49 protein-coding genes (2 of these 49 running past the window's edge) are annotated in these 56552 nt (G+C 66.9%); 31 read left to right on the top strand and 18 right to left on the bottom strand.

Translation table 11 applies throughout. The features are described from left to right. Together RAM80_RS02030 and RAM80_RS02025 are read left to right on the top strand one after the other, a co-directional pair. On the top strand, nt 1-181 hold the 3' portion of the coding sequence (locus RAM80_RS02030; RefSeq protein ID WP_416424567.1) for a cupin domain-containing protein. 161 nt of this gene lie to the left of the window's left edge; 181 of the gene's 342 nt are visible here — the last part of the coding sequence; the start codon falls outside the window, past its left edge; its stop codon occupies nt 179-181. 38 nt (nt 182-219) lie between these two features. Next, the gene (locus RAM80_RS02025) at nt 220-1296 is read left to right on the top strand and encodes a polyamine ABC transporter substrate-binding protein (protein WP_416424566.1); all 1077 of its coding nucleotides are present in this window, start codon (nt 220-222) and stop codon (nt 1294-1296) included. Between the two features lie 124 nt (nt 1297-1420). On the opposite strand, the gene RAM80_RS02020 is transcribed toward RAM80_RS02025, so the two are convergent. The 3 genes from RAM80_RS02020 to RAM80_RS02010 are packed head-to-tail and all read right to left on the bottom strand — an operon-like array spanning nt 1421 to nt 6986. Next, the gene (locus RAM80_RS02020) at nt 1421-4492 is read right to left on the bottom strand and encodes an efflux RND transporter permease subunit (protein WP_416424565.1); all 3072 of its coding nucleotides are present in this window, start codon (nt 4490-4492) and stop codon (nt 1421-1423) included. Beyond that, nucleotides 4489-5556, bottom strand: coding sequence for an efflux RND transporter periplasmic adaptor subunit (locus RAM80_RS02015; RefSeq protein ID WP_416424564.1), 1068 nt, complete (start codon nt 5554-5556; stop codon nt 4489-4491). Before RAM80_RS02015 ends, RAM80_RS02020 begins: the two co-directional genes overlap by 4 nt. Beyond that, a complete protein-coding gene (locus RAM80_RS02010; protein ID WP_416424563.1) occupies nt 5553-6986 on the bottom strand; it encodes a TolC family protein in 1434 nt (477 codons plus the stop codon). Before RAM80_RS02010 ends, RAM80_RS02015 begins: the two co-directional genes overlap by 4 nt. 273 nt (nt 6987-7259) lie before the next feature. On the opposite strand from RAM80_RS02010, the gene RAM80_RS02005 reads away from it, so the two are divergent. Further along, entirely contained in the window at nt 7260-7937 is a 678-nt protein-coding gene (locus RAM80_RS02005) for a response regulator transcription factor (RefSeq protein WP_416424562.1), read from the top strand. A gap of 117 nt (nt 7938-8054) precedes the next feature. Here the strand turns inward: RAM80_RS02005 and RAM80_RS02000 are convergent, their stop codons facing one another. Together RAM80_RS02000 and RAM80_RS01995 are read right to left on the bottom strand one after the other, a co-directional pair. Next, entirely contained in the window at nt 8055-8219 is a 165-nt protein-coding gene (locus RAM80_RS02000) for a hypothetical protein (RefSeq protein ID WP_416424561.1), read from the bottom strand. Between the two features lie 27 nt (nt 8220-8246). Beyond that, the gene (locus tag RAM80_RS01995; RefSeq protein WP_416424560.1) at nt 8247-9104 is read right to left on the bottom strand and encodes an SDR family oxidoreductase; all 858 of its coding nucleotides are present in this window, start codon (nt 9102-9104) and stop codon (nt 8247-8249) included. Between the two features lie 230 nt (nt 9105-9334). On the opposite strand from RAM80_RS01995, the gene RAM80_RS01990 reads away from it, so the two are divergent. Further along, nucleotides 9335-10474: a glutathione-independent formaldehyde dehydrogenase gene (locus RAM80_RS01990; protein ID WP_416424559.1), complete on the top strand. Its 1140-nt coding sequence runs from the start codon at nt 9335-9337 to the stop codon at nt 10472-10474. Between the two features lie 65 nt (nt 10475-10539). Here the strand turns inward: RAM80_RS01990 and RAM80_RS01985 are convergent, their stop codons facing one another. Then, the gene (locus RAM80_RS01985; protein WP_416424558.1) at nt 10540-10761 is read right to left on the bottom strand and encodes a co-regulatory protein PtrA N-terminal domain-containing protein; all 222 of its coding nucleotides are present in this window, start codon (nt 10759-10761) and stop codon (nt 10540-10542) included. 159 nt (nt 10762-10920) lie between these two features. After that, entirely contained in the window at nt 10921-11298 is a 378-nt protein-coding gene (gene crcB / locus RAM80_RS01980) for a fluoride efflux transporter CrcB (RefSeq protein WP_416424557.1), read from the bottom strand. Nucleotides 11299-11641: 343 nt separating this feature from the next. Here crcB and RAM80_RS01975 point away from each other — a divergent pair, with 343 nt between their 5' ends. From RAM80_RS01975 to RAM80_RS01945, 7 genes are all read left to right on the top strand, one after another. After that, the gene (locus RAM80_RS01975) at nt 11642-13312 is read left to right on the top strand and encodes an NAD-dependent malic enzyme (protein ID WP_416424556.1); all 1671 of its coding nucleotides are present in this window, start codon (nt 11642-11644) and stop codon (nt 13310-13312) included. Between the two features lie 171 nt (nt 13313-13483). Next, nucleotides 13484-14701, top strand: a complete 1218-nt coding sequence (locus RAM80_RS01970; protein ID WP_416424555.1) for a multidrug effflux MFS transporter — start codon at nt 13484-13486, stop codon at nt 14699-14701. A gap of 24 nt (nt 14702-14725) precedes the next feature. Next, entirely contained in the window at nt 14726-15490 is a 765-nt protein-coding gene (locus tag RAM80_RS01965) for an SDR family NAD(P)-dependent oxidoreductase (RefSeq protein WP_416424554.1), read from the top strand. 15 nt (nt 15491-15505) lie between these two features. Next, a complete protein-coding gene (locus RAM80_RS01960; protein ID WP_416424553.1) occupies nt 15506-16219 on the top strand; it encodes a carboxymuconolactone decarboxylase family protein in 714 nt (237 codons plus the stop codon). 17 nt (nt 16220-16236) lie between these two features. Then, a complete protein-coding gene (locus RAM80_RS01955) occupies nt 16237-16716 on the top strand; it encodes a cupin domain-containing protein (protein WP_416424552.1) in 480 nt (159 codons plus the stop codon). Beyond that, on the top strand, nt 16713-17492 hold the full coding sequence (locus RAM80_RS01950; RefSeq protein WP_416424551.1) for a carboxymuconolactone decarboxylase family protein: 780 nt from the start codon (nt 16713-16715) through the stop codon (nt 17490-17492). Before RAM80_RS01955 ends, RAM80_RS01950 begins: the two co-directional genes overlap by 4 nt. A gap of 122 nt (nt 17493-17614) precedes the next feature. Further along, nucleotides 17615-18625, top strand: coding sequence for an aldo/keto reductase (locus tag RAM80_RS01945; RefSeq protein WP_416424550.1), 1011 nt, complete (start codon nt 17615-17617; stop codon nt 18623-18625). 90 nt (nt 18626-18715) lie between these two features. On the opposite strand, the gene RAM80_RS01940 is transcribed toward RAM80_RS01945, so the two are convergent. Then, the gene (locus RAM80_RS01940) at nt 18716-20599 is read right to left on the bottom strand and encodes a methyl-accepting chemotaxis protein (protein WP_416424549.1); all 1884 of its coding nucleotides are present in this window, start codon (nt 20597-20599) and stop codon (nt 18716-18718) included. 189 nt (nt 20600-20788) lie between these two features. On the opposite strand from RAM80_RS01940, the gene RAM80_RS01935 reads away from it, so the two are divergent. Further along, nucleotides 20789-20989, top strand: a complete 201-nt coding sequence (locus RAM80_RS01935) for a hypothetical protein (protein ID WP_416424548.1) — start codon at nt 20789-20791, stop codon at nt 20987-20989. 447 nt (nt 20990-21436) lie between these two features. Here the strand turns inward: RAM80_RS01935 and RAM80_RS01930 are convergent, their stop codons facing one another. Further along, nucleotides 21437-22330, bottom strand: coding sequence for a LysR family transcriptional regulator (locus RAM80_RS01930; RefSeq protein ID WP_416424547.1), 894 nt, complete (start codon nt 22328-22330; stop codon nt 21437-21439). A gap of 103 nt (nt 22331-22433) precedes the next feature. On the opposite strand from RAM80_RS01930, the gene RAM80_RS01925 reads away from it, so the two are divergent. From RAM80_RS01925 to katB, 3 genes are all read left to right on the top strand, one after another. Continuing rightward, nucleotides 22434-23960, top strand: a complete 1527-nt coding sequence (locus RAM80_RS01925) for an MFS transporter (RefSeq protein WP_416424546.1) — start codon at nt 22434-22436, stop codon at nt 23958-23960. A 61-nt stretch (nt 23961-24021) separates the two neighbouring features. Next, the gene (gene treA / locus RAM80_RS01920) at nt 24022-25644 is read left to right on the top strand and encodes an alpha,alpha-trehalase TreA (RefSeq protein WP_416424545.1); all 1623 of its coding nucleotides are present in this window, start codon (nt 24022-24024) and stop codon (nt 25642-25644) included. A gap of 232 nt (nt 25645-25876) precedes the next feature. Next, on the top strand, nt 25877-27370 hold the full coding sequence (gene katB / locus RAM80_RS01915; protein ID WP_416427398.1) for a catalase KatB: 1494 nt from the start codon (nt 25877-25879) through the stop codon (nt 27368-27370). 72 nt (nt 27371-27442) lie between these two features. Here the strand turns inward: katB and RAM80_RS01910 are convergent, their stop codons facing one another. Then, nucleotides 27443-28747, bottom strand: a complete 1305-nt coding sequence (locus RAM80_RS01910) for an ATP-binding protein (protein WP_416424544.1) — start codon at nt 28745-28747, stop codon at nt 27443-27445. Continuing rightward, nucleotides 28744-29484, bottom strand: coding sequence for a response regulator (locus RAM80_RS01905; protein WP_416424543.1), 741 nt, complete (start codon nt 29482-29484; stop codon nt 28744-28746). Before RAM80_RS01905 ends, RAM80_RS01910 begins: the two co-directional genes overlap by 4 nt. Nucleotides 29485-29717: 233 nt before the next feature. Here RAM80_RS01905 and RAM80_RS01900 point away from each other — a divergent pair, with 233 nt between their 5' ends. The 3 genes from RAM80_RS01900 to RAM80_RS01890 all read left to right on the top strand — a co-directional run bounded on the left by RAM80_RS01900 (nt 29718) and on the right by RAM80_RS01890 (nt 31482). Beyond that, nucleotides 29718-29987: a DUF2790 domain-containing protein gene (locus tag RAM80_RS01900; protein WP_416424542.1), complete on the top strand. Its 270-nt coding sequence runs from the start codon at nt 29718-29720 to the stop codon at nt 29985-29987. A 111-nt stretch (nt 29988-30098) separates the two neighbouring features. Further along, the gene (locus RAM80_RS01895; protein WP_416424541.1) at nt 30099-30233 is read left to right on the top strand and encodes a hypothetical protein; all 135 of its coding nucleotides are present in this window, start codon (nt 30099-30101) and stop codon (nt 30231-30233) included. A 31-nt stretch (nt 30234-30264) separates the two neighbouring features. Next, entirely contained in the window at nt 30265-31482 is a 1218-nt protein-coding gene (locus tag RAM80_RS01890) for a multidrug effflux MFS transporter (protein WP_416424540.1), read from the top strand. 756 nt (nt 31483-32238) lie between these two features. Here RAM80_RS01890 and RAM80_RS01885 read toward each other — a convergent pair. Together RAM80_RS01885 and lpxO are read right to left on the bottom strand one after the other, a co-directional pair. Continuing rightward, entirely contained in the window at nt 32239-33903 is a 1665-nt protein-coding gene (locus RAM80_RS01885; RefSeq protein WP_416424539.1) for an FMN-binding glutamate synthase family protein, read from the bottom strand. Nucleotides 33904-34140: 237 nt separating this feature from the next. After that, nucleotides 34141-35040, bottom strand: coding sequence for a lipid A hydroxylase LpxO (gene lpxO / locus RAM80_RS01880; protein WP_416424538.1), 900 nt, complete (start codon nt 35038-35040; stop codon nt 34141-34143). Between the two features lie 357 nt (nt 35041-35397). On the opposite strand from lpxO, the gene RAM80_RS01875 reads away from it, so the two are divergent. Beyond that, the gene (locus RAM80_RS01875) at nt 35398-37932 is read left to right on the top strand and encodes an autotransporter domain-containing protein (RefSeq protein ID WP_416424537.1); all 2535 of its coding nucleotides are present in this window, start codon (nt 35398-35400) and stop codon (nt 37930-37932) included. 22 nt (nt 37933-37954) lie between these two features. Beyond that, entirely contained in the window at nt 37955-38749 is a 795-nt protein-coding gene (locus RAM80_RS01870; RefSeq protein ID WP_416424536.1) for an alpha/beta hydrolase, read from the top strand. Between the two features lie 162 nt (nt 38750-38911). Here RAM80_RS01870 and RAM80_RS01865 read toward each other — a convergent pair whose 3' ends face one another. Further along, entirely contained in the window at nt 38912-39619 is a 708-nt protein-coding gene (locus tag RAM80_RS01865) for a GntR family transcriptional regulator (RefSeq protein WP_416424535.1), read from the bottom strand. Between the two features lie 234 nt (nt 39620-39853). Between RAM80_RS01865 and RAM80_RS01860 the strand changes: the two genes are divergently transcribed. The 3 genes from RAM80_RS01860 to RAM80_RS01850 all read left to right on the top strand — a co-directional run bounded on the left by RAM80_RS01860 (nt 39854) and on the right by RAM80_RS01850 (nt 43269). Then, the gene (locus RAM80_RS01860) at nt 39854-40687 is read left to right on the top strand and encodes a fumarylacetoacetate hydrolase family protein (protein WP_416424534.1); all 834 of its coding nucleotides are present in this window, start codon (nt 39854-39856) and stop codon (nt 40685-40687) included. An 81-nt stretch (nt 40688-40768) separates the two neighbouring features. Further along, nucleotides 40769-41686, top strand: a complete 918-nt coding sequence (locus RAM80_RS01855) for a VOC family protein (protein WP_416424533.1) — start codon at nt 40769-40771, stop codon at nt 41684-41686. Further along, nucleotides 41683-43269: a bifunctional 3-(3-hydroxy-phenyl)propionate/3-hydroxycinnamic acid hydroxylase gene (locus tag RAM80_RS01850; RefSeq protein ID WP_416424532.1), complete on the top strand. Its 1587-nt coding sequence runs from the start codon at nt 41683-41685 to the stop codon at nt 43267-43269. Before RAM80_RS01855 ends, RAM80_RS01850 begins: the two co-directional genes overlap by 4 nt. Before the next feature lie 89 nt (nt 43270-43358). Here the strand turns inward: RAM80_RS01850 and RAM80_RS01845 are convergent, their stop codons facing one another. Both RAM80_RS01845 and RAM80_RS01840 read right to left on the bottom strand, forming a co-directional pair. After that, the gene (locus RAM80_RS01845) at nt 43359-44555 is read right to left on the bottom strand and encodes a hypothetical protein (protein WP_416424531.1); all 1197 of its coding nucleotides are present in this window, start codon (nt 44553-44555) and stop codon (nt 43359-43361) included. Nucleotides 44556-44561: 6 nt separating this feature from the next. Next, complete coding sequence (locus tag RAM80_RS01840; protein ID WP_416424530.1) at nt 44562-45032, bottom strand: VOC family protein; 471 nt, start codon at nt 45030-45032, stop codon at nt 44562-44564. Nucleotides 45033-45247: 215 nt separating this feature from the next. Between RAM80_RS01840 and RAM80_RS01835 the strand changes: the two genes are divergently transcribed. From RAM80_RS01835 to RAM80_RS01815, 5 genes are all read left to right on the top strand, one after another. After that, nucleotides 45248-46207, top strand: coding sequence for an ABC transporter substrate-binding protein (locus RAM80_RS01835; protein ID WP_416424529.1), 960 nt, complete (start codon nt 45248-45250; stop codon nt 46205-46207). Nucleotides 46208-46226: 19 nt separating this feature from the next. Beyond that, entirely contained in the window at nt 46227-47546 is a 1320-nt protein-coding gene (locus RAM80_RS01830) for an LLM class flavin-dependent oxidoreductase (protein ID WP_416424528.1), read from the top strand. A 205-nt stretch (nt 47547-47751) separates the two neighbouring features. Next, nucleotides 47752-48507, top strand: a complete 756-nt coding sequence (locus RAM80_RS01825) for a class II aldolase/adducin family protein (RefSeq protein ID WP_416424527.1) — start codon at nt 47752-47754, stop codon at nt 48505-48507. Between the two features lie 158 nt (nt 48508-48665). Continuing rightward, on the top strand, nt 48666-49793 hold the full coding sequence (locus RAM80_RS01820) for a glycoside hydrolase family 5 protein (protein ID WP_416427397.1): 1128 nt from the start codon (nt 48666-48668) through the stop codon (nt 49791-49793). A 102-nt stretch (nt 49794-49895) separates the two neighbouring features. After that, nucleotides 49896-50915 carry a branched-chain amino acid aminotransferase gene (locus tag RAM80_RS01815; protein WP_416424526.1) on the top strand — a complete coding sequence of 340 codons (1020 nt, stop codon included), beginning with the start codon at nt 49896-49898 and terminating at the stop codon, nt 50913-50915. An 88-nt stretch (nt 50916-51003) separates the two neighbouring features. Here RAM80_RS01815 and RAM80_RS01810 read toward each other — a convergent pair whose 3' ends face one another. Together RAM80_RS01810 and RAM80_RS01805 are read right to left on the bottom strand one after the other, a co-directional pair. Next, nucleotides 51004-52011 (bottom strand): aldo/keto reductase, encoded by a 1008-nt coding sequence (locus tag RAM80_RS01810; RefSeq protein ID WP_416424525.1) that lies wholly within the window; start codon nt 52009-52011, stop codon nt 51004-51006. Between the two features lie 386 nt (nt 52012-52397). Further along, complete coding sequence (locus RAM80_RS01805; RefSeq protein WP_416424524.1) at nt 52398-53702, bottom strand: MFS transporter; 1305 nt, start codon at nt 53700-53702, stop codon at nt 52398-52400. A gap of 149 nt (nt 53703-53851) precedes the next feature. Here RAM80_RS01805 and RAM80_RS01800 point away from each other — a divergent pair, with 149 nt between their 5' ends. From RAM80_RS01800 to RAM80_RS01790, 3 genes are all read left to right on the top strand, one after another. Beyond that, a complete protein-coding gene (locus tag RAM80_RS01800) occupies nt 53852-54958 on the top strand; it encodes a sugar diacid recognition domain-containing protein (RefSeq protein WP_416424523.1) in 1107 nt (368 codons plus the stop codon). A 94-nt stretch (nt 54959-55052) separates the two neighbouring features. Beyond that, complete coding sequence (locus tag RAM80_RS01795; protein WP_416424522.1) at nt 55053-56189, top strand: glycerate kinase; 1137 nt, start codon at nt 55053-55055, stop codon at nt 56187-56189. A gap of 296 nt (nt 56190-56485) precedes the next feature. After that, nucleotides 56486-56552 carry the 5' end (the start) of a glucose/quinate/shikimate family membrane-bound PQQ-dependent dehydrogenase gene (locus tag RAM80_RS01790; protein ID WP_416424521.1) on the top strand. The gene runs 2327 nt beyond the window's last position, so the window shows 67 of its 2394 coding nt (coding positions 1-67); it begins with the start codon at nt 56486-56488; its stop codon lies off the right edge, out of view.

The raw sequence follows: 56552 nt of genomic DNA, 5'->3' as shown, positions 1-56552 counted from the left end.
GCGCCGGCAGATCGCCCAACAGGAGTTCTGCCACTTCACCACGGGCCGCTGCACCTTCACCCCGGACGGCGGCGAGGCGCTGGAAATCGTCGCCGGCGACGCCCTGATGTTGCCCGCCAACACCCACGGCATCTGGGATGTACAAGAGACAACAAGAAAAACCTACGTGCTGGTCTTCTGAACTGCCGCCCCCCCTTAGGTCTGGTAATCGAGGTGCTCATGCTCAAGAAACTGTTGCCGCTGATGTTCGTGGCCTGTACCACCCAAGCCGCTGAAGTCGTGCACATCTACAACTGGGGCGAGTACATTGCCCCCGATACCTTGCAGAACTTCCAGAACGCCACCGGGTTCGGCACCCAGTACGACGTGTACGACAGCAACGAGACCCTGGACGCCAAGCTGGCGGCCGGCCATTCGGGCTACGACGTGGTGTTCCCCTCGGCGCACTTCATGGCCCACCAGATCCAGAGCGGCGCCCTGAAAACCCTGGACCGCAGCAAGCTGCCGAACTGGAAAAACCTCAACCCCATGCTGATGAAGGCCCTGGAGGCCGACGACCCGGGCAACCTGCATGGCGTGCCGTACCTGTGGGGCACCACCGGCATCGGCTACAACGTCGACAAGGTGCGCGCCGCGCTGGGCAAGGACATCCCTATGAACACCTGGGACGTGCTGTTCAAGCCCGAGATCCTCGCCAAGCTGCACGGCTGCGGCGTGGCGGTGCTCGACAACGGCCCCGAGCTGCTGCCCATTGCCTTGCGCTACCTGGGCCTGCCGCCGCACAGCAAGGACCCGGCGGACTACAAGAAGGCCGAGGCGCTGCTGTTGCAGATGCGCAAGAACGTCACCTACTTCCACAGCGCCAAGTACATCGGTGACCTGGCCAACGGTGATATCTGCCTGGCCGTGGGCTGGTCGGGCGACGTGATGCAGGCCGCCAACCGCGCCACCGAGGCGGGCAACGGCGTGAAGGTCAAGTACGAGATTCCCAAGGAGGGCGCGCCGTTCTGGATCGACCTGATGACCATGCCCGTGGACGCCCCCAACGAGGCGGCCGGCTATGCCTTCATCAACTACATGATGGAGCCCAAGGTGGCGGCGAGCATCAGCAACGCGGTGCGTTACGCCAACGGCAACGCGGCGGCGGACAGCCTGGTGGACCCGAAACTGGCGGCTGATCCTGCGGCCTATCCGCCGCAGGAAGTGATGGACAAGATGTTCATCCTCGAAGCCATGCCGTTGAACATCGACCGCCTGCGCACGCGCATCTGGAGCAAGGTCAAGAACGGCGTGTAACCCCTGACGCGGCCTGCGGCCGCTGCTACAGGTGTGGGAGCTGGCTTGCCAGCGAGCTTTTATGGCCCCAACAGCTCGCTGGCAAGCCAGCTCCCACAGGATGTAGCAGTTGCCGCAGGTTGCGTTACAGGCGTTGCTCGGGCGGCAGCAACAACCGCAGCAACGCCGGCAACGCCACCAGCACCAGCGGCATCTGCACCACCAGCCCGGAGATGATGGCGATGGCCAGCGGCTGCTGCATGGCCGAGCCAGCCCCCAGGGCAATCGCCAGCGGCAGCAGGGCCAGGGTCGCGGCAATGGTGGTCATGGCGATCGGCCGCAGGCGGTTGGCGCCGGCTTCCAGCAGGGCCTGGTGCAGCGGCAGGCCCTCGTCCTTCATCAGCGTCTGCAGCTCCGAGATATAGAAAATGGCCACCTCGGTGACGATGCCGATGATCATGGTCATGCCCATCATCGCCGAGATGTTCAGCTCGATGCCGGTCAGCCACAGGCCGATGAACACCGCGCCGGCCGCCAGCAGCGGCATCAGCATCACCGCCAGGGCAATCAGGAAGCTCTCATACAGCCACAGCAGCAAGGCGAACACCAGCGCGGTGGCGGCGCCGAACACCAGCATCAGGCCGTGGAAGGCGATCTGCTGCTGTTGGAACAGGCCGCCCATCTCATAGGTCACGCCACGGGGCAGGGTGTGCTGCTGGCCCAGCAGCTTCTGCACGTCGGCCACGGTGGAGCCCAGGTCGCGGTTCTCCAGGCGCGCAGTCACGCTGACCACCCGGCGCAGGTTGTCCCGCGAGATCTCCTTTTCACCCACCACCGGCACCAACTGCGCCACGCGCTTGAGCGGAAACAGGTGGCCGTCCGGGGCGCGCAGTTGCAGGTTGGCCAGTTGCTGCTCGTCCAGGGCCATGGCGCCAGCGGTGCGCACGCGGATGCCCACGGTCTTGCTGCCCTGGGTGAAGCTGGTAGCGACCACGCCCTGCACCAGTTCGGTCACGGCCTGGGAGACGAACTGCGGGTCGACGCCCTCGGCCGCCGCGGCCTGGGGCGACACCTGCAACTCCAGCGAGTCGCCGGCCGGGTTGAGGCCGTCGTTGACGTCCACCACACCCTGCACCTTGGCCATGGCCTGGGCCACCGCCTGGGCGGTGTGCGCCAGCTGGTCGGGGTCGTCGCCGTACAGCTTGACCTGGATGGGCTGCGGCACGGCAGTCAGGTCGCCGATCAGGTCTTCCATCAACTGCGCCAGCTCAATGGTCAGCCCCGGCACGCTGTGTTCGACCTCGGCGCGCACCTGGGTCATCACCACGTCGATCGGCTGGCGATCGCCGGCCTTCAGCCGCACGAAGAAATCGCCCTTGTTCGGCTCGCTGAGGCCGCCGCCCAGGCCGGCACCGGTGCGCCGCGACCAGGTCAGCACGTTGGGGTTGTGGCGCAGGATGGTCTCCACCTGGCGCACCATGCGGTCGGTTTCCGACACCGAGGTGCCGGGGGTGGAGTGGTAGTCGAGGACGAAGCCGCCTTCGTCCATGGCCGGCATGAAGCCACTGCCCACCCGCGCGAACGCCAGCAGCGACACCAGCACCAGCGGCACGATACCCACCAGCAGCCACCAGGGCCGCGCCGACACCCGCGCCAGCAGGCGCTGGTAGCGCTGCTGCACGGCATGGGCCAGGCGGCCTTCCTTCTCTTCGGCGTCCCTGGCCGTGAGCCATTTGTTGCACACCAGCGGCACCGCCAGCCAGGTGAACAGGAAGGAGATCAGCAGGGCGCTGGCCATGGTGATCGACAGCGCCTTGAAGAACGCCCCGGTGACCCCGCTGAGGAACGCCAGCGGAATGAAAATCACGATGGTGGCGCTGGACGAGCCCACCAGCGGCCGGGTGAATTCCTGGGCGGCGCGCATCACGCTGCCCTCGAACGCGCTGCGGCCACCTTCGCGCACCCGACGCATGATGTGCTCGATCATCACGATGCCATCGTCGATCACCAGGCCCACCGCGGCCGCCATGCCGCCCAGGGTCATGATGTTGAAGCCCATGCCGAACAGCTTCAGCAGCAGGATCACCGGCGCCATCACCGTGGGCACCAGGGCGATGGCGATGACAGTGATTTTCCAGTTGCGCAGGAACACCAGCAGGGTCAGCGCCGCCAGCACCACGCCGATCAGGATGGCGTCGCGCACGCTGCCCTGGGACGCCACCACCAACTCGCTCTGGTCGTACCAGTTGGCGATGGTGACCCCGGGCGGCAGTTGGGCCTTGGCCGCGTCGAGGGTGTCGCGCACCTGCCGGGCCATGGTCACGCTGTTGGCGCCAGGCTGCTGGTAGACGTTGATGAGCACCGCGTCGGTGCCGTCCGCGGTCACCCGCACCCATTGCGGGGTGGCGCCCAGGCTGACCTTGGCCACCTGGCCCAGGCGAATGGGCGTCGGCGTGCCGGCGCCGGCGACAATCACGTTCTGCACGGCGGCAAGGTTGGTCAGCTGTGCGTTGGCCACCAGCAGGTACAGCTTGTAGCGGCTTTCGATGCGGCCGGCGGCTGTCAGGGTGTTGCTGGCGGCAATGGCCCTGGTAACGTCCGCCGGGCTCAGGTGGTGGGCCGCCAGGGCGAGCGGGTCGATCTCTACTTCGATTTCATCCTGCTCGCCGCCGGCCACATCCACCTTGGCCACGCCCTCGATGGACGACAACAGCGGCCGCAGTTGCAGTTGGGCCAGGTCGTGCAAGGCGGCCAGCGACTGGTTTTTCGAGGTCAGGCTGTAGGCGATCACCGGGAACACCGTGGGGTCCATGCGCCGCACCGTGAAGTTGGTACCCGGCGGCAGCTGCGAGGCGGCCTCGGTCAAGGCCGTCTGCAGCTGCAGGGTGGCCTGGTACATGTCGGTGCCCCAGTCGAAGTTCACCGAGATGTCGGCGGCGCCACGGCTGGTGGTGGACTCCACCCCGCGCACGTTGGGCACTTTGCGCAGGGCTTCTTCGGCGGGCATGGTCACCAGGGTGGCCATCTGCTCGGCGGGGCGGTCGCCGTTGTCCAGCGACACCTGGGCCCGGGGGAACTGGATGTCGGGGAAGAGTGACGTCGGCAGCTGCAGGGCGCTGAGCACGCCCACCACCACCAGCAGGGCGATCATGAACAACAGCGAGCGGGTGTGCCGTTGCATCCAGGGTTGGCGCGCGTTATCGATAGGCGAGGTCACTGCGCGGCTGCCCCTGTGGCGGAGGTGTCCAATTGCACGGCCATGCCATCGGCCAGCTGCGCGCTGCCGACGGTGACCACCGGTTGGCTGGCGTCCAGCGCACCGTCGACGCCCAGTTGCTGGCCGTCGTCGGCCAGCACCTTGACCGCCACCCGCCGGGCATGGCCCTGGGCGATCTGGAACAGGTAGGTGTCCGGCTGGCCCAACAGGGCGGCGGCGGGCACTTGCCACAAGGTTTTGGGTTGGGTGCGCACCTCGACGCTGACGTGCATGCCGGGCATCAGGGTGGCGTCCTGCAGGGCGACGTTGGCGCCTATCGTCACCAGCTGGCTGGTGGCGTCGATCGAGTGCCCCAGGCTGGTCACCGAACCCTGGGCGCTGGCGGCCAGGTTGCTGGCCACGGCCGTGACGGTGAGGGAGTCGCCCTGGTGCAGCTGCGCGGCGTCGGCCGGCTCGATGCCGAAATAGAAGTTGGCCTGGGCGCCGGGCCCGGACGGCTGGCTGAGCAGCATCAGCGCGGTGCCGGCGGCCACCTGGTCGCCCTGGGCGGCGCTGATCTGCAGCACGGTGCCGTCGCGGGGCGCGGTGATCACCTGGGTGCCGGGGCGGGCGCCGGTGGCCTGTTGTGCGTCCAGCGCCTGCTGGGCATCGGCCACGGCCTTCTGCGCCACCGCCAGTTGCGAGGCGGTGGCCAGGCGCAGGTCGAACTGCGCCTTGACCCGCGCCTGTTCGGCGCGGGCGTCATTCACCGCGGTGCGCGCCTGGGCCGAGGCCAGCACGGCGGCGGGGTCGGCGCTTATTTCCAGCAGCGGGTCGTGCTGGTGCACCACCTGGCCGGGGCTGACCCGCAGGCGGGTGACGCGGGCCAGGTAAGGCAGGCTGATGGACTGGGTGAGCGAGGCGGTGGTGCCGACCACGCCGTAGCCGCGCAGCAGCGAGCTGACCGGCCCTTGCTGGGTACGCACGGCCTGCACCGTGGCCACCGGTTCATCAGCGGCGCGGGCTTGCAGGATGGCCAGCGACAGCACGGCCACGGTCAGGGGGCCGAGGGGGCGAAGCGTCATGGTGCGGTTACTCCAACGGCCAGGTGCTTGCTGGCATAGGGTTGAGGAATGTCGGCGCCCATCAGCGCCTGCAGGGCCACGCGCTGTTCGGCCAGGGCCTCCTGGGTGGTGGCCACGGCGATGTCGCGGGCCAGCAGCGAGTTCTGCGTGTCGGTGTAGGTGCCGATGGTCACTGCGTGCAGGGCATAGGCCCGCTCGGTGGCGGCCGCCAGGCTGTCGAGGTCGGGCAGGGCGTGTTGCAGGGTGTCGACCTGCGCAGCCAGCAGCTGGATATCGGCGCGCAGGCGGTCGACGTCGGCGTAGGCGCTGTTGACTCGGTTGAAGTACTCCACGTGCAGGCGCTCGCGGGTGGCCTTCTCGATGGCGATCACCCCGCGGTTGCGGTTGAACACCGGCAGCGACAGGGTCAGGGTGTAGCCCTGGGTTTTCACGTAGGAGGTGTCGCGGGCCTGCTGCACGCCGAACTGGAAGGTGGGGAACTGGTTGAGCACGGCGGCACGGTACTTGTTTTCCTGAGCCAGGTAGCCTTGCTTCAGGGCCAGCAGGTCGGGCCGGCGGCTGGCCAGTTGGCCCAGGTCCTGGTGGGTCAGGGCGATGCTGGCGGCGATCGCCTGGGCAAAGGCGGCGTCGCCCAGGGGCTCGCGGGGCAGCAGCTTGAGCTGGACGTCGGGCGCCAGGCCCAGCAGGGCGTTGAGGTCGTGGCGGGTCTGGGAGGCGGCGCGCTGGGCGTCGGCCAGGGCGGTCTGGCTGTCCTGGTACGCCAGCTGCGCCACGCCCAGGGCGTCGCCGGTGATGTCGCGCTGACGGGCGCCCTGGCTCATGGCCTGCAAGCGGGCCAGGTTCAGGTCACGCTGGCGGGTCAGCAGCGGTACGGTGGTGTCCTGCAGCTGCGCCTTGAGGAACAGGATGCGCGCCTGGGCCACCAGCTGCCATTCCTGCCACAGCATGCCCAGGTCGGTCTTGCGCACCGTGGCGTCGGCGGCGGCCTTGTTGGCGCCGCGGGTGATGATCTTCATCACGTCGATGCTCAGGCCGGCGGTGTAGTCCGAGGAGGCGCCGCTGATGTGCGGCCGGGTCCAGTCCTGGATTGCCGTGAGCTGCGGGTCGGGCAGCAGGCCGGCGTCGAACGCCTGGGCCTTGGCGATGGCCAGGTCGCTGCGGGCCAGCTTCAGGTCCGGGTTGTTGAGCACGGCCAGGGTGGCGATGTCGGTCATGTCCAGGCCCTGGGCGGCGGCGAAACGGTGCGCGGGCAGGGGTGGCAGGCCCAGGGCGTGGGCGTCGACCTCCACGCGGGTGGAGCTGGCGGGCAGGGTGGGGTGGTCGTCGCCGGCCCCCAGGGGACTTGCGTGGTACACGGCGCAGGCCGACAGCAGGCAGCCCGCCGCGGTGAGCAGGGCCGCGCGGGTGAGGGCGGGCAGGGTCCGATGCATAAGGTGTCGTTCGCTTTATTGGGATCGCTGCCGGGCATCCTGAACGAGCGTCAATGGCGCCGAGTTCGCCGCTGGGTAAACTTTTTGACAGGTGATAAGTCCTTGTCTCCGCGCGGTTTTTTATTTGGATCGGGGCAGCGGTGGCAGGGTGCAAAGCGTCAATGGCGTTGTGCTAGGCTTCGAAGGTAGTCAGGAACGGCAATGTTTTGTCGACAAACCGATCGCAGGAGGGATTGTTCAAAGCCTGCGGGGGTGATCAAGGGAGGGGCACGGATGCACGTATTGATTGCAGAACACGACACACAGACACGACTCACCATCGGCAATTACCTGCGCCTGCACGGCCACCAGGCCACCTGCGTGGGCGACGGGCTGACCGGGCTGCACCTGGCGGTGACCCAGCCCTACGATGCGCTGGTGTTCAACGCGCAACTGCCCGGCATAGACGGCTACCAGGCCTGCGAGCGGCTGCGAGGAGCGGGGCGCGCGCATCTGCCGTTCGTCATCGTTGCCCAGGCCCGGGACCTGGGCGAGGTGCTGCGCGGCTTCAAGTTGGGCGCGGACGATTACCTGGCCGGGCCACTGGAGCCCAGCGAGCTGGTGGCACGCCTGACAGCCATCACCCGGCGCATGGCGCGCCTGCACACCCGGGTGCTGGAGGTCCACGACCTGACGTACGACCTGGACACCTTGCACGTCAAGCGCGGCGAGCAGGCCATAGACCTCAACCCCACCTCGCTGCACCTGCTGGAGCTGTTGATGCGCAAGAGCCCCGCCGTGGTGTCCCGGCAAGAGATGCTGGACGCGGTCTGGGAAGGCGCGCCGCGCAGCAGTGATACGTTGAGAAGCAATGTCCACCTGCTGCGCCGTGCGGTGGACAAGCCGTGCTATACGCCGCTGATCCACACCCTGCATGGCGTGGGGTATCAACTGATGTGTCGAAGCGCCTGACGGGACAAGCGCGGCGCCTGCGGCCGCTGCTACGGGGTATGCATCGCCTGCCTCGCGATCGGCGAGGCAGGCGCCCTTGTAGCAGCTGCCGCCAGGCGGCGTCAGGGCCCCACGCGGTTACGGGCGCGGTTTCGGCTGGGCCTTCTGCGCCGTGGACTGGGCCGTGGACTCGCGGTTGGGCTGGCCAGGCTTGCTGGAACGGTGGGCGTCGTTGTCGCGCTCCACTTCGCCGGGCGGTTGCGTGGCGGTGGCGTCAGGTCGGGTGTCTTTGGGCTGGCTCATCAGGTTTGCTCCTTTGTGAACAGGGGGTCACAGAATCGGCTTGCCGCCGGTGACCCCATAGCGGGTGCCGGAGATGTAGCTGCCCTCGTCCGAGGCCAGCAGCACGTAGATCGGCGCCACTTCCACCGGCTGGCCAGGGCGGCCCAGCGGCGTCTGCGCACCGAATTGGGTGACTTCCTCATCGGGCATGGTGGCGACGATCAGCGGCGTCCAGATCGGCCCCGGTGCCACGCTGTTGACCCGTATCCCGCGCTCGCCCAGCAGTTGCGCCAGGCCGGCGCTGAAGTTGGCGATGGCGCCCTTGGTGGTCGCGTAGGCCAGCAGGGTGGGCTTGGGCGTGTCGGAATTCACCGAGCTGGTGTTGATGATCGCGCTGCCCGCCGCCATGTGTGGCACGGCGGCCTGGCACAGGCGAAACATGGCGGTGATGTTGATATCGAAGGTCTTCAGCCATTCGTCGTCGGTGATGTCTTCGAAGCGCTCGTGGGTCATCTGGAAGGCCGCGTTGTTCACCAGCACGTCGATGCGGCCGAAGCGCGCCACGGTGTCATCGACCAATTGCCGGCACACGCTTTTCTGCGCCAGGTCACCGGGCAGCAGCAGGCATTGCCGGCCTGCGGCTTCGACCCAGCGCGCAGTCTCGTGGGCGTCTTCGTGTTCATCCAGATAGGCCACGGCGACGTCTGCGCCTTCCCGGGCAAAAGCGATGGCCACGGCGCGGCCGATGCCGCTGTCGGCACCGGTCACCAGGGCGATCTTGCCCACCAGCCTGCCGCTGCCCTTGTAGCTCTGCTCGCCGCAGTCGGGCGTGGGGTCCATCTGCCGTTGTGAACCGGGCACGGCCTGGGGTTGGCGGGGGAAGGGCGGTTTGGGGTAGTCGCGCATGTTCGGCTCTCCTGATGATTGAACAGGCCTGTGGTTGAGATACCGGCGCGAAGGTGAAGGTTGAGTTGGATCGTGGATTGGCGCGACGAGCGGTGTGGCTGGGATAGGCGGGGCTGCCGGACGCCGCCTTTCGTCTGCTGCTGGCGTGATCCATTGAAACGATGGCCGTGCCGCGTTGGCCTGATTCCCGTAAGCGAGTCAATTGTTCAGCCATGCCAACGGAGAACACCATGAAAGCCATCGTCTACAACGGCCCACGCGACGTCAGCGTGCAAAACGTCCCTGATGCCCGTATTGAGAAAGCCACCGACGCCCTGGTGCGTATCACCACCACCAACATCTGCGGCTCTGACCTGCACATGTACGAAGGCCGCACCTCGTTCGAGACCGGCCGGGTGTTCGGCCACGAGAACCTCGGCGAGGTGATCGAGGTGGGGCAGGGCGTGGACCGCATCAAGGTCGGCGACCGCGTGTGCCTGCCGTTCAACATCGGCTGCGGCTTCTGCGAGAACTGCGAGAAAGGCCTCACCGGCTTCTGCCTCACTGCCAACCCCGGCAACGCCGGCGCAGCGTACGGCTTTGCCGAGATGGGCCCGTACCAGGGTGGCCAGGCCGAACTGCTGCGCGTGCCGTACGCCGACTTCAACTGCCTGGTGCTACCCGAGGACGCCCAGGAGCGTGAGGACGACTACGTGATGCTGTCCGACATCTTTCCCACTGGCTGGCACGCCACCGAATTGGCCGGCCTGCTGCCGGGCGAAAGCATCGCCATTTACGGCGCCGGCCCGGTGGGATTGATGGCCGCCCATTCGGCGCTGATCAAGGGCGCGTCCCAGGTGTTCGTGGTCGACAGCCACCCCGACCGCCTGCAGTTGGCCGCGCAGATGGGCGCCACCCCCATCAATGCGCTGGAACAGGCAGCGGTCGACCAGATTCTCAACCTCACCCATGGCAAAGGCACCGACCGCGGTTGCGAATGCGTGGGCTACCAGTGTTGTGATCGTCACGGCCACGAGGCCAACCACCTGACCATGAACAACCTGGTGGCCTCCACCAAAGCCACGGGCGGCATCGGCGTGGTAGGGGTGTTCGTGCCACAGGACCCCGGCGCCAAGAGCGAATTGGCGAAGGAAGGCAAGATGGCCTTCGACTTCGGCGCGTTCTGGTTCAAGGGGCAGCAGATTCGCACGGGCCAGGCCAACGTCAAGGCCTACAACCGTCGGTTGGCGGAGCTGATCCACCATGGCCGCGCATCACCGTCGCAGATCATTTCGCATCGGCTCCCCTTGGCCGATGGGCCTGCCGCCTATGGGCATTTCGATGCGCGGGACCAGGGCTGGACCAAGGTAGTGCTCAAGCCGGCCGCCTGACCGGACGACGTCCGCCCCCTGGAACGTACTGGCCCCAGGGGGCGTTGCAGTGCGGGCAGGCACCATCAGCTGCCCGACTTGGCCGATTGCGGCGCCTGTTGCTGTTGCGCCTGGTCGTGGGCAGCGGCCACGGCGCGCTGTTGGTCCTGCACTTGCTCGTAATGCGCCATGGCGTGGTCACGCGCGGCATCCATGCGGGCCGCGACGATGTCACCGCCGCCTTCGGCCATGGCTGCAACCGAACTACCCATCAGACCTGCCAGTACCAGCATTTTCAAGATTTTCATGATTCTCTCCACTGTATTTGGCGGGCCGTTGTGGCCCGGTGAAGAGAGAATGCGGCCGGGGGCCTTTCAACGATTTCGCCGGCGCCTAAACAATTTGACAGGTGGGATGGCGTTCGCACGCCCAGGTGCAGGGTGAGCCGTTGCAGCTAGGCAGGCAAGCTAGGCCAACCGTGCCACCAGCCCGTAGCCCAGGAACGTCATCAGCAGCGACCCCAGCACGTGGGCGCTGACGGTCGCCGCCGCCCACCCCAGGCGGCCTTCCTGGAGCATGAACAGCACTTCGGCCGAGAAGGTTGAAAAGGTCGTCAGGCCGCCGCAAAAGCCTGTGGTGATCAGCAGTTTCAACGCAGGGTCGAGGTTGGGGGCGCGCATGAACAAGGCCATGGCCATGCCGATGATGAAGCCGCCGACAAGGTTTACCAGCAAGGTGCCCAGGGGCAGGTTGGGGAACAGCCCGTTGAGCTTGATTGCCAGCAGCCATCGGCCCAGGCAGCCAATGGCGCCGCCGATGGCGACGGCGAGGAAGGAACTGTACATGCGCAGGTGTCCGCAGGGGCGAGGTTTGACTGTAGCGCAATGACGCCGCCTGCGGCAGCTGAGGGCTTCCGTAGCAGCGGCCGCAGGCCGCGTCCAGGGCGCCGCGCTTTTCCTGGCACACCGCGGTGGCTCCGGACGCCGCCTGCGGCAGCTGCTACGGGGGGCTGTAGCAGCGGCCGTAGGCCGCGTCCAGGGCGCCGCGCTTTTCCTGGCACACTGTGGTGGGCCCGGACGCCGCCTGCGGCAGCTGCTACGGGGGGTTGGGTAGCAGCGTTCGCCAGATCGACTACCTTATGGTGCTGCACAGCCATTTTTCACACCTGCCTTAGAAGGAGTGCTCACCATGACCGATCACGCCAGACGCCCGTTGCTGGTGCCGTTCGCCGGCCCCACGCTTTTGGGTACGCCGCTGCTCAACAAGGGCACCGCCTTCACCGCGCAGGAGCGCGCCGAGCTGGGCTTGCAGGGCCTGCTGCCCGCCCAGGTCGAGACCATCGACGAGCAGGCGCGCCGCGCCTTCGCGCAGTTCGAGGGGTGCTCCACCGACCTTGAAAAGCACGTGCTGCTGCGCTCCATCCAGGACTTCAACGAGACCCTGTTCTACAAGCTGGTGGACGACCACCTGGACCGCATGCTGCCGATCATCTACACGCCCACGGTGGGCAAGGCGTGCCAGGAGTTCTCGCGCATCTACCGCAGCCACCGCGGCCTGTTCATCAGCATCGACGACGCCCAGCGCATCGATGAGATCCTCAACAACGTCACCAAGGACAACGTCAAGGTCATCGTGGTCAGCGACTGCGAGCGCATCCTCGGCCTGGGTGACCAGGGCGTCGGCGGCATGGGCATTCCCATCGGCAAGCTGTCGCTGTACACCGCCTGCGGTGGCATCAGCCCGGCGCACACCCTGCCGGTGGTGCTGGATGTGGGCACCAACAACCCCGAGCGCCTGGCCGACCCGCTGTACTTCGGCCTGCGCCACGAGCGGGTGCGCGGCCAGGCCTATGACGATTTCGTCCAGGCCTTCATCGACGGCGTGAAGCGCCGCTGGCCCAAGGCGATCGTGCAGTTCGAGGACTTCGCGCTGGCCCAGGCCATGCCGCTGCTGGACCGTTTCCGCGACCAGCTGTGCTGTTTCAACGATGACATCCAGGGCACCGCCGCCGTCACCGTCGGCACCCTGCTGGCAGCTTGCAAGGTCAAGGGCCAGCGCCTGGCGGACCAGGTGGTGGCGTTCGTCGGCGCCGGCTCCGCCGGCTGCGGCATTGCCGAGCAGATCATCGCCGCCATGCAGCTGGAAGGGGTGAGCGAGGCCCAGGCCCGGCGGCAGGTGTTCCTGATCAACAGCAAGGGCCTGCTCACCGACCGCCAGGCCGGCCTCTACGACTTCCAGGCGCGGCTGGCCCACCACAGCGACAGCCTGGCGGGCTGGCAGTACACCGGTGACTGGCCGTCGTTGCAGGAGGTGGTCAGCAACGCCCGGCTCAGCGTGCTGATTGGCGTGTCGGGCAAGGCCGGCCTGTTCACCCAGCAGATCATCGAGACCCTGCACCAAGGCTGCCCGCAGCCCATCGTCATGCCGCTGTCCAACCCCACCTCGCAGATCGAGGCGCACCCCAAGGACATCCTGCAATGGACCCACGGCCAGGCGCTGGTGGCCACCGGCAGCCCGTTCCTGCCGGTGGAGGTGCTGGGCAAGGTGTTCCCCATCGCCCAATGCAACAACTCCTACATCTTCCCCGGCGTCGGCCTGGGCGCCATCGTCAGCCAGGCCACGCGCATCACCGACGGCATGCTGATGGCCTCGGCCCAGGCGCTGGCCGATTGCGCGCGGGAAGGGCAGATGCTGCCGGCGCTGCGTGAAGTGCAGACGGTCAGCCAGCGCATCGCCTTCGCCGTGGCCAAGGCGGCGCAGGCCGATGGCGTGGCCGTGCCGCAGGATGATGCGAGCCTGAAGGCGGCCATCGAGGCGCAGTTCTGGCGGCCGGTGTACCGCCAGTACAAGCGCCGCTGAGCCCACGAAGTAGCCGCTGCCCCGGGCAGCGGCTACCCCGGCCAGGTGCCCCGGCGCCTGCATTGATGAGTATCACTCATCAGATCATCCCGTTTTCCCCCGGTACTCAGGCCTTCGTCCGTTGCGTAGTGTGAGCCGCATTCACGGCACCCACACCACCACGGAGCCCCCATGCGCCCATTGGCCGCCATCGCCACTGCCGACTCAGCCAACCACGGCCTGCGCACGCTGCTGATCCTCAGCGCGCTGCTGGCCTTCGCCTCGATTTCCACCGACCTCTACCTGCCGGCCATGCCGGTGATGGCCCAGGCGCTGCACGCCGACAGTGGCACCCTGGAATTGACCGTGAGCGGCTACCTGATCGGCTTCAGCCTGGGCCAGTTGTTCTGGGGGCCGTTCAGCGACCGTTTCGGCCGGCGCCTGCCGGTGGCGCTGGGCCTGGTGCTGTTCATCATCGGCTCGGCCGGCTGCGCCCTGGCCGCCGACGGCCACGCCATGATCGGCTGGCGCGTGGTGCAGGCCGTGGGCGCCTGTGCCAACGTGGTGCTGGCCCGTGCCATGGTGCGCGACCTGTACCAGGGGCGCGCGGCGGCGCAGAAGATGTCGACACTGATGACCATCATGGCCATCGCGCCGCTGGCCGGCCCGACGCTGGGCGGGCAGATCCTGCACCTGGCCTCGTGGCAGGCGATTTTCTGGGTGCTGGTGCTGGTCGGCCTGCTGACGTTGGCCAGCCTGCTGCTGTTGCCCGAGACCCTGCCGGCGTTGCGCCGCGCCCCGGCCTCGCTGGGGACGATCGTCGCCCGCTACGGCGCGCTGCTGCGCAACGCGCGCTTTCTCGCCTACGCCGCCACCGGCGGGTTCTTCTACGCCGGCACCTTCGCCTACATCGCCGGCTCGCCCTTTGCCTACATCGGCTACCACCACGTGCCCGCGCAGCTCTACGGGCTGCTGTTCGCCGCCGGCATCGTCGGCGTCATGGCCACCAACCTGGCCAACGCCCGGCTGCTTGCGCACTACCACAGCGACCACTTGCTGATGGTCGGCGCGTTGATGGCCGGTGTGGCCGGGCTGCTGGTGGCCATCAACACCTGGGCGGGCTTCGGCGGGCTGCCGCTGCTGGTGCTGGGCTGCTTCCTGTTCGCCTCGTCCACCGGCTTCGTGGTGGCCAACTCGGTGGCGGGTGCGCTGAATGGCGCCGGCCAGTTCGCCGGCTCCGCCTCGGCCCTGGCCGGGGCCATGCAATACGGCGCGGGCATCCTCGGCTCGGCCCTGGTGGCGCTGTTCGCCGACGGCACGCCGTGGCCCATGGGCGCGGTGCTGGCGCTGTGCGGCGTGGGCTGCGTGGCCAGCGCGGCCTGGGTCTTGCGCACCGCCACAACTCATTGATCCACTCCAACAGAGGTAACTTCCATGACGCTCGACTTTGACAATCAGGTGGCCCTGGTCACCGGCGCGGCCTCCGGCATCGGCCTGGCCACCGCCAAGGCGTTCGCCGCGGCAGGCGCCGCCGTGGCCCTGGCCGACAGGCACGGCGAGGCCGCCCGCGCCGTCGCCGAGCAGCTGAACGCCGCGGGCCACAAGGCCATCGCCATCGAGTGCGACGTGGCCGACATCGCCCAGGTCGAGGCGATGGTCCAGCAGACCGTCGCCGAGCTGGGCCGCCTGGACGCTGCGTTCAACAACGCCGGCATCCAGAACCTGCTCGCCGAAACCGCCGACGCCAGCGTCGAGGACTACGACCGGGTGATGGCGGTGAACCTGCGCGGCGTGTGGGCCTGCATGAAGTTCCAGCTGCAGCACATGCGCGCGCAAGGCAGCGGCAGCATCGTCAATTGCTCGTCCCTGGGCGGCCTGGTGGGCGGCGCCGAGCGCGCCAACTACCACGCGGCCAAGCACGGCGTGCTCGGCCTGACCAAGAGCGCGGCGCTGGAATACGCGGCGCGCAACATCCGTGTGAACGCCGTGTGCCCGGGGCTGATCTGGACGCCCATGGCCGACCAGATGGTGGCGAGCGGGCAGGGCGAAGCCCTGGCAGGCATGGTCAAGAGCATCCCCATGGCCCGCCACGGCCGCCCCGAAGAGATCGCCGACGCGGTGCTGTGGCTCAGCAGCCGCCGCGCCAGCTACGTCACCGGCCAGTCCATCTCGGTGGACGGCGGCTTCATCATGCGTTGATCAGAGGCAGTGAACATGACCCCGCAACACACCGATTGCCAGCCATCGCTGGACGACCTTGAAAGCGTGGCGCCTGCGCTGCGCCATTTCACCGCGACCCTGGTGCAGGGCACGCTGTGGCGCAACACCGACCTCAACCCGCGCGACCGCAGCCTGGTCACCGTGGCCGCCGCCATCGCTCGCAACCATGCAGTGCAGCTGCAACCGGCCCTTGACCAGGCCTTGCAGCATGGCGTCAAGCCGGCGGAGATTTCCGAGGTCATCACCCACCTGGCGTTCTATGCAGGCTGGGGCAATGCCTTGGCGGCGGTACTCCCGGCCAAGGCGGTGTTCGCCCGGCACGGGGTGGCTGCCGCCGACCTGCCGCCGGTGGCCTGCGAGCCGCTGCCGCTGGACGAAGCCGCCGAGCGCCAGCGCGCCACCGCCGTCAACGCCAACTTCGGCGCGGTAGCCCCAGGCGTGGTCAAGCACACCACCGACTGCCTGTTCCTCGACCTGTGGTTGCGCCCGGCCCTGGCGCCGCGCGACCGCAGCCTGGTAACGGTGACGGCGCTGGTGTGCGCCGGGCAGGTGGCCCAGGTGACCTACCACCTCAACCGCGCCATGGACAACGGCTTGACCCAGGCCCAGGCGGGCGAACTGCTGACCCAGCTGGCGTTCCACGCCGGCTGGCCGAACGTGTTCTCGGCCATGCCGGTGTTCAAGGATGTGTTTGCCAGCCGCCATTGATACTGCAGGAGTGAATCATGAGAGCACTGACGTTACTGACCGCGATGATGACCTGCACGGCGGCCCTGGCCGCTGAAAACTCCGACGAGCAGAACATGAGCATCGTCAGGAATGGCGAGCAGCCTGCGATCATGGGCGCGCCGGGCAATTTCGTCGGCAACGCGCGCATCGACCCGCTGTTCGCGGCGCGCGCGCCGTCCACGGTGTCGGCGGGGGCGGTGACGTTCCAGCCGGGTGCCCGCTCAGCCTGGCACACCCACCCCATGGGGCAGACCCTGGTGGTCACCGCCGGCACTGGCTGGATTCAACAGGAGGGCGGGCTGAAGCAGGTGATCAAGCCCGGCGACGTGATCTGGACGCCGCCCGGCGTGAAGCATTGGCACGGCGCCACGGCGACCACCGGCATGACCCATATCGCCGTCCAGGAGGCCCAGGGCGGCAAGACCGTGGAGTGGCTGGAGCCGGTGACGGACGCGCAATACGAGGCCTCGCGATGAAGCGCTTGAAGGTGGCCGCCACCGCCCTGTCACTGTTGCTGGCGGCCTGTGCCGCTCACGACAAGCCCCAAGGCCCCAGCCTGGACGATGTACGCGCCGTATCACCGGCGCTCGCCCACAACACCCAGGCGCTGCTGGGCGAGGTGTGGCGGCGCCCCGGCCTGTCGCCCCGCGACCGCAGCCTGGTGACCGTGGCGGCGCTGATTGCGCGCAACCAGCCGGCGGAGCTGGCTTTGCAGTTGAACCTGGCGCTGGACAACGGCGTCACGCCTGGCGAGTTGTCGGAGACCATCAACCACCTGGCGTTCTACAGCGGTTGGGGCACCGCCACGGCGGCGATCCCGGTCGCCCGGCAGGTGTTCGCCAGCCGCGGGATCACTGCTGCGCAGCTGCCGCCGGTGTCACCGCCGTTGCTGCCGCTGGACCAGGCTGCTGAACAGGCACGGGCAGCCTATGTCGACAAGCTGGCAGGGCCGGTGTCGCCTGGCCTGGTGCAGTACACCGGTTCGGCGCTGTTCCATGACCTGTGGCTGCGGCCCGGGCTGGCCCCCCGGGATCGGAGCCTGGTCACGGTCAGTGCGTTGATTGCCAACGGTCAGATGGGGCAATTGGCGGCCCACCTGAACCGCGCCATGGACAACGGCCTGACCCAGCCGCAGGCCGCGGAAATGCTCACGCAGCTGGCGTTCTACGCCGGGTGGCCGAACGTATTCACGGCGGTGCCGGTGGTCAACGGCGTGTTTGCCAGCCGGCAGCCCGCCCACGGCGACTCATGAGAAGGGCTCATGACTGCATCCCGTTGTCCCACCTTAATCATGACCAGTTGTTTGGTTAGCATGCTATCAAACGCGCCACGGCTTGCGTGGCGCACCGTTTCAACGCTTGAGGAGGTCTATTCATGAATTACCGCTACCTGGGCCGCAGTGCCCTGAAAGTCTCGCCCCTGTGCCTGGGCGCCATGATGTTCGGCGGCGAGACCGACGAGCCCACCTCACGCCGCATCATCGACAAGGCCGCTGCCGCCGGGGTGAACTTTATCGACACCGCTGACGCCTACCACGCGGGCCGCTCCGAGCAGATCATCGGCCGGGCCATCGCCGAACAGCGCGACCGCTGGGTGGTGGCCACCAAGTTCGGCTACCCGTCGTCCGCCACCGCCGGGCCCAACGAGCAGGGCCAGTCGCGTAAGTGGATCATGCAGAACGTGGAAGGCGCGCTGAAGCGCATGGGCACCGACTTCATTGACATCCTGTACTTCCACCGCACCCTCACCGACGCGCCGATGGAGGAGGGGCTGCGCGCGGTAGAGGACCTGATTCGCCAGGGCAAGATCCGCTACTACGGCGTGTCCAACTTCCACGCCTGGCGCATTGCCGAGATGGTGCGCATTGCTGACGCCCTGGGCATCCAGCGGCCTACCGTGAGCCAGCCGGTGTACAACATCGTCACCCGTGGCGCCGAGGTCGAGCAGCTGCCGGTGGCCGGCAACTACGGCATTGGCGTGGTGCCCTACAGCCCGCTGGCCCGTGGCGTATTAAGCGGTAAATATGGCGTTGATACGCCGCCGGCCGCCGATTCCCGCGCGGGCCGTGGCGACAAGCGCATCCAGCAGACCGAATGGCGCCCCGAGTCGTTGCGCGTGGCCCAGGCCATTGCCGACCACGCGGCGGCGCGGGGCACCACCTCGATTGCCTTTGCGATTGCCTGGGTGTTGAAAAATCAGCTGGTCAGCGCCGCCATCGCCGGGCCGCGGACCGAGGCCCATTGGGACAGCTACATGCAGGCGCTGGCGCTTGAATTGGGGCCGGACGACGAGCAGTTGGTGGACAGCCTGGTGGTGCCAGGGCATGCCTCGACCCATGGCTTTACCGACCCTAATTACCCGGTGGAAGGGCGCTGCGTGCGGTAAAGATTGCGTCGGGGCCGGACGCAGCCTGCGGCAGCTGCTACGCAAAGCGGGTGTAGCAGCGGCCGCAGGCCGCGTCCCCAGGCGCCGCGGTCAAAGAATAAACCGCGCCACCTTGCCGTTCAGGTCGCTGGCATGTTCCTGCAGCGAGCGCGACTGTTTCTCGGCGTCCAGCGAGCCTTCCACCAGGTCCTCGCCCAGGGTCTTGATGGTGACCACGTTGCGGGTGATTTCCTCGGTCACCGAGGACTGTTCCTCGGCGGCGGAGGCGATCTGCTGGGACATGCCGGAGATCTCGCTGGCCGCCTCGGTGATCTCCTCGAGCGAGGCGTAGGCCTGCTGGGCGTCGGCGACGCTGCGTTCGGCCAGGCCGGTGCTGTTGGCCATGCGTTCCACGGCGTCGTCGGTGATGCGCTGGATGTTGCTGACCGTGGCCTGGATCGACTTGGTCGACTCCTGGGTACGCTGGGACAGCATGCGCACCTCGTCGGCCACCACCGCGAAGCCACGGCCGTGCTCGCCGGCGCGGGCCGCTTCGATGGCGGCGTTAAGCGCCAGCAGGTTGGTCTGCTCGGCCACGCTCTGGATGCTGGTGAGCACGCTGGTGATGGACTGCGAGTACTCGCTCAGCTCGTTGACCACCCGCGTGGCAGCGCTGATTTCGCTGGACAGGTCGACGATCGAGCCCTGGGTCTTGCGCACCAGTTCCAGGCCTTTCAGGCTGCTGACCGACGACTGCTGTGCCGACACCGCGGTGCGTTCGGCGTTGCCGGCGATTTCCTGGGTGGCAGAGGCCATTTCGGTGACGGCGGTGGCCACCAGGGTCAGTTCCTGTTGCAGGCGTTCCAGGCTCTGGGCGGCGTCGCTGCTGCGGTTGAGCACGCTGGTGGACTCCTGGCCGATCTCCACGGCCTGGTGGCGCACGTGGCCGATCAGGGTGTGCAGGCTGCCGACGAACTGGTTGAAGTGCCGGCCCAGGTCGCCCACCTCGTCGTCGGACTGCTGGGCGATGCGCTGGGTCAGGTCGCCGTCGCCGCTGGCGATCACCTGCAGGCCACGGGACATGGCGCCCAGCGGGCGCAGCAGCCACACGCACAGGGCGTTGACCACCAACAGCGACAGCACCAGGATCACCACCAGGGTGCCCAGGGCCACCCACAGGCTGCGGTGCAGCGGGGCCAGCAGCACGTCGTTGTCCAGCACCAGCACCAGCTTCTCGTGCTGGTGTTCGATAGGCATCACGTACAGGCGCTCGCCCTTGTCATCGATCAGGAACTTCTCGCCATCGCTGGCCGCCAGCGACTGCAGGGTGGCGCTGGTGAGGGCGGGGTAGAGGCTGTCGACCGGCTTGTCCAGGGCGTTTTTATCGTTATGGCCGAGGATGATGCCGTCGTGGTCGACGAAGAACGCCGAGCCGTTGCCCGGCAGCTTGATCTGTTTCAGCTGGCCGAGGATCTCGCCCATGCTGACGTCGGCGCCCAGCACCCCCAGGGTGCTGCCGTTGCGCGCCAGCACCTTGCCCAGGGACAGCACGTAGCTTTGCGTGGCGGCGGCCACCGACGGCGTCGAGAAGTACACCTCGCCCGGTGCCAGCAGGGCCTGCTGGTACCACTTCCACTTGCGCGGGTCGTTGTTGTCGGGCGGCAGGGTGGCGCCGTTGGCGTTGATCTGGCTGCCGTCGGGGCGGGCCAGGAACACGTTGTCGAAACCGCCGGAGACCTTGGCCTGCTGCAGCTGTGCCAGCAGCGTGTCGTCACTGGCGCCGGCCACCACCGAGGCCATGGCCATCTGCTTGCTGGTCAGCCAGTAATTGACGTTGGCGGCGAACACCTTGCCGGTGTTGCTTACCTGTTGGGCGATGCCGGTTTCAATGTTGTCGCGGCTTTCCACGTAGTGCAGCGCGGTCAGGCTGCAGCCGACCAACAGCAGCGCGACGCTGGCCGACAGGGCCAGTTTTTTTCCTAGGGTCAACTTCATAGAGCACCTTGCTTGGCAGTGCGAACGTGAACGCGAAGCGCATTCAGGGGTTCGTTAGGAAGCTATCGGCATCCCCAGGCAGGACTGAAGGCCACTGGTCAGACTTTTTGTAACCGGTTTCAGTGGCGAATTTGCGGGCGATGTGCGAGGTCTATGCTTGCAGGTACGCATCTGCACGAGGAATCGACCATGAAGCCTGCCCCTCGCACCCTGATCAGCCGCGAACCCTGGTGGGCACGGCCGCCTGCGCCCGGGCAGGACGAGAGCACCTGCGACTGGGGCTGGCTGGAGGTGTACTCCGACCGCACGTTCCGCTTTGACCCGGTGCGGCCCACCGACGAGGAAATTCGCAACCGCAAGGGCTGCCGGGTGGCGCAGGAACCCCACTGACCCCCGTAGCAGCTGCCGCAGGCTGCGTCCTGGCCAACGCGTTTCAGCAGGCACGCCGCCGGACGCAGCCTTCGGCAGCTGCTACGCGAATGCGGATACCCCGTGGACCGCGTCGCCTGCATCGCGGCCAAGGCCGGCTCCTACCACGAATAGTGTAGGAGCCGACTTTAGTCGCGATGCAGACGACGCCATTCCAAGACGGTTGCTGCTACGCGAAATCCTGCACACATCGCACCTGTAGCAGCGGCTGAAGGCCGCGTCCTGGAGCAACGCAGGACCGCCGCCGGACGCAGCCTTCGGCAGCTGCTACGCGAATGCGGATACCCCATGGACCGCGTCGCCTGCATCGCGGCCAAGGCCGGCTCCTACCACGTACGGCGTAGGAGCCGACTTTAGTCGCGATGCAGACGACGCCATTTCAAGACAGTTGCTGCTACGGGGCTGCGGTTAGGGGCCCAGTACCAGGTGCTCGGCGAGGAAATCGATGAACGCGCGCAGCTTGGGCAACGGCTGCCGGCTGCCCGGCCACAGCAGCGAAAACGTGCCGCCGGCCACCAGGCGCTCATCGAGAATGCTCACCAGGCTGCCGTCGCGCAGGTACTGCCCCACGGCGAAGTCCGGCAGGTAGGCCACCCCCAAGCCGCCCACGGCCGCGCCGATCAGCGCCTCGACGTTGTTGAAGGTCAACGTGCCCGGCAGCTCCAGTGGCGGCAGGCCTGCGCGGCCCTCGAAGGTCCAGGGCTGCAGCTGGCCGTTGCTGTGGAAGCGGTAGAACAGGCAGGCATGGTCGCGCAGTTGTTCCGGCGTGGTGGGGATGCCGCGCGTGGCGAAATAGCCGGGCGCGCCCACCAGGATCAGGCGGAAGGCCCCCAGGGTGCGAGCCCTCAGGCGCGAGTCTAGGACGTCGCCACTGCGGATCACGGCGTCCATGCCCTCGGCGATCACGTCGACCATGCGGTCGCTGAAGTCCAGGTCCAGCTCGATCTCGGGGTAGCGGCGGGTAAATTCCGGCAGGATCGGCAACAGCATGCGATAGCCCAGCGCCGGCAGGCTGATGCGCAGCCGGCCGCGGGGCACTTCGCGTTGCCGTGACAGCTCGGCCTGGGCCTCTTCCAGTTCCGCCACCACGCGGCTGCAGCGGGCGTAGAACAGCTCGCCGGCCTCGGTGAGGCTGATGTGCCGGGTGCTGCGGTTGAGCAGGCGCACGCCCAGGCTCTCTTCCAGCCGGGCAATGCTCTTGCCCACTGCCGAGGCGGAGATTTCCAGGCGCTGGGCGGCAGCGACGAAGCTGCGCAGCTCGGCGGCGCGGACGAAAGCGGTCAGGCCGCTGAGGCTTTCCATAAGCACCCTTTGCGGACATTTTGTCCGGTTAGACGGGACGGCTGGCCTGTTTTTCCCAGGATCCCCGCCATCCTATCCTCGGGCCTTCGCTAATGGCTACAGGATGTTTCCCATGACAGCTCTCCACCCTTCGACTGCGCGTTACGGCCTGCTGGCCGTGTGCCTGGCCGGGATAATCTTGCCGCTGAGCTTCTCCGCCGGGGCCATCGCCACCCCGGCCATCGGCCACGACCTGGGCGGCAGCCCGCTGGCCCTGGCGTGGATCACCAACGCCTTCATGCTGACCTTCGGCAGCCTGCTGCTGGCGGCCGGTACCTTGGCCGATACCTACGGCCGCCGGCGTCTGTTCGTCGGCGGCGTGGCCCTGTATGTGCTGGTGTCGCTGGCCCTGGGCGCGGCGCCCAGCGTGGCCGTGCTGGATGTGCTGCGCGGCCTGCAGGGGGTGGCGGCGGCCGCAGCGCTGGCGGGTGGCTCGGCCGCGCTGGCGGACCTGTTCGACGGCCCGGCGCGCACCCGTGCCTACAGTGCGCTGGGCACCAGCTTCGGCGTGGGCCTGGCGCTGGGGCCGATGCTGTCGGGCTGGCTGATCAGCCAGTGGGGCTGGCGCGCGGTATTCTTCAGCGCCGCGCTGATCGGCGCGCTGGCCCTGGTGCTGGGCCGTCGCTACTTGCGCGAGTCCCGCGACCCGGCGGCCGGGCGCCTGGATGGGCTGGCCACGCTGCTGTTCAGCAGCGCCCTGGGGCTGTTGACCTGGGCGATCATGCAGGTGCCGGTCAGCGGCTGGGCCAGCACCCCGGTGCTGGCGAAGCTGGCGGCGGCCGCGTTGCTGCTGGCGGCGTTCGGCGCCGGCCAGCGTCGCGCCACGCGGCCGATGCTGGACCTGACGCTGTTCCGCTACCCACGCTTCCTCGGCGTGCAGCTGCTGCCCATCGCCACCTGCTACTGCTTCGTGGTGCTGCTGGTGGCGCTGCCCCTGCGTTTCGTCGGCATCGAGGGCCGCAGCGAACTCGACGCCGGCCTGGCCATGCTGGCCCTGTGCGCGCCGATGCTGGTGGTGCCGGGCGTGGCGGCGTGGTTGACCCGCTTTGCCTCCGCCGGAGTGATCTGCGCCCTGGGGCTGGCCATTGCCGCGGCAGGCCTGTGGTGGCTGGGGCGCATCGCGCCAGGGCAGGGTGCCGGTGCCTGGGTGGCGCCGATGCTGGTGATCGGTGTCGGCACGGGCCTGCCGTGGGGGCTGATGGACGGCCTGTCGGTGAGCGTGGTGCCCAAGGAGCGCGCCGGCATGGCCACGGGCATCTTCAGCACCACGCGGGTGGCAGGCGAGGGCATTGCACTGGCGGTAGTGACGGCGGTGAACAGCGGCTTGATTGCCCGGCAGTTGCCGCCGGCGCAGCCTGAGGCGCTGACCCGCGCTGCGCAGTACCTGGGCGCCGGCGACCTGCGCCAGGCCGTGCTGGCCTTGCCCCAGGTGCCCCGTGCGGCGCTGGTGCAGGCGGCGGCCAGCGCCTTCACCGAGCTGACCTGGGTGCTGATGGCCATCACTCTGGTGTCGGCCGCCGTGGTGCTGTTGTTCCTGGGTGAACGCCAGCGGCTGGACGCAACCGAGGTCGTGGCTGTCGAATCCGACTGAACCTGCACGCGCGCCGGGCGGTCACTTGCATGTTGCCAACGACCCGACAAGGAGTCTGCCCATGCGACCTCTGCACTTTACCAGCCTGACCTGCGCCGCCCTGCTGGTGGCCGCCTGTTCCACCCAGCCCGGCGCCATGTGGGGCGCCAACGATGCGGCCAACCGCCAGGCGTTGCCGCCCGACCAGGCCTACCCGGAGCTGTTCGAGGCGGTGCAGCGCGGCCAGGTGTTCACCGACCAGAAGCACTTCGTCGATGCCCTGCCCAAGCGTGACCCGGCGCGTATCCGCGCTGACTACCTGGCCCAGCGCGAGCGCTCGGGCTTCGACCTGAAGGCTTTCGTCAGCGCCAACTTCATCGAGTCCGGCGAAGCCGACAGCCCGGCGCCGAAACCCGGCGCGCCGATCAAGGAACACATCGACAAGCTGTGGCCGGTGCTCAGCCGCAGCTACAGCGAGGTGCCGCAATACAGCAGCCTGCTGCCGCTGCCGCAGCCCTACGTGGTGCCCGGCGGGCGCTTCCGCGAGATGTATTACTGGGACTCGTACTTCACCATGCTGGGCCTGGAGCAGAGCGGCGACAAGGCCCAGGTGCGGCAGATGGTCGACAACTTCGCCTACATGATCGACACCTACGGCCACATTCCCAACGGCAACCGCACCTACTACCTGAGCCGCTCGCAGCCGCCGTTCTTCGCCTACATGGTGGACCTGGAAGCGCGTATCGAAGGCGACCAGGCCTACGGTCGCTACCTGCCACAACTGCAGAAGGAATACGCCTACTGGATGCAGGGCGCCCAGGCGCTCAAGCCCGGCCAGGCCATCGAGCACGTGGTGAAGCTGCCGGACGGCAGCCTGTTCAACCGCTACTGGGACGCCAGCGCCACGCCGCGCCAGGAGTCCTGGCTGCAGGACGTGAAGACCGCCGAGCAGGCCGCCGGCCAGCCCAAGGAGCAGGTGTGGCGTGACCTGCGCGCCGGCGCCGAAAGCGGCTGGGACTTCAGCTCGCGCTGGCTGGGCGACGGCAAGAGCCTGGCGACCATCCGCACCACCTCGATTGTGCCGGTGGACCTCAACAGCCTGATGTACCACCTGGAAAAAACCATCGCCAAGGCCTGCCAGGCCACCGCCGACAGCGCCTGCACGCAAAGCTTCGAGCAGCGCGCGCAGCAGCGCCAGGTGGCCATCGAGGCGCACCTGTGGAACAGCGCCGGCGGCTACTACGTGGACTACGACTGGCGCGCCCAGCAGCCGCGCCCAGCCCTGACCGCGGCGGCGCTGTTTCCGCTGTACACCGGCCTTGCCTCCGACGCCCACGCCAAGGCCACCGCCGCCGCGGTACGCAATGGCCTGCTGCGCCCCGGCGGCATAGCCACTACCCAGGTCAGCAACGGCCAGCAGTGGGACGAACCCAATGGCTGGGCGCCACTGCAGTGGGTGGCGGTGCAGGGCCTGAGCCGTTACCAGGAAACCGGCCTGGCCACGCAGATCGGCACGCGCTTCCTGCACCAGGTGCAGGACCTGTACAGCGTGCAGTCCAAACTGGTGGAAAAGTATGACCTGTCGGGGTTGGGCCAGGGCGGCGGCGGGGGTGAGTACGCGTTGCAGGACGGCTTCGGTTGGACCAACGGCGTGACCCTTAAACTGTTGCAAAAGTACTCGACGGCTTACACCGCCGGTAAATAGACCGCTTGGTCTGTGGGGGCTGGCTTGCCAGCGGGTTTGTTGGCTGCGCCGCAAAAACTCGCTGGCAAGCCAGCTCCCACAGGGCTAGGAAATTTTTCTCAATGAGGCCCATAGGCTCTTACAATTTACGCATCCGGTTACTCCCTCTCTAGGCTCTACTGGCTCTTCACATCATAAGATCCATGAGGGATTAACCATGAAAATCAAGACCTTATCTGGCCATGCCCTAAGCATGACCGCCTGGGCCGTGCTGGCCTGTTCACCGGCGTTCGCCGACACCCTGACCCGCGACAACGGCGCCGCCGTGGGCGACAACCAGAACTCCCAGACCGCCGGCCCCAACGGCCCGACGCTGCTGCAGGACGTGCAGCTGTTGCAGAAACTCCAGCGCTTTGACCGCGAGCGCATTCCCGAGCGCGTGGTGCATGCCCGTGGCACCGGGGTGCACGGTGAGTTCGTCGCCACCAGCAACATCAGCGCGCTGAGCAAGGCCACGGTGTTCCGCCAGGGCGAACACACCCCGGTGTTCGTGCGTTTCTCGTCGGTGGTGCACGGCAACCACTCGCCCGAAACCCTGCGCGACCCCCGCGGTTTCGCCACCAAGTTCTACACCGCCGACGGCAACTGGGACCTGGTGGGTAACAACTTCCCGACCTTCTTCATCCGCGACGCCATCAAATTCCCGGACATGGTTCACGCCTTCAAGCCCGACCCGCGCACCAACCTGGACGATGACTCGCGCCGCTTCGATTTCTTCTCCCACGTGCCCGAGGCCACCCGCACCCTGACCCTGCTGTACTCCAACGAAGGCACCCCGGCCGGCTACCGCTTCATGGACGGCAACAGCGTGCACGCCTACAAGCTGGTGAACGCCAAGGGCGAGGTGCACTACGTGAAGTTCCACTGGAAGAGCCTGCAGGGCATCAAGAACCTCGACCCGGCCCAGGTGGCGCAGGTGCAGGCCAAGGACTACGCGCACATGACCCACGACCTGGTCAGTGCCATCAACCAGGGCGATTTCCCCAAGTGGGACCTGTATATCCAGGTGCTCAAGCCCCAGGACCTGGCCAAGTACGACTTCGACCCGTTGGACGCCACCAAGATCTGGCCCGACGTGCCCGAGCAGAAGATCGGCCAGATGACCTTGAACAAAAACGTCGACAACTACTTCCAGGAGACCGAGCAGGTGGCCATGGCACCGTCGAACCTGGTGCCCGGCATCGAGCCCTCCGAGGACCGCCTGCTGCAGGGCCGCCTGTTCTCCTACGCCGACACGCAGATGCACCGCCTGGGCCCTAATGGCCTGAGCCTGCCGGTGAACCAGCCGCGCAACCCGGTCAACAACGGCAACCAGGACGGCGCCATGAACAGCGGCCGCACGCTGGGCGGGGTGAATTACGAGCCCAGCCGCCTGAACCCACGCCCGGCCGACCCGAACGCGCGCTACAGCCAGACGCCCCTGGGCGGCAGCACCCAGCAGGCGAAGATCCAGCGCGAGCAGAACTTCAAGCAGACCGGCGAGTTGTACCGTTCCTACAGCGCCAAGGAGCAGCACGACCTGATTCAAAGCTTTGGTGAGTCGCTGGCGGGTACCGATGCCGAAAGCAAGGACATCATGCTGTCGTACCTGTACAAGGCCGATCCGGCCTATGGCACGGGCGTGGCGAAAGTGGCGGGCGGTGACCTGGCCAAGGTCAAGGCGCTGGCGGCGCAGTTGAGCGATTGACCTGTGCGGCCTCCGGGACGCGGCCTGCGGGAATTCACCCCGTAGCAGCTGCCGCAGGCTGCGTCCCGGCACCTAGGCCGGCAAATGCAACTGCGCGCACAACCCGCCGCTGGTGCGGTTGCTCAGGGTCAGGGTGCCGCCAATGGCCAGGGTCAGCTGGTGGGCAATGGCCAGGCCCAGGCCGGTGCCGCCGGTGTCGCGGTTGCGCGAGTTTTCCAGGCGGTAGAAGGGCTTGAACACCTCCTGCAGCTGCTCCTCGGCAATGCCGGGGCCGTTGTCCAGCACGTCGATGGTCACGCTGCCATCGGCGGCGCGGACGCTGCCCAGGCTGACGTCGCCGGCAAATTTCAAGGCGTTGTCCACCAGATTCGAGAGGATGCGCCGCAACGCCTGGGGCCGGGTGTCGATCTGCGCCAGGCTGTTGCCCGCCAGGGTCACCGGTTGGTTGACGTCCTGGTAGTCGAACACCAGGCTTTGCAGGAAGGCGTCGACGTCGATGCGGCAGCTGGCCTCGGTAGCGCCATGAAGGGTGCGGGCGTAGGCGACGCCCTCGCGCACCAGGTGTTCCATCTCACTCAGGTCGTGCCACAGCTTGTCCTTCTCCACGCCGTCGTCCATGAATTCGGCCCGCAGCTTCATGCGCGTCAGCGGTGTCTGCAGGTCGTGGCTGATGGCGCCCAGCAGCTGCATGCGTTCCTTGAGGTAGGCGGCGATGCGGTCCTGCATGGCGTTGAACGCCGAGGCCGCGTGGGTGACCTCCATGGGGCCGCTTTCGTCCAGGCGCTGGCCGCTGCTGTTGGGGTCCAGGGCCTCGGCGGCGCTGGCCAGGCGGGTCAACGGCCGGGTGGCCATGCGCACCGCGGCCCAGGTGCAGGCCCACACCACGGCCAGCTGGATCAGCAGCATGATCGGCAGCCACTGGGGAATGGGCATGGAGGAGGGGTGTACGTCGATGGTCACCGGCGTGCCGTCGTTCAGGCGCAGGTGGGCCTGGAAGGTTTCGCGCGGGTCCACCGTGTGGGTGAAGCGCAGGCCGTGGCTGTTGTTCAGCCCGGTGAGAATGGCCTGGCCGGCGTGGGGCAGGCGCTGCACGGGCAACGGCTGGCCGCCGCTGCCGTCGCCCAGCTCGAAGCGGTACACCTGGCGCTCCAGGCGCGGTATCCACTCGGCGCGCTGGTCGGCGGGCAGGTGGTCGAGGATCGCCACGCCGGTGGCCACGTCGCGCTCCATGGTCTTGTGCATCATCGACTCGGAGCTCAGGTAGCGCTCCCAGTACTGGGCGCCGAACGACAGCCCATAGGCCAGCACCAGCCCGGCGAGGAAAATCAGCGACAGCCGCGAGGCCAGGGTGCGCGGCCACGGGAACCAGGTCCTCATGCCGGCGCCCCGAGCACTTGCACCGGCATGGAGAACACGTAGCCTTCGCTGCGCACGGTCTTGATATAGGCCGGCTCGCGGGCGTCATCCAGCAGGCGCTGGCGCAGGCGGCTGACCAGCAGGTCGATGGAACGGTCGAACAGGTCGGCGTCGCGGCCCTGGGTCAGGTTCAGCAGCTGGTCGCGGTTGAGCACCCGCTGCGGGTGGTCGAGAAACACCCGCAGCAGCCGGTATTCGGCGCCGCTCAGGGCCACCAGGGTGTCCTCGGCGTCCAGCAGGTGGCGGGCGCTGGTGTCCAGCCGCCATTGGCCGAACGCCAGCAACCGGCCGGCCTCCGTGACCTGCAGGTTGGGCGGCAGCATGCGCGTGCGGCGCAGCACGGCGTTGATGCGTGCCAGCAGTTCGCGAGCGGCGAAGGGCTTGGTCAGGTAGTCGTCGGCGCCCATCTCCAGGCCGATGATGCGGTCGGTCTCGTCGTTGCGGGCAGTCAGCATCAGCACCGGGATGGCCTTGTGCTTGCCGGCGCGCAGCTCCCGGCACAGCAGCAGGCCGTCGTCGCCCGGCATCATGATGTCCAGCACGATCAAGTCCACCGGGGTGTCGTCAAGCACGCCACGCATCTGCCGGCCATCGCCGGCGACACTGGTGCGCAGGCCGTTCTTCTGCAGGTAGTTGCCCACCAGCTCACGGATCTCGCGATCGTCGTCGACGATCAGAATGTGGTCCACATGCTCCATGACAGCTCCTCGTTGGGCGGTTGCCGGCATTCTACCCAGCGCGACGGCCTTTGCTTGTCCGGCTTTGTATTGCAGTGTATCTGCCGCCACGCCAGACACACAGTGGTGCAAAACCCCTGTTTTCGGGGCTTTGCGTGACACATTGCAGATACCCCCAAGGCATTCAATAGCACCACGGCCACCCAACAGCAGTGGCCACCTTACTAGCCAATTGAATGCTTGAGGGCACCACCATGAACCTGCACATCAAAACCATCAGCGCCATTGCCGTGTTCGCCGCCGCCAGCTTCGGCGCCGTTGCCGCCCAGGCCGCCACCGCCCCGATCCAGGACACCTACCACTACGGCCAGCACATGGACATCCAGAAAGTGTTGGCCGACAACGCCGACAATTCCCTGACCTGCCAGGTGGTGGGCGCACACATGACCTACCTGGACTCGCACAACCAGGAACACGTGCTCAACTACCGCCGCATGGCCGAAGCCTGCAACCTGGGAGATTGAACCGCAGTTGAACGGTAGACGAACAGGCGTAAAGACTCGGTAAAAGCGGTTGCCAAGGTCCCGCGGTTGGGAGGATTCTTGAGCCATCAGCCAGCATGGCAGGGATTGACCATGAACCATTCGACTATCGGCCTGATCGCGCTGGTCGTGATTGCGATACTGGGCCCCGCGACCGTCCTCTATGACCTGCTGCGTGACAGTGGCGACAAGCGACACGTAGACAAGGAGGAGGGCGGTTCTCTATAGTTGGCAGCCTACTAGTTAGGCTGCTATCTATATGCCCACGTCCGCTTCGCCGCTCGTCCCCCGCGCCCCCTTGTGGCTGTTGGTGCTGATCACCATCAGCGGCACCCTGGCCATGCACATGTTCGTCCCGGCACTGCCTGCCGCCGCCACGGCGCTGGGGGTAGACAGTGCTGCCATGCAGCGCACCATCAGCATCTACATCCTGGGCCTGGCGTTCGGGCAGCTGGCCTATGGGCCGCTGTCCGATGGCCTCGGGCGCCGGCCGATGCTGCTGGTGGGCCTGGGCCTGTACACCGTGGCAGGGTTCTGCGCGATATTTGCCGGCGACGTCCACACCCTGGTGCTGGCGCGCCTGGTGCAAGCCCTGGGAGGCTGCGCGGGGCTGGCCCTGGGCCGTGCCATCGTGCGCGACGGCGCCAAGCTGGACGACGCGGTGCGCGACCTGGCCATGCTCAACCTGATGATGATGGTAGGGCCCGGCTTTGCGCCGCTGATTGGCTCGCTGATCAGCGAGCACCTGGGCTGGCGGGCGATCTTCGTGGTGCTGGCCAGCCTGGGCGCGGTAACCCTGCTGTGCACCTGGCGGCTGCTGCCCGAAACCGGCTCGCCCACCGGCCAGGTCAGCGCCCGGGCCCTGGCCCGCGACTACACGCAACTGCTGCGCTCGCCGGTGTTCCTGGGCTTCGCCATCGGTGGCGCGTGCATGACCACCGCCATCTACGCCTTTATCGCTGCCGCGCCGTTCATCATTGGTACCGAGTTGCACCGGCCGTTGAGCGAGGTGGGGATTTACCTGGGCCTGTTGATCGTCGGCATGTCGGTGGGCAATGCGTTGACGCGGCGGTTGATCCGCAGCGTGTCGGCGGACCGGTTGCTGATGGCCGGGGCCTGGTTGAGCCTGGGCAGTGCCGCGAGCCTGTTGCTGGTGGTGGCCAGCGGCGCCGTGTCGGTGGCCTGGATTGTCGGCCTGGTCAGCCTGTTCGCCGTGGGCGCCGGCCTGGCCAGCCCGGCCGCCATGAGCCGGGCGCTGGGGGTGGATGCGCACCTGGTGGGCTCGGCGGCGGGGTTGTACGGGTTTGGGCAGATGGCGGTGGGGGCGTTGTGTACCTATGCCGTGGGCTTTGGCCGGGATCCGGCGTTGGCGGCGGCGGTGGTGCTCAGTACGGCGGCGTTGCTGGGGTTGGTGGCGTTTAGCCTGGGGATGGCGGCACGGCGGAGCCGGGGAGAGCAGGCAGCTGCGCTGGTCTGAATACTGCAACAGTCACAACACCGCGTACTGCTGTTGATCTTGATCTTGATCTTGATCCCGTGCGGCCGTTGATCTTGATTGTGTGCCCCGTAAAGCGCCAGGGCCGACTGGAGGCGTCGGCCGAGCGGTCCACGGCGTAGCCGGGGAAGACGGAACCGGAGGCGCTTCTATTCCGGGCCGTCGGCCGCTTGGGCGACGCCGGAGGGAGGGGACCCGCAGCGAAGCGTAGGGACCAAGCAGGGGCAAGCCTTTTTTGCTTACTTTTTGTGGCGTTTGACAAAAAGTGAGCCGGCGTAAGGCCGGAAAGGTGATTCTGCATCTCCCTCGGTAATGGATATGGTCACAGATTTGGTATCCCGCTTCGGCGATTTCGAACATATCCATTATCGCGGGGATACCACCGACCGTTTCGCCCTTACGGCGAGTAACTTTTTGGCAGTCGCCCCAAAAAGTCACCAAAAAGGGCTTGCCCCTGCTTGGGCCCTCCGCTGCGCTGCGGGTCCCCTCCTTCCGGCGCCGCTCAACGGGCAGACGGCACCCGCTATAGAAGCCTGCGGGTTACCGTCTCTTCGGCCTGCGGCCTCGGCCCTTCGGGCAGCCCGTTGATCGACGCCTCCAGTCGGCCCGGGCGCTTTACGGGGCATACAATCAAGATCAAGAGCCAGATCAAAAGCCAGATCACAAGCCAGATCAAAAGCCAGATCAAAAGCACGTCACAGGCAATCAACCGCCGTCGCGCGGGGCGCGGGCGCGCCGTCAGGCTTCTTCCAGTGCCTCGACATGCAACGCCTCTGCCTTGCCCGGCGCCTCAACCACAACCGGCGCGAAGCTTTCCGGATTGGCCATGCGCCACATCCGCGCATAAAACTCCGCGCTGATGCTGTCCCCCAGCAACTCCCCCGGCGCCAGGAACACATGAATCTGCGAGAACAACCGCACCTCGGTGGTGGTGGTCCTGCGCACCAGGTGCTTGGCCTGCAATTGCGCCGGGTGGCTGAGCCCCGCCGCGCTGAGCATTTCACCCAGGGCCGCCAAGGTGTTGCGGTGGAAGTTGTGCACCCGCTCGGCCTTGTCCGGCACGTGCAGGGCGCGCTGGCGCAGCGGGTCCTGGGTGGCCACGCCGGTGGGGCATTTGTTGGTGTGGCAGCTCTGCGACTGAATGCAGCCAATGGCGAACATGAAGCCGCGGGCAGCGTTCACCCAGTCGGCGCCGATGGCCAGCACGCTGGCGATGTCGAAGGCGCTGACGATCTTGCCGCTGGCGCCCAGCTTGATGCTCTGGCGCAAGCCTGCGCCCACCAGGGTGTTGTGCACGAACAACAGGCCTTCGCGCAGGGGCATGCCGATGTTGTCGGTGAACTCGCGCGGCGCGGCGCCGGTGCCGCCTTCCTTGCCGTCGATGACGATGAAGTCGGGCTGGATGCCGGTCTTGAGCATGGCCTTGACGATGGCCATGAACTCCCAGGGGTGGCCCAGGCAGAACTTGAAGCCCACCGGCTTGCCGCCCGACAGCTTGCGCAGGGTGGCGATGAACGCCAGCAGTTCGGTAGGGGTGCTGAACTCGCTGTGGCGCGACGGCGATACGCAGTCGGCGTCCATGCCCACGCCGCGGGTCTGGGCAATTTCCGCGGTCACCTTGTGTTGCGGCAGGATGCCGCCGTGGCCGGGCTTGGCGCCTTGGCTGAGCTTGATTTCGATCATCTTCACCTGGGGCTGGCGCGCCTGGTCGGCGAAGCGCACCGGGTCGAAGCGGCCGTCCAGGGTACGGCAGCCGAAGTAGCCGCTGCCGATTTCCCAGATCAGGTCGCCCTCGAACTCGCGGTGGTAGGGGCTGATGCTGCCTTCGCCGGTGTCGTGGGCGAAGTTGCCCAGGCGCGCGCCCTTGTTCAGCGCGCGGATGGCGTTGGCGCTCAGGGCGCCGAAGCTCATGGCGGAAATATTGAACACCGAGGCGCTGTAGGGCTGCAGGCAGGCCGGGCCGCCGACCACCACGCGGAACTGCTCCGGGTCGCAGGCGTCGCTGGGCAGCATGGAGTGGCTGATGAACTCGAAACCGGGTTGGTACACGTCGGTCAGGGTACCGAAGGCTTTCTCCGACACCTGGTTTTTCGAGCGTGCGTACACCAGCGAACGCTGGCTGCGGGAGAAGGGCAGGCGTTCGTCATCACCTTCCAGCAGGTACTGGCGGATCTCCGGGCGGATGGTTTCCACCAAATAACGTACATTGCCGAGGATGGGGTAGTTGCGGCGCACGGCATGGTGGCTTTGCAGCAGGTCATTGATGCCCACCAGGCTCAACACGGCGGTCACGGCGAACGCGGCAAGCAGCCAGCCGCCGGCGCCCAGAAACGGCAGGCAGGCAATGGTAAACAGCAGGCAAAAGACGAATAGCGCATATCGGCCAAGTAGCGACGGTTTCATCAGGAGCTCCATCAGGCGGCCATGAAACAGTGGGGCAGGCACACTCACACCGCCACGGCGCAGCAGGCTTTTAATTATGAGGGAAGTGCAACTAAGCGGAACAAGCGGGGTAAATCAGATCGAGGTGCACAGTACACGATGGGGTGCGTGCAGTGCAGGCCTGAAGTTGGAAAAGACTGTTACGTGAATTGCAAGTAGTTGCGCGGCGCCCTTTATTGCAAAGGGCGCCATGGGCGATCAGATATAGATGAACAGCAGCACGAACAGCGCCACCACTGCCCATTTCTCGGCGTAGTAACGGGCACGGTTGCGCTTTTTCAGTGCCTTGCCGCGCTCGCGCACCTTGTAGATGCGGCTGAACAGGCGGTTGATGCCGCCGGTCTTGTCACCTTCGCTGTTGGGGGCCGCTGCGGCCGCCATCACGTTGAAGCTGAACCAGCGGTTGAACGCCGTGGCCCAGCGGTATTTCAGCGGCCGCTCGATGTCGCAGAACAGGATGATGCGGTTCTGCTCGGTCTTGTTTTCCGCGTAGTGGATGTAGGTCTCGTCGAACATCACCGGCTCGCCGTCGCGCCAGTAGTAGTTCTCGCCGTCCACGTTGATGTAGCAGGCCGGGTCGTTGGGGGTGTCCAGGCCCAGGTGGTAGCGGTACGAGCCAGCGTAGGGGTCGCGGTGGCGTACCAGGCGCGAGCCAGGCGGCAGGGCAGCGAACATGGCGGCCTTGACCGAGCCAATGCCGGCCAGCAGTTCGGTGGTGCGCGGGCACAGCTCGCTGGCCGAAGGGTGGCTCTCGCCGTACCACTTCAAGTAGAAGCGTTTCCAGCCAGTCTTGAAGAACGAGTTGAAACCCACGTCGTCGTGGCCGGCGGAGCGCTTGATCTCGCCCATTTCCATCAGCCGCACGCCTTCTTCGCGAATTTCTTCCCAGTGTTGCTGCAGTGGCGCAAGGTCGGGGAAGTCACGGGTATCCAGGTACGGGCGTGCCGGCAACTTGGAGAACAGGTAGAGGAACGCATTGACCGGGGCCAGGAAACTGGAATGGTCGCTCAGTTGCCGCGTGAACTTGTGCCGCACGCGCCCGCGAAAGTGCACGAAGGCGATGGAGCAAACGAATAAAGCGAGAATGATAAATTTCATGACTGATCGTTTTAAGTGGGACCGATACCAGGGATCTGGCCACATTAATGTAGGAGAAGTGGAATTCAACGCGTGGAAGTCGCCGCCCAGTATAACCGAACCTTATGTCGGGGGAAGTAGTGGGCGAAAGTCTGGGGTGCAATTTCACCTGACTGTGATCCAGGTCAGGGTTACCCTGGCCTGGCGAGAGGATCAAGTTCGCTGCTGCCCATGACGAAATCTTCAGGAATGGCCCTTCGGCATGATTTGTAAGCAATTTGACTCAAGTTTTTTCCCGGGCTGACGCTAACCCGCTGGCACTACACACCACGGCCTCACGAGGACGCCGTGACAGGAAGTCTGTACTAGGGATGTTTCATGACTCACGTATTCAAGAAAACCGGGCTGGCGCTGCTTATCAGCGCCGCCGCTGCCAGCCAGGCAGTGGCACAAACCTACGACGTCAGCCAGGGTTACACCCTGCTTTCCGGTACCGTCACCGACGGCCTGACCCTGACCGGGCAACGTGTCCAAAGCTCTGCAGCCGACAAGTATGGCGAGCGAGTGGCGCAGATCAACCTGCAGGGTTCGCTGCTTAACCAGGCCGACTACACCATGACCAGCGGCCACGACCTGATCGGCCTGGGGCTGGACGCCGATCCGCTGTACAACAACACCTATGTTGGCAGCAACATCACCGGCGACGTCATCAACAACGGTACGCTGTCGCTGAGCAATCTCGATGGCATCGAGGGCTTCGAGATCGGCCGGTCGACCATCCAGGGTTCGTTGATCAACAGTGGCATCATCCACATCGTCAATTCGACCGATGCCGAAGGCATGTATGTGCACGGCGCCACCATCGGCGGCGACCTGATCAACAAAGGCAGCATCGACGTCGAAGGTGAGTATGCCACCGGCCTGATCCTGGATGAGGACTACAACCGCCCGGTGACCTTGAGCGGCGTGCTGCTCAACAGCGGTACCATTCGCGTGGAGGGCTCGCAGTCCAGGGGCATAGACCTGGAGACCCGTACCACGCCGTTGCACATCCAGAACACCGGGTTGATCCAGGCCACGGGCGAGAACAGCAAGGGTGTGATCATCTACGACAATGTGTCGGTGGCCAGCCTGGTCAACAGCGGCCAGATCCTGGCCAGCGGCACCGGCAGCACCGGGGTACGTCTCGACGGGCCGACGTTCAATGCCGATGGCATCAGCAACACCGGCACCATTGCCGCCGGCGGCACCGCCATCAGCATCAGCAGCGTCACGCCGGCCCTAGTCATCAACCAGCAGGGCGGCCTGATCAGCGGCGCCACCGCCATCGACGGCGGCGGCCAGGCCAGCCTGAACTGGACCGGCGGCGTCATCGCCGGCGACCTGCAGCACCTTACCGGCATCAGCGTCAACGGCCAGGCTGATTACCTGGGCGGCACCATTGCCAGCAACGTCGCCGTCAACGGCGGCTCGTTGAACTTCAAGCAGCAGGGCACCACCCTCAACGGTGACCTGAGTGTGGCCAACGGCGCCGGCGTCGACCTGCAACTGAGCGACAGGGTGGTGCCCACCACGGCCTACCTGACCGTCAACGGCAACGCCAACTTTGCCCAGGGCTCCAAGGTCACGGTCAGCGCCAACCCTGGCGACTTTACCGCCACGGCGGCCGGCACCCAGTACCAGCTGATCAAGGCCAACGCCATCAACAACGGCGGCCTGAGCGTGGCCAGCAGCTCGGCGCTGCTCAACGTCGCCAGCTACAACGTCGACGGCCAGACCGTCAGCGCGCTGGTGACCCTGAAAAGTGACGAGCAGGTCAACCAGGACCTGGGCACCCAGCCGGGCAGCCAGCAGGTGGGCGGCGTGCTGAACCCGTTCAAGAACAGCGTGCTGGGCCAGTTGAGCAGCGACGACAAGGTGTTCCAGGCGTTCGCCAACACCTCCGACGAAGCCCAGCTGGCGAAGCTGGCCAAGAGCCTGGCGCCGCAGGTCAACCGTGGTGGCGTGGATGCCGCGGTCAGCGGCCAGGCGCTGTCCAACAGCGCGGTGTTCAGCCGCGTGTCCGGGCTGCGCTCGGGGCAGTCGTCCGGTGATGTGCTGAGCGACACCGGGGTGTGGGTGCAGGGCCTCAACAGCAACATGAACCAGGACAGCCGCGACGGCGTCAGCGGTTATTCGGCCAATGCCAGCGGCATTGCCGTGGGCGCCGACGGCAAGTTGAACGCCACCACCACCGTGGGCCTGGCGTACTCCTACCTGAACACCAACGTCGGCTCCGACGACGGCAACAAGACCGACGTGCAGGGCAACGCGCTGACGCTGTACGGCAGCTGGGACCTGGACCAATGGTTCGTCGACGGTTCGGTGAGCTACGGCCACAACGCCAACGACAGCAAGCGCTACATCGCCGGCACCCAGGCCAAGGGCAGCTACGACAGCGACGTGCTGAGCCTCAACGCCCTGGCCGGCTACACCTTCACCCTCAACCAGCATGTGCAGTTCGAACCACGCGTGGCCGCGCGCTACTCCAACGTGCAGATCGACGGCTTCGACGAGCATGGTTCTTCGGCAGCGCTGCACAACAGTGCCCAGCGCTTCGAGATTGGCGAGCTGGGTGCCGGTGCGCGCTTGATCGGCGACCTGCCGCTGGCCGGTGGCAACCTCAAGCCCGAGGTTACCCTGATGGCGTACCATGACCTGATCGGCGACCGCGTCAACCAGACCTCGAGCTTCGAGCTGGGTGGTTCCTCGTTCGTGGTCAGCGGTGCCTCGCCGGTGCGTGACAGCTACGAGGGTAGCGTGGGCCTGAACTATCAGATCAACGCCGTCACCGTGGGCGCCAGCTACAACTACCAGAGCAAGACCGGCTTCGATGCCAATACCGTGCTGTTCAAGGCACGCTATGACTTCTGATGCTGCACGGAAGGTGATGTAAATGAAATGGGCGATGTTGCTGTGCGTGCTGGCCCTGGCCGGTTGTGTTGGCCGGGTTGATCTCGACCAGGCCAGCGCCGGCTCGGCGCTGGTGCCGGGCACCCTGGCGACTCGTCCCTACCCGCTGGCGGCACTGTTGCCGCCGGCGCGGTCCTATTCCCGGTTGCGTGTGTACATCGAGGGCGATGGCCATGCCTGGGCCACGCGCAGCCAACCCAGTACCGACCCCACGCCCGCCGCCTCGCTGATGGTGCCGCTGGCCGTCGCCGATCCACTGCCCAGCGCCTACCTGGCGCGACCTTGCCAATACGTGCAGGCGCCGGGCTGCGCGGCGGCGGTGTGGACCGACCAGCGTTTTGACCGGGCGCAGATGCAGGTGATGAACGCGGCGCTGGACAGCTTGAAACAGCGCTACCACGTGCAGGCGTTCGAGCTGATCGGCCATTCCGGCGGTGCAGCGGTGGCCTTGGTGCTGGCCGGCCTGCGCGATGACGTGGTGCAGGTGCAGACGCTGGCGGGCAACCTCGACCCGGCCTATTGGACGGCGCTGCAACACCTGAGCCCGCTGCCTGATGCGGTCACGCCATTGATGTACCGCCGGCGCCTGCAAGGCATCGCCCAGCGGCACTTCGTCGGTGACCAGGACGCGGTGGTGCCGCCCGCCGTGGCGGCCCACTACCTGCAAGCCCTGCAGGGCCGCTGCGTGGAAGTGGTGCATGTCGCGGCCAACCACGCCCAGGGCTACGACACGGCATGGCAGGCGCACGCCAACCAACCCATCCCCTGCGCCCCGTAGCAGCTGCCGCAGGCGGCGTCCGGCCCCGACGCGGTCTGTAGCCGCTGCCGCCAGGCTGCGCTGGCCCGTGATTTCACTGAAGATCTGCGGCGTGGATAAAGGCCAGCGCAGCCTACGGCAGCGGCTACGGTTGCACGGCGCCTGCGGGTCCGACCTGGCGGGCTAGCGGCGCGCCAGGCGCTCGTGGTCCAGCACGCTCTGGGTGGTGGCTTCGTAGTGGGCGCGCAGCAGCTCGCAGGCGCGGCCCACATCCTTGCTCAGGCAGGCATGCAGCAGCTGCCGGTGCTCACCGGGGATGTCGCGTTTGGCCGCGTCAGGGTAGTGCACCGCCAGCAGGCGGTAGCGCGCGGTCTGGTCGCGCAGGGTGGTGGCGAAGCGTTGCAGCCAGGCCGAGCGGCAGCCGGCAATCAGCGCGCTGTGAAAGGCGTTGTGCGCCTCTTCCCATTCCGGGCGCATGGCGCGCTCGGGGCCTTCCACCAGTTCCAGCCGGTCCAGTCGGTGGTGGGCGGCGATCAGCTGGGTTTCCCATTCCACATCGCCCTGCAGAATCGACTCGGCCAGGGCCTTGGTCTCGATGTGCAGCCGCGCGTTGGTGATGTCGCGGATCTCTTCGGCAGAGATCTGCCCCACGCGAAAACCCTTCTGGTCTTCCACGGTGATGAAACCAATCGCCGCCAGCCGCGACAGCGCCTCGCGCAGCGGGATGACACCGGCGTCATAGGATTCGGCCAGTTCCTTGAGCCGCAGCTTGCTGCCCGGCGCCAACCGGCCGTTGATGATGTCCTGGCGCACGCGCACTTCGAGCTGCGAGGCCATGGTGCGCTTGTCGCCGTTGTCAGCAGCCGGGGGCCAGGGGAGGGGAAGGTTCACGGTGCGCCAGTTCCTGTGTGGGTCGCCTGAGCCGACAGCATACCCCATCGCCCATAAAATATATATTCCTGCGCATGAATGTATATCTATTGCTTGTCGAAGCGTGCGTTTGGTCGACTTTGGTCTTAAAAAATATAAATTATCGTTGACCGTATATTTTTTCAGGCCTACCTTGGCCCCATCGGCAGGCGCCCGAAGGTCGGGCCGCCGACCCACAACAAGAGGTGTTTTTCCATGCGCTACGTTCATTTCATGTATCAAGGCCAGGCCACCCTGGGTGTGCGCACCGAAGCAGGCGTGCGGGTGCTGGGCCATGAACCCCTGGAGGCCCTGCTCAAGCGCGGCGTGGACCTTGCCACCTACGGCGCCGAAGCGGCTGGCCCGGTAGTGGAGGTGGGTGAACACGACTACCTGCCGCTGCTGCGCGAACCCGGCAAGATCGTCTGCGTGGGCCTGAACTACGCCGACCACACCAAGGAATCGCCCTACGCCCAACCCGACTACCCAACCCTGTTCCCGCGCTTCAATTCCAGCCTGATCGGCCACAACCAGCCGCTGGTACGGCCTAAGGTGTCCGACACCCTGGACTACGAAGGCGAGATGGCCGTGGTGCTGAAAAGCGGCGGCCGCCACATCGCCAAGGCCGACGCGCTCAAGCACGTGGCCGGCTACGCGCTGTTCAACGAAGGCTCGGTGCGCGAGTACCAGTTCAAGTCGCCGCAGTGGACCGTGGGCAAGAATTTTGATGACACCGGCGCCTTCGGCCCCGACCTGGTCACCGCTGACGAGCTGCCCGAAGGCGGCAAGGGCCTGCTGCTGCAGACCAAGGTCAACGGCAAGGTGGTGCAGTCGGTGAACACCAGCGACATGCTGTTCGACGTCGCCACCATCATCTCCACCCTCAGCCAGGCCGTGACCCTGGGCGCCGGCGACGTGATCGTCAGCGGCACCCCGGCAGGCGTCGGCTTCGGCATGAACCCCAAGGTGTACCTGAAGGCGGGTGACGTGGTGGAAGTGTCCATCGAAGGCATCGGCAGCCTGGTCAACCCGGTGGTCGACGAGGCCTGAACCCAGGCCCCGGCCCAGCTACAGGGGCGCGGCCCACACCCAGGGCCGCGCCACGAAAAACAACAATAAACGGAGGCGATCATGACCCGCGAAACCCGTGGCGTGCATTCGATCGATCACTACGCGCTGTATGTGCCGTCCTTACCCCAGGCACAGCATTTCTTCGAAAACTTCGGCCTTGACGTGCAGGCCAGCGACGGCCAGTTGCTGCTGCGCGCCGGCGATGGCCGCACCTGGGCACGCATCCTGCCGGGTGTGGCCAAGGCCCTGGCCTGGCTGAGCTTCAACTGCCATGAGCACGACTACCTGGCCCTGCGCCGCCAGGTCGAGGCTGCCGGCGCCACGTTCGAGGACGGCGACGGCGTGGGCTGCTGGTTCCGCGACCCCCACGGCAACCTGCTGCAGATCAAGGTGGGCGACAAGACCATGCCCAACTGCAAGGCCACGGCCCTGCACACCAGCGCTTACGGCCGCGTGCGCGGCGTGGGCACCCGTGACCAGCTGCCGCGCATCACCCCGGCGCGGTTGTCCCACGTGCTGCTGTTTTCCCCCGACGTGCTGGCGTCCATCGACTTCTATGAGCAGGCCCTGGGCCTGCGGCTGTCGGACAAGTCCCAGGACATCATTGCCTTCATGCACGCCACCCACGGCTGCGACCACCACCTGGTGGCCTTCGCCAAGAGCAGCGCCAAGGGCTGGCACCACGCCGCCTGGGAAGTGGGCAGCATCGACCAGGTGGGCGTCGGCGCCGCGCAGATGGCCAGCGCCGGCTACCACGACGGCTGGGGCACCGGCCGCCACGCCCTGGGCTCGAATTACTTCCACTACGTGCGCGACCCCTGGGGCTCGTTCTGCGAATACTCGGCCGACATGGACTTCATCGCCGAAGGCGTGACCTGGCCGAGCGGCGATTTCCACCCGGAAAACTCCCTGTACCTGTGGGGGCCGGACGTGCCCGAACACTTCATCTTCAACACCGAAGCAGGAGCTGGCCAATGACCCAGACTGTTGATGTGGCCATTGTCGGCTACGGCCCGGTGGGCCAGACCCTGGCGATCCTGCTGGGCAATATGGGCTACAGCGTGGCCGTGTATGACCGCTGGACCTCGCTGTACCCATTGCCGCGCGCGGTGTTCCATGACCACGAAATTCGCCGGGTTTTCCGCCTGATGGGGCTGGAGCAGGACCTGCAACCCATCTCCCAGCCGTCGGCCTGCTACCAGTGGTTCAACGCCGACTGGCAGACCCTGGTGGAGATCGACTGGTCGGCCGAGTCGATCAGCGACGGGCCGTTCGGCTACCTGTTCAACCAGCCGGCGCTGGAAGCGGTGCTCGACGCTCGTGCCAAGGCCCTGCCCAACGTGCAGGTGCACCAGGGCTGGGAGGCGGTGGGGCTGCGCCAGTTCGACGGCGGCTGCGAGCTGTCGATGCAGCGCGCGGCGCGTGCCGAACACCCCGAGGCGACCTGCCAGGTGCGGGCCCGCTACGTGATCGGTGCCGACGGCGCCAACAGTTTCGTGCGCCGCGAGCAGGGCATTGCCTGGCATGACCTGGGCTTCGAGGAAGACTGGCTGGTGGTGGATCTGCAGCCCAACCCCGGGGTCACCCTCGACGTGCCGGACATCGGCCAGTGGTGCAACCCCGCGCGGCCCACCACCATGGTGCCGGGCGGCCCGGGCTACCGGCGCTGGGAGTTCATGCGCCTGCCCCACGAAAGCCTTGAAGACCTGCAGGATACCGCCAAGGTCTGGGAGTTGCTGGCACCCTGGGTGAACCCGGGTACCGCGACCCTGGTGCGCCACGCCGTGTACCAGTTCCGCTCGCGCATCGCCGAGAAATGGCGCAACGGCCGGGTGCTGCTGGCCGGCGATGCCGCGCACCTGATGCCGCCGTTCATGGGGCAGGGCATGTGCTCGGGCATTCGCGACGCGTGGAACCTGTCGTGGCGCCTGGACCTGGTGCTGCGCGGCGCCTGCGACGAGCGCCTGCTGGACAGCTACACCCCCGAGCGCAAGCCGCAGATTCGCGCGGTGATCGACGCCTCGGTGGCCATGGGCAAGGTGGTGTGCGTGTCCGACCCCCAGGCCGCCGCCGAGCGTGACCGGGCTTTCCTGGCCGGCGAAGTGCCGCCGCTGGCGCCGTTCCCGGGCCTCACCGGTGGCCTGATCCACAAGGCCGCCGACGGCAGCCCGCTGGGCCTGGCCGGCAGCCTGGGGGTGCATGGCAGCATCGAGGTGGACGGCGTGGTGGCGCGCTATGACGAGCTGTTCGGCCGTGGTTTCCACCTGGTGGTGATTGGCGACCGCGACCCGCTGGCGCTGATCAGTCGTGAACAGCGCGACGCCCTGGCGGCCCTCGGCCTGCGGGTGATTCGCCTGGCGCTGCAAGGGCAGGGCGGTTACGTCGACCACAGCGGCAAGTACCACCGCTTCATGCAGGAGCACGGAGTGACGGCGATGCTGGTGCGCCCGGACTTCTACCTGTTCGGCGCGGTGGCGCAGGTGGCCGAGGTGCCAGCGTTGCTGGCAGACCTGCTGGCGCAGCTGCACCTGCCCGTGCGCACGCCCGAAGCAGCCCTGTAGCAGCGACATCCTGTGGGAGCTGGCTTGCCAGCGAGTTGTTGGGGCCATAAAAGCTCGCTGGCAAGCCAGCTCCCACAAGACAGTTGCTGCTACGGGCGGTCGCGCATGAAGAAGCCGGCCACGTACTTGCGGAAGGTGTCCAGGCTCTTGAAGTCGGCCAGGCGCTTGAAGGTCTCGCTGCTGGGCTCCGGGCCCAGCGGCTGTTTCATCAGCGACACCGACAGCACCCGGTCCAGGTCCGAGGTCAGCACCAGCTCATCCATCACGTCGCCGCCGATCACCGGCCGGCGCATGATGACCTGCACACCCTTGCCGGCCATCCAGTCAATCAGCCCCACCAGCAGCTTCAACGGCTCGCGCTCTTCCTCGCGCAGCACCGGGAACAGCTGCGCCCGCGACAGCACCGGCACCGTGGCCACGTGGATCATCTCGTAATACTGGCTGCCCGCCGTGGTGGGCGAGTACAGCGCCAGGGCCAGCAACGGCCCGCTGGTGCGTTCGCCACCCCACAGCCAATGGTGGCCCTGGAAGTCGAAGCCGTTGTCGCTGCGGCCGTTGAACACCTTGCGCGTGCGCACCTCGTTGACGCAGTCCAGCAGCAGCCCGTAGCGGCGCTGGCTGCCAAACGCCGAGGAGTCCTTGAGGCGCGCCTTGAGCATCATCATGTGCTTCATGTCGATGCGCGTTTCCAGGTAGTTGCTGGCCGGCACCCGCTCCACCAGCGGGTAGCGCGCCGCCACCCCGCGCAGGTCGGCGAACTGCTGGGTCAAATCCTTCTTCAGGTGGGTGGCGTAGACGTTGAGGCCCGAGGCCTCGATCAGCGTCACCAGCAGCGACAGCAGGCGGTGCTGCTCCTTGCGGGTGCTGGCGCCGTTGGCCGTGCCGGCGGTTTCGGCGCTGCCGGCGGGGCGGAACTCGCCGATCAGCCGCAGCGGCACGTCCGGCGCCAGCCAGGCCGCTGGCGGCTCGTCGCGCTCGGCGCTGCTGCCCGGCTCGCGGTCATCCTTGATGAACGGGCACTCGGGAAGATGCTCCGGGGTGCCCGGGTTGTTCTTCAGGAACAGCGTGCCGGTGCTGCTGTTGAGGGTCACGTTCATCACCGGCATCGCGTCCTGGCGGCAGTCGCAGGCCAGCCATTGGCCCTGGCCGCGCACCTTCATCAGCCACTGGTTGGCCTGCAACAGGCGGTGCCCGTCGAGGCTGCCTTGCACGAAACCTTCTACCAATACCTGCTCGGCAGGGGTGAGGGTGCGCACCAGTGCGCCGTTTTTTTCAATGATTCGCATAACGGGTCAGGCAGGTCCCTGGCCAAACATGGCCGCTGCACGTTGATGGATTTGCTCGGGCGTCAGGTCTTCCTTGTGGGTGGCCACGAACCAGACATTGCCGAACGGATCGCGCAGTGTACCTGAGCGGTCGCCATAGAACTGATCCTTCACCTCATACACCTGGGTGGCACCTGCCGCCAGGGCCTGGGCGAACACCGCGTCGGCGTCCTCCACGTACAGGTGCAGGCCCACTGGCGCCTTGTGTTCGCCGGCAATCGGCCCCAGCGGGCCCTGGTCGCAGGTGTCGGCCAGCATCAGCGCGCAGTCGCCGATGCGCAGCTCGGCATGGCCCACGCGGCCGCCGGGGGCCTCCAGGCGGAACACCTCGGTAGCGCCGAAGGCCTTTTGGTAGAACGCGATGGCCTTGGCCGCGCCGTCCAGGGCGAGGTAGGCGGTGATGCTGTGTTGTCCATCGGGGATTGCTTTGACGGCCATTTCCTTCCTCCTGTGCCGGCCCATGGCGCGGCAGTGAATGAGCAGGAACAACACTCTTCAGTGTAGAGCAGCCCCGGGGATGGTTAGCATTAGCTGCAAAATAATCATATTAGGTTATGTCTAAAATGAATTTCACAAATGACGTCCAGGTGGCTAGCTTATAAGCATTGGTTTCTACAGCACCTTTCCATATAACCGCTGACCAGGAGATTGCCTTGCGCACATTCGTCAAACTGGCCGCCGCCGCGCTGGCCGCGTCCATCAGCCTGGGCGCCTCGGCCCTGACCCTGACCGTGGGTGACCAGAGCTACAACACCCGCGCCGTGATGGACGCCGCCGGCGTGCTCGACGACCTGCCCTATACCCTGGAGTGGAAGCAGTTCACCGCCGGTTCGCCGGTGGCCGAGGCGTTGAACGCCGGCAGCCTGGACCTGGGCCTGCTGGGCGACGCGCCGCCGCTGTTCCTCGGCGCCCTGGGCGCGCCCATCAAGGTGATTGCGGTGACCCAGCAGAGCCTCGACGGCGTGGCCATCGTGGTCGGCAAAAATTCGCCCATCAAGACCATCGCCGACATCCGCGGCAAGCGCGTGGCCATCTGGAAGGGCTCGTGGAGCCAGCAACTGCTGTTCAGCGCCCTGGACAAGGCCGGCGTGCCGCGTGACGCCGTCGACATCCGCTACCTCAGCGCCCTCGATGCTTCCCATGCGCTGGACGGCGGCAGCGTCGACGTCATCGCCACCTGGGAACCCTACGTCACCCAGCAGGAGCGTGCCGGTGGCCGCGTGATCGCCACCGCCCAGGGGTTGATCCCGGCCCAGAGCTTCGTGGTCGCCAACGAGCATTCCCGCGAAGAAAAACGCGCCGCCATCAACGACTTCCTGCAACGCCTGAAAAAGGCCCGGGAATGGAGCGTCAGCGACCCGGCCCACAACGAGGCCTACGCCGACGCCTGGGCCGAGCGCACCCGCGCCGACAAGGACATCGCCCGCGCCTGGTTCGGCCGCGCCAAGACCGACGTCGGCCCGGTGAGCGCGCAGAACATCGCCGCTGCCCAGCAGACCATCGACTTCTTCAGCGGCCTGGGGCTGATCAAGTCCTACCCGGCCGCCAGCCTGTTCGACACCTCCTTCAACGCTGCCGTGCAGCCACCCGCCACGGCCCAGGCCGCGCCATAACCCTGCAAGGAACGTCGCCATGAGCACCCGCACCCTGAAACTCGGCGCCCTGACCATGGGCGTCGGTGGCCCCGGCCGCCACAACCTGTGGCTGGACCCCGAGCTGCCGGCCGACGCCAGCGTCAACATCGACTGGTACATCGACATCGCCCGCCAGGCGGAAGCCGCGCTGTTCGACCTGATTTTCATCGTCGACAGCCAGTTCATCACCCCCGGCTCGCCGCCCCATTACCTCAACCGCCTGGAGCCGCTGACGCTGCTGTCGGCACTGGCCGTGACCACCCGCCATATCGGCCTGGTGGGCACCTTGACCACCTCGTACAACGAGCCGTTCAACGTGGCCCGGCGCCTGGCCTCGCTGGACTTGATCAGCAAGGGCCGCGTCGGCTGGAACGTGGTCACCAGCGGCGACGCCGGCACGGCCGGCAACTATGGCCGTGACGAGCACTACGACTACGACACCCGCTACAGCCGCGCCAAGGAGCACGTGCAGGTGGTGCAGGGCCTGTGGCAAAGCTGGGAAGACGACGCCTTCGTGCGCGACCGCAGCACCGGCCGCTATTTCGACCCGGCCAAGCTGCACGCGCTGAACCACAAGGGCGAGCATTTTGCCGTGGTCGGGCCGCTCAACCTGCAGCGTTCGCCCCAGGGCCAGCCGGTGATTTTCCAGGCCGGCGACTCGGAGCAGGGCAGGGAGCTGGGCGCGGCCATTGCCGACGTGGTGTTCACCCACGCGCCCAGCCTGGAACAAGGCCAGGCGTTCTACCGCGAGATCAAGGAACGCGCCGTGCGCCAGGGCCGCGACCCCGAGCAGGTGCTGGTGCTGCCGGGCGCCGAGGTGTTCGTCGGCGACACCGACGAGCAGGCGCGGGCCCTGGAGCGCCACTACCACGAGAGCGACCACAGTTTCGAGCAGGCGCTGCTGGAGTTCGGCCGTTCGTTCGGCTGGCATGACTTCAGCCAGTACGACCTCGACGCGCCGTTCCCGGCCCAGGCCCTGGAGTTTGCCCGCAGCAGCTTCTTCACCGTGGCCAAGCGCATCACCGACAACGCCGTGGCCGCCAACCTCACCCTGCGCCAGGCGGTGCAGGCCTCGCGCCAACTGCGCCCCGGCGCTTTCGTGGGCAGCGCCGAGACCGTTGCGGCGACAATGGCCGAATGGTTCGAGGCGCGGGCGGTGGATGGCTTCAATATCTACATCGGCCATCCCGGCCAGTTCCGCCGCTTTACCCAGGAGGTGGTGCCATTGCTGCAGGAACGCGGGGTGTACCGGCGCGAATACCCCGGCACCACCCTGCGCGAGAACCTGGGCCTGACCATCCCCCGCAACCCCCGCTAATTCCCCGCCAATCTTGTAGCCGCTGCCGCAGGCTGCGCTGGGCCTGAGCCACACTGGAGATCTCCAGCGACGATCAGGGCCAGCGCAGCCTGTCGGCAGCGGCTACGTGGATGGCGTATGGGGCATCAACAGCGGCATCAATCCTCCTGGCACCCCCGGCAAACGGCGTTACTATGGGAAATGTCACCGCCCCAGGAGGAGTCCCATGGCCCAGCCCCTCACCGTCAGCGACACCGAATGGCACGCCCGCTGCGAGCTTGCCGCGCTGTACCGCATGATCGCCCACTTCCGCATGACCGACCTGATCGACACGCACTTGACGTTGCGCGTGCCAGGCCCCGAGCATCATTTCCTGATCAACCGCTACGGCGTGCTGTTCGACCGTATGCGCGCCAGCGACCTGGTGCTCATCGACCAGCACGGCAAGGCCGTGGACCCGGCCTGCGCGCAGGTGCCGGTGAACGCCGCAGGCTTCGTCATCCATTCGGCTATTCACATGGCGCGGCCGGACCTGGCCTGCGTGATCCACACCCACACCGCCGCCGGCATCGCCGTGTCGGCCCAGGAGCAGGGCCTGCTGCCCATCAGCCAGCACGCGCTGAAGTTCTACGGCAAGCTGGCCTACCACACCTACGAAGGCATTGCCCTGTCCCTGGACGAGCGCGAGCGGCTGATCGCCGACCTGGGCCCGCACCGCGCCATGATTCTGCGCAACCATGGCCTGCTGGCCGGTGGTGGCAGCGTTGCCGAGGCGTTCCACGAAATTCACTTCCTGGAGCGCGCTTGCCAGGCCCAGGTGCAGGCCTTGGCGGGCGGCAGCAAGCTGATCTACCCGGCGCCGGAGGTGTGCGCACACACGGCGAAACAATTCGAAAGCGACGGCGTCGAGCAGATCATCGACATGGCATGGGCGGCGGCGTTGACCCTGATCGAAGACCAGCGCGCGTCCTACTGCTCCTGACAATTCAGGTCACACTTTGCCAGCGGTCTGGAGGGGACGGTTCACGTAGGCTTGCGGTTCTTTGCACATAAGAACAAAGGTAAGCACTTGTGAGAATCTTCCCCTTGATCGCCGGGCTGCTGGCTGGCCTGGCGTTGCCTGCCAGCGCCGCCGACCTGATCGGCTTCTGGGACACCGCCCCCCGCCATGGCGGCAACAGCTTCAACCGCCTGCCGCCCACCCCCGAGTATTACCAGGCCCTGAGCGGCTATGGCGCCGGCTGGGTGCGGCTGTCGTGGGACAAATGGCAGACCGCCCAGCGCGATTTCCTGCTGGGCAGCGCCGACCATTACGACGGCCTGGTTGAAAATGACCTGCGCACCCTTATCATCAGCCTCGACCGTGCCCACGCGGCGGGCCTCAAGGTGGTGATCACGCCGCTGTCCCTGCCAGGCATGCGCTGGTCGCAGAACAACGGCGACCGTTTCGACGACCGCCTGTGGCAGGACAAGGCCTGGTGGGCGCAAAGCGCCGCCTACTGGCGCGACCTGGCCGCCGCCCTCAAGGACCACCCGGCGGTAGCCGGCTACAACCTGATCAACGAGCCGGCCCCGGAAAAACGCGGCGGCCTGCTGGAGCACGCCGGCGCCCCTGCCATGCACGCCTGGTACGCCAAGGCCCAAGGCACCGCCCGCGACCTGCCGGCGTTCTATGAACAGTTGGTGGCCGCCGTGCGCGAGGTCGACCCGCACACGCCGATCATGCTCGACGCCGGCTGGTACGCCGCCGCCGACAGCTTCGAGTACTGGCCCAAGGCCCTGAACGACAGCCGGCTGCTGTACAGCGTGCACATGTACGAGCCCTACGAGGCCACCAGCGCGCCGAACATCAAGCGCGCCACGCCCTATGCCTATCCTGGCCCAGCGCCGTTCGCCGGCCAGTCCCTGACCTGGAACGCCCAGCGCGTCGCCAGCTACCTGCAGCGCCCGCTGGCCTGGGCCGAGCGGGCAGGGGTGCCGCGCCAGCGCCTGGTGGTGGGCGAGTTCGGCTGCATGCGCCAGCTGCCCGGCTGCCGCCAGTACCTGGAGGACGTGCTCACGGTGCTCGACCGCCAGCAGGTGCACTGGGCCTTCTACAGCTTCCGCGAGGACAGCTGGGACGGCATGGACTACGAGCTGGGCAGCGCCAAGGTACCGTGGCGCTACTGGCAGGCCATCGACAAGGGCGAACCCGACCCGCTGCCACGCCAGCCCACCGCGGAATTCGAGCCGATCCTGCGGCGGCTTGCCGCACCTTCGGCCTCCTAGGCAGCAAAGGCGCCAAGACACGCTTGCCGCAGGCCATCTGGCGCCGTATCTTTGTCGCCTGATCAACGAATTGAATCCTTGCGATCATCTGTAGAGGGCATCATGAGCGGCGCTGGCATAAACTGGGACACCCTGGGTTTCGACTACATCAAGACTGATCTGCGCTTCCTGGCCACCTGGCGCGACGGCGCCTGGCAGGAAGGCACCCTGACCGAAGACAACGTCCTGCACATTGCCGAAGGTTCGACCGCCATTCACTACGGCCAGCAGTGCTTCGAGGGCCTCAAGGCCTACCGCTGCAAGGACGGCTCGATCAACCTGTTCCGCCCGGACCAGAACGCCGCCCGCATGCAGCGCAGCTGCTCGCGCCTGCTGATGCCGCACGTGCCTACCGACATGTTCATCGAGGCCTGCAAGCAGGTGGTGCGTGCCAACGAGAAGTTCATCCCGCCGTACGGTTCGGGCGGCGCCCTGTACCTGCGTCCGTTCGTCATCGGCGTGGGTGACAACATCGGCGTGCGCACCGCCCCCGAGTTCATCTTCTCGGTGTTCGCCGTGCCGGTGGGTGCCTACTTCAAGGGCGGCCTGAAGCCGCACAATTTCTCCATCTCCACCTACGACCGCGCCGCCCCACAAGGCACCGGCGCCGCCAAGGTGGGTGGCAACTACGCCGCCAGCCTGCTGCCGGGTGCCGATGCCAAGAAGCACAACTTCGCCGACTGCATCTACCTGGACCCGCTGACCCACTCGAAAATCGAGGAAGTCGGTTCGGCCAACTTCTTCGCCATCACCGAGCACAACGAGTTCGTCACGCCCAAGTCGCCGTCGGTACTGCCAGGCATCACCCGCCTGTCGCTGATGGAACTGGCTGAAACCCGCCTGGGCCTGAAAGTGGTGGAAGGCGACGTGTTCGTCGACCAGCTGGCCCAGTTCAAGGAAGCCGGCGCCTGCGGTACCGCCGCGGTCATCTCGCCGATCGGCGGCATCCAGTACAACGACAAGCTGCACGTGTTCCACAGCCTGGAAAGCGTGGGCCCGGTGACCGTCAAGCTCTACAACGAGCTGACCGGCATCCAGCACGGCGACGTTGAAGCCCCAGCGGGCTGGATCGTCAAGGCCTGATGTAAACCCGTAGCAGCGGCCCCAGGCCGCGTCCGGGGGCCAACTTCGCGCTGGCGCCGGACGCGGCCTGGCGGCCGCTGCTACGGGGTTACGTGGTGACCCGGCCGGTGACGAAATGGCCGGGGTCGTTGTAGCCCGGCGTCGACGGATGCCCCGGCGTGACCAGGCTGTCGATGAACGCTTCATCTTCCGCCGTGATCTTCACCTCCAGCGCGCCGCTGTAGGTATCCCACTGCGCCTCGGTGCGCGGCCCGACGATGGCTGAGCTGACCAGCTGGTTGTTCAGCACCCAGGCAATCGCAAACTCGACAATCCCCACGCCCTTGGCGGCCGTGTATTCCTGAATGGTGCGGGCAATGTGCAGCGACTCGTCGCGCCATTCGGTCTCCAGGATGCGCTTGTCCTGGCGCGCGGCGCGGCTGCCGGCCTCGGGCGCCTTGCCTGGCGTGTATTTGCCACTGAGCACGCCACGGGCCAGGGGGCTGAACGGCACCACGCCCAGACCGTGGTAGGCCGCGGCGGTGAGCTGCTCGGTTTCCACCTGGCGGTTGACGATGTTGTACAGCGGCTGGCTGGCCACCGGTTTGTCCACACCCAGGCGCTGGGCCACGTTGACGATCTCGGCCAGGCGCCAGCCACGGAAGTTGGACACGCCCCAGTGGCGGATCTTGCCCTGGCGCAGCAGGTCGCCGATGGCGCTGACGGTCACCTCCAGCGGCGTGTTGAGGTCGTCGCGGTGCAGGTAGTAGAGGTCGATGTAGTCGGTGCCCAGGCGGGTCAGGCTGGCGTCCACGCCGTTGAAGATATGCTTGCGGCTCAGGCCACTGCGGTTGGGCACGCCATCGGTCGGGCCAAAGCCGACCTTGGTGGCCAGCACCCAGTCGTGACGGTTGCGGGCAATCGCCTCGCCGACGATCTCCTCGCTGCGGCCGTTGTTGTAGACGTCGGCGCTGTCGATGAAGTTGATTCCCTGGTCCCAGGCCTTGTCGATGATATGCAGGGCGTCCTCGGTGGCCGTCTGCTCGCCGAACATCATGGTGCCCAGGGTCAGGGCGGAGACTTTCAGGCCGCTGTGGCCCAGTGCGCGGTAAATCATCGGTGGCATCCCTTTGCGATGGTGTGGGGGCAAAGGTACTGCATGGGGGGAGGGTGCGCACCTGAAACCTGTGTTAGTGGCCACTGCTACAGACATTCCGCGATCTGTAGCAGCTGCCGCAGGCGGCGTCCGGGTTCGCTGCGGTCGGTGCATTGGACGCGGCCTGCGGCGGACGGCCGCCCCGCCGCTGCTATAGAAACCGCGTTGCCTGCATCGCGACCAAGGTCGGCTCCTACAGCGTGCGTGGTAGGAGCCGGCCTTGGCCGCGATGCAAACGACGCGATCGGCGGGTTGCGCGCGTGCCTGTAGGCAGCTGCCGCAGGCGGCGTCCGGGCTCGCTGCGGTTGGTGCCTTGGACGCGGCCTGCGGCCGCTGCTACAGGATTCTCACCGCTTGCCCGCCACCTTCCACGCCACCGCGCTCCCCACCACGATCAACCCCGCCAGCGCGTACAGCGCCGCGTCGGTCGAACCGGTCTGGTCCTTGATGAAGCCGACGATGTAGGGGCTGAGGAACCCGGCCATCTGGCCCACGGAGTTGATGATCGCCAGGCCACCGGCGGCCACGCCGGCGCTGAGGAAGGCGGTGGGCAGCGGCCAGAACATTGGCAGGCCGGTGAGGGCGCCCATGGTGGCCAGGCTCAGGCCGACGATGGCGATGGCCGGGGTGGCGGCGAAGTTCACGGCGATGACCAGGCCGATGGCGCCCATCAGCATGGGCACCACCAAATGCCAGCGGCGCTCGTTGCGCAGGTCGGCCGAGCGGCCCACCAGCAGCATGAAGATACCCGCCAGCAGGTACGGAATGGCGCTCAGCCAGCCAATCACCAGGGCGTCGCTGAAGCCCAGGTTCTTGATGATCGACGGCAGCCAGAAGTTGATGGCATACACGCCGCTCTGGATGCAGAAGTAGATGAAACCCAGCACCCAGATCAACGGCGTGGCGAACACCGCGCCCAGGGACTCACGCTGCTGCGCCGGCTTGCTGCGGGCGTCCTCGGCGAGGTCGGCTTCCACCACCGCGCGCTGCTGGGGCGTGAGCCAGGTGGCCTTGGCGAAGCTGTCGCTGAGCAGGAAATAGGCCATGGCGCCCAGCACCATGGTCGGGATGCCCTGGATCAGGAACATCCACTGCCAGGCGGCCAGGCCCTGCTGGCCGACGGCGAAGTGGTTGAGAATCCAGCCCGAGAACGGGCTGCCCAGCAGGCCCGACACCGGGATGGCCGACATGAACAGCGCCATGATCCGCCCGCGGCGCGCGTCCGGGAACCACTGCGAGAGGTACAGCACGATGCCGGGGAAGAACCCGGCCTCGGCGGCGCCGGTGAACAGGCGCAGCACGTAGAACTCCATTGGCGTGGTGACGAACAGCAGGCAGGTCGACAGGCCGCCCCAGGCCAGCATCATCAGCGCGATCCAGCGCCGCGGGCCGAAGCGGGTGAGGGCCAGGTTGCTCGGCAGGCCGCACAGCACGTAGCCGATGAAGAATATGCCGGCGCCAAGGCCGTAGATGGTTTCGCTGAACTTCAGGGCATCGAGCATCTGCAACTTGGCGAAGCCGACGTTGACCCGGTCCAGGTAGTTGAACAGGTAGCAGATGAAGATGAAGGGGATCAGCCGCAGGGTGATGCGCCGGTACACAGCGTCCCTGACGCCTGGGGTGCCTTGGTCAAGGGCGATGGTTGTAGACATGGGGTTTCTCTCTGTTTTTATGTTATTTGCGGCTATCGTGAGCCACCCTTGAGTGTCGGCGAGGCGCGTGGCAGTGTCTTTGTGCGTTTGCACAGCGCCGCGCCGCCCGGGCTGTGCGACTCTACAGATGTGAACAGGACTTTTTCCCTATGTTCGAACTTGATCATGACCTGGCGCAAGACATTGTCGACCGCGCGATGGCCATTCTGCCGTGCAACGTCAACGTCATGGACAGCCAGGGGCTGATTTTGGGCAGCGGCGAGCCCGAGCGCATCAACACCCGCCACGAGGGCGCGCAACTGGTGTTGGCCAACGGTCGCGTGGTGGAGCTGGACGCCCAGGCGGCGCAGTGCCTCAAGGGCGTGCAGCCGGGGGTGAACCTGCCGCTGCTGCTGGACGGCCGGCTGATCGGCGTGCTGGGCCTGACCGGCGACCCGGCGCAGCTGCGCACCTTCGGCGAGCTGGTGCGCATGACCGCCGAAATGCTCCTGGGCCAGCGCCGCCTGCAGGTGGAACAGCACTGGCGCCGCCAGCGCTGCGACGACCTGCTGGCCTTGCTGCTGGGCGGCACGGGCGAGTCGCCGCGGCTGCTGGACGAGGCCCGGCAGATGGGCCTCAAGCCGCAGTTGCCGCGCACGCCCTGCCTGTTCGAGCTCAAGGCGGCGCAAAGCACCGAGGCGCTGGCGGCGTGGCTGCAGAGCCGCTACCCGGACAGCTGGTGCGTGAGCCCCGCGGCCGGCTCGCTGCTGTGGTGCCGCCCGGCCAGCGTCAGCCTGGATGAGGCGCGGCTGCTGGACAAGCTCGAGGCCCAGGGCTGGCCGGTGCAGCGCCTGGCGCTGGGCGAGCCGGCCGACGACCTCGCCGGCCTGCGCCGTGGCTACCGCTGGGTGCGCGACCTGCTGGCCTACGGCCGCGACATCGTGCCCCAGCGCCGCAGCCTGCCGCTGGCGCGCTACCGCCTGCCAGCGATGCTGTGGCGCCACCGCAGCGACGACAGCCTGGACGAATGGCTGGGGCCGCTGCACAAGGTCATGGCCAAGGACGCCAGCGGCCAGCTGCTGGTGACCCTGCGCGCCTGGTGCGAGCACGACGGCCAGAGCCAGGCCTGCGCCGACGCCCTGGGCATCCACCGCAACAGCCTGCGCTACCGCATGGAGCGTATCGCCGAGCTGAGCGGCATCGACCCCAACCGCCTGGAAGGCATGCTCACCCTGTACCTGGGGGTGCAGCTGTTGCCCGGCGATTTGTCCATTTGAACAACAACGGTCGCCTGCGCTTGTGCAGCAGCCCGGCGCAGGCGCCTCGGGCAACTGGCAGCATGGGCCCTACAAGAAACCCGGAGTAGCCGTCATGAAAATCGTCATTGCCCCCGACTCGTTCAAGGACAGCCTCAGCGCTGCCGGCGTCGCCGCCGCCATCGCCGAAGGCCTGGCCCAGGCCTTGCCCCAGGCCGAACTGGTGCAGTGCCCCATGGCCGATGGCGGCGAGGGCACCATGGAGGCGATCCTGGCGGCGTGCGCCGGCGAGCTGCGCGGCCTCACCGTCGAAGGCCCGCTGGGCAGCCCGGTGCAGGCCCGCTGGGGCTGGCTGGCCGACAGCGCCACGGCCATCATCGAAATGGCCGAGGCCAGCGGCCTGCAGTTGGTGCCGGTGGACCAGCGCGACGCCTGCACCAGCAGCACCTACGGCACCGGCCAGCTGATTGGCGCGGCGCTGGACGCCGGCGCCCGCCGGGTGATCCTGGCCATCGGCGGCAGCGCCACCAACGACGCCGGCACCGGCATGCTGCGCGCCCTGGGCCTGCAACTGTTCGGCGCCGACGAGCAACCGCTGGCCAAGGGCGGCCTGGCCCTGGCGCAGTTGGCGCGGCTGTCGTTGCACGGCCTGGACCCGCGCCTGGCCCAAGTGCGCTTCGAGGTGGCTGCCGACGTCGACAATCCCCTGTGCGGCCCCCATGGTGCCTCGCACATCTTCGGCCCGCAGAAGGGCGCCAGCCCCGCGCAGGTACTGCAATTGGACGCGGCGCTGGGCCACTTTGCCGACTACAGCGCCGCAGCGCTCGGCCGCGACCTGCGTGAGTCCCCTGGCGCGGGTGCGGCCGGCGGCATGGGCTTTGCCGCCAAGGCGTTCCTGGGCGCCACCTTCCGCCCGGGCGTGGAAGTGGTGGCCGAATTGACCGGCCTTGAGCAGGCGGTGATTGGCGCTGACCTGGTGATCACCGGGGAAGGGCGCTTCGACGCCCAGACCCTGCGCGGCAAGACCCCCTTCGGCGTCGCCCGCGTGGCGGCGGCGCACCAGGTACCGGTGCTGGTGATCGCCGGCACCCTGGGCGAAGGCTACGAGCAGATGTATGCCCACGGCGTCACCGCCGCCTTCGCCGTCACCAGCGGCCCCATGACCCTGGACCACGCCTGCCGCCACGCCGCGCTGCTGCTGCGCGACCGCGCGCGGGATATTGCGCAGGTGTGGGCGCTGGGGCGCGCCTGACCGTAGCAGCGGCCACAGGCCGCGTCACCGGCGCCGCAAGAAACCTTCGCACACCGCACCCGTAGCAGCGGCCGCCAGGCCGCGTCCCAGACACCCCGCAGGCCAATTTATTAGACTTTGGTGCGATGCAATGTCGCACCAATGTATGACATCGTATGAGCGTTGATACCGCTGCACCCCTTGCGTCATCTCTCGGTCAGCCCCTGCGCTGACATCGTTCCGATAAAAACATCAGGTCGTCGCGGCGCCCCCGTGGGCGTGGTCGCGGGCCATCATCATTCTGGAGAAAACGCACTATGAGCACTGCACGTGCTTCCACCACGCGGCGCCTGCTGCCGAGCCTGCTCGGCGTGGTGATGCTGT

Origin of the sequence: Pseudomonas sp. App30, from assembly GCF_047947025.1 — a bacterium.
Taxonomy (GTDB): domain Bacteria; phylum Pseudomonadota; class Gammaproteobacteria; order Pseudomonadales; family Pseudomonadaceae; genus Aquipseudomonas.
This window is presented reverse-complemented; position numbering and strand designations above follow the sequence as displayed.

What these genes read in the sequence shown, in the direction of transcription:
- RAM80_RS02025 (WP_416424566.1), top strand. Translation starts at nt 220, where the DNA reads ATGCTCAAGAAACTGTTGCCGCTGATGTTCGTGGCCTGTACCACCCAA.
- RAM80_RS02015 (WP_416424564.1), bottom strand. Translation starts at nt 5,556, where the DNA reads ATGACGCTTCGCCCCCTCGGCCCCCTGACCGTGGCCGTGCTGTCGCTG.
- RAM80_RS02010 (WP_416424563.1), bottom strand. Translation starts at nt 6,986, where the DNA reads ATGCATCGGACCCTGCCCGCCCTCACCCGCGCGGCCCTGCTCACCGCG.
- RAM80_RS02005 (WP_416424562.1), top strand. Translation starts at nt 7,260, where the DNA reads ATGCACGTATTGATTGCAGAACACGACACACAGACACGACTCACCATC.
- RAM80_RS02000 (WP_416424561.1), bottom strand. Translation starts at nt 8,219, where the DNA reads ATGAGCCAGCCCAAAGACACCCGACCTGACGCCACCGCCACGCAACCG.
- RAM80_RS01995 (WP_416424560.1), bottom strand. Translation starts at nt 9,104, where the DNA reads ATGCGCGACTACCCCAAACCGCCCTTCCCCCGCCAACCCCAGGCCGTG.
- RAM80_RS01990 (WP_416424559.1), top strand. Translation starts at nt 9,335, where the DNA reads ATGAAAGCCATCGTCTACAACGGCCCACGCGACGTCAGCGTGCAAAAC.
- RAM80_RS01985 (WP_416424558.1), bottom strand. Translation starts at nt 10,761, where the DNA reads ATGAAAATCTTGAAAATGCTGGTACTGGCAGGTCTGATGGGTAGTTCG.
- crcB (WP_416424557.1), bottom strand. Translation starts at nt 11,298, where the DNA reads ATGTACAGTTCCTTCCTCGCCGTCGCCATCGGCGGCGCCATTGGCTGC.
- RAM80_RS01975 (WP_416424556.1), top strand. Translation starts at nt 11,642, where the DNA reads ATGACCGATCACGCCAGACGCCCGTTGCTGGTGCCGTTCGCCGGCCCC.
- RAM80_RS01970 (WP_416424555.1), top strand. Translation starts at nt 13,484, where the DNA reads ATGCGCCCATTGGCCGCCATCGCCACTGCCGACTCAGCCAACCACGGC.
- RAM80_RS01965 (WP_416424554.1), top strand. Translation starts at nt 14,726, where the DNA reads ATGACGCTCGACTTTGACAATCAGGTGGCCCTGGTCACCGGCGCGGCC.
- RAM80_RS01960 (WP_416424553.1), top strand. Translation starts at nt 15,506, where the DNA reads ATGACCCCGCAACACACCGATTGCCAGCCATCGCTGGACGACCTTGAA.
- RAM80_RS01955 (WP_416424552.1), top strand. Translation starts at nt 16,237, where the DNA reads ATGAGAGCACTGACGTTACTGACCGCGATGATGACCTGCACGGCGGCC.
- RAM80_RS01950 (WP_416424551.1), top strand. Translation starts at nt 16,713, where the DNA reads ATGAAGCGCTTGAAGGTGGCCGCCACCGCCCTGTCACTGTTGCTGGCG.
- RAM80_RS01945 (WP_416424550.1), top strand. Translation starts at nt 17,615, where the DNA reads ATGAATTACCGCTACCTGGGCCGCAGTGCCCTGAAAGTCTCGCCCCTG.
- RAM80_RS01940 (WP_416424549.1), bottom strand. Translation starts at nt 20,599, where the DNA reads ATGAAGTTGACCCTAGGAAAAAAACTGGCCCTGTCGGCCAGCGTCGCG.
- RAM80_RS01935 (WP_416424548.1), top strand. Translation starts at nt 20,789, where the DNA reads ATGAAGCCTGCCCCTCGCACCCTGATCAGCCGCGAACCCTGGTGGGCA.
- RAM80_RS01930 (WP_416424547.1), bottom strand. Translation starts at nt 22,330, where the DNA reads ATGGAAAGCCTCAGCGGCCTGACCGCTTTCGTCCGCGCCGCCGAGCTG.
- RAM80_RS01925 (WP_416424546.1), top strand. Translation starts at nt 22,434, where the DNA reads ATGTTTCCCATGACAGCTCTCCACCCTTCGACTGCGCGTTACGGCCTG.
- treA (WP_416424545.1), top strand. Translation starts at nt 24,022, where the DNA reads ATGCGACCTCTGCACTTTACCAGCCTGACCTGCGCCGCCCTGCTGGTG.
- katB (WP_416427398.1), top strand. Translation starts at nt 25,877, where the DNA reads ATGACCGCCTGGGCCGTGCTGGCCTGTTCACCGGCGTTCGCCGACACC.
- RAM80_RS01910 (WP_416424544.1), bottom strand. Translation starts at nt 28,747, where the DNA reads ATGAGGACCTGGTTCCCGTGGCCGCGCACCCTGGCCTCGCGGCTGTCG.
- RAM80_RS01905 (WP_416424543.1), bottom strand. Translation starts at nt 29,484, where the DNA reads ATGGAGCATGTGGACCACATTCTGATCGTCGACGACGATCGCGAGATC.
- RAM80_RS01900 (WP_416424542.1), top strand. Translation starts at nt 29,718, where the DNA reads ATGAACCTGCACATCAAAACCATCAGCGCCATTGCCGTGTTCGCCGCC.
- RAM80_RS01895 (WP_416424541.1), top strand. Translation starts at nt 30,099, where the DNA reads ATGAACCATTCGACTATCGGCCTGATCGCGCTGGTCGTGATTGCGATA.
- RAM80_RS01890 (WP_416424540.1), top strand. Translation starts at nt 30,265, where the DNA reads ATGCCCACGTCCGCTTCGCCGCTCGTCCCCCGCGCCCCCTTGTGGCTG.
- RAM80_RS01885 (WP_416424539.1), bottom strand. Translation starts at nt 33,903, where the DNA reads ATGAAACCGTCGCTACTTGGCCGATATGCGCTATTCGTCTTTTGCCTG.
- lpxO (WP_416424538.1), bottom strand. Translation starts at nt 35,040, where the DNA reads ATGAAATTTATCATTCTCGCTTTATTCGTTTGCTCCATCGCCTTCGTG.
- RAM80_RS01875 (WP_416424537.1), top strand. Translation starts at nt 35,398, where the DNA reads ATGACTCACGTATTCAAGAAAACCGGGCTGGCGCTGCTTATCAGCGCC.
- RAM80_RS01870 (WP_416424536.1), top strand. Translation starts at nt 37,955, where the DNA reads ATGAAATGGGCGATGTTGCTGTGCGTGCTGGCCCTGGCCGGTTGTGTT.
- RAM80_RS01860 (WP_416424534.1), top strand. Translation starts at nt 39,854, where the DNA reads ATGCGCTACGTTCATTTCATGTATCAAGGCCAGGCCACCCTGGGTGTG.
- RAM80_RS01855 (WP_416424533.1), top strand. Translation starts at nt 40,769, where the DNA reads ATGACCCGCGAAACCCGTGGCGTGCATTCGATCGATCACTACGCGCTG.
- RAM80_RS01850 (WP_416424532.1), top strand. Translation starts at nt 41,683, where the DNA reads ATGACCCAGACTGTTGATGTGGCCATTGTCGGCTACGGCCCGGTGGGC.
- RAM80_RS01845 (WP_416424531.1), bottom strand. Translation starts at nt 44,555, where the DNA reads ATGCGAATCATTGAAAAAAACGGCGCACTGGTGCGCACCCTCACCCCT.
- RAM80_RS01840 (WP_416424530.1), bottom strand. Translation starts at nt 45,032, where the DNA reads ATGGCCGTCAAAGCAATCCCCGATGGACAACACAGCATCACCGCCTAC.
- RAM80_RS01830 (WP_416424528.1), top strand. Translation starts at nt 46,227, where the DNA reads ATGAGCACCCGCACCCTGAAACTCGGCGCCCTGACCATGGGCGTCGGT.
- RAM80_RS01825 (WP_416424527.1), top strand. Translation starts at nt 47,752, where the DNA reads ATGGCCCAGCCCCTCACCGTCAGCGACACCGAATGGCACGCCCGCTGC.
- RAM80_RS01815 (WP_416424526.1), top strand. Translation starts at nt 49,896, where the DNA reads ATGAGCGGCGCTGGCATAAACTGGGACACCCTGGGTTTCGACTACATC.
- RAM80_RS01810 (WP_416424525.1), bottom strand. Translation starts at nt 52,011, where the DNA reads ATGATTTACCGCGCACTGGGCCACAGCGGCCTGAAAGTCTCCGCCCTG.
- RAM80_RS01805 (WP_416424524.1), bottom strand. Translation starts at nt 53,702, where the DNA reads ATGTCTACAACCATCGCCCTTGACCAAGGCACCCCAGGCGTCAGGGAC.
- RAM80_RS01800 (WP_416424523.1), top strand. Translation starts at nt 53,852, where the DNA reads ATGTTCGAACTTGATCATGACCTGGCGCAAGACATTGTCGACCGCGCG.
- RAM80_RS01795 (WP_416424522.1), top strand. Translation starts at nt 55,053, where the DNA reads ATGAAAATCGTCATTGCCCCCGACTCGTTCAAGGACAGCCTCAGCGCT.